Source organism: Endozoicomonas sp. PH6C (assembly GCF_059322965.1).
This window is the reverse complement of the sequence record NZ_CP185342.1, coordinates 5,601,029-5,658,699: the sequence shown is the minus strand read 5'-3', so window position 1 is coordinate 5,658,699 and position 57,671 is coordinate 5,601,029. Positions and strand designations below refer to the sequence as shown.

The following is a 57,671-nucleotide window of genomic DNA, read 5'->3' as shown; positions in this document are numbered from 1 at the left end:
CCGATTGCTGCTGTGTAGTGGTTAGTGGATCCATTATCGACTCCCTTTAAATAAATCATATTCATTCTGAGTTCCTCACCGGGAAAAAGTTCATTTTATAGTGTGTTTGCGCTCATCTTCCTCACTTACCGCGAAGGACAATCTCAAGTCCGACAGGCTGCCAGTTGCTTGGTAGCAGAAATCGGATCACCTTAAGCTCGTTTGGCGTCTTGTGCGTTCAACCCAACGAAAGAATAGAAAGCAGAATCGCCAGATGTAGTAATATGTGTTAATTATTAACACAAATGGTGCGGAGCTATGGCAAGAACAACATCGGTAACATTAGGCCAGCATTACGAAGACTTCATCAATGATCTTATAGAAAAGGGTCGTTTTCAGTCTGTTAGTGAGGCGGTTAGGGCAGCGCTCAGGGTCTTTGAAAAAGAAGAGCAAGAATATGAAGCCAGGTTACAGGTTCTGAAGGACAAAATAGAAGCCGGTCGTAACAGCCCGGTTGTAAAAGACTTTGATATGGATCGTTTGCTTGATGAATTAAACGTGAGACGTGATGTCGTGTAGTTACGATTACGTTGACGACCTGAAAATAAATGTTTATCTAAAAAAGTCTACTCAAAAGTTTGATATATAAATTTATATTGATGTATCCGCTTGCATTTATGCGGGAAGTACCTGTTTTCAAAATCTTTGAATATGAGGTATTGACATGGATCAATATATCTCCAATAGATGTTTTTGTGAGCAATTATTTATGTTAGCCTTATCGGAAAATACGTACATTAGTCAGCCTTGGGCTAACTAAAGCGTGTAGAGAAAATAAGAAGTATCGGTTTCAGGGAAAGTCAGTCATAAGAATAATAAAAAGACAGTGGTTGTTTAGTTCTTTTTGTCATTCTCCATGTCTGCCTTGATGTTCCGAAAGAAGCCTGAAAAGTGGCTTCGAGATCAGGTGTCGGAACACACCTGGAGCTTAGAAGAAAAATAGACAACGGACTAGTTCTAGATATTGGAGAAAGTGATGGAATTTAAAAAAGTAGCTGTGGCTTTAGCACTGTCTGCAGGGCTGGCCTCTTCCGGGCTTCAGGCGGCTGATAACCCAACGGGGCCGACTGCAAACTCATCTACTGGCAATTTTGATATTGTCCTTAGAAATGATGTTCAAGTAAAACTGTTCGGCCTGGACGACGTAACTTTCGATACCGACTCTGGCACTACCGGTGATCTCTCAGGTTTTACTCCTTCTTGTGTTGATTCAAACGTTGAACGATATGAAGTCAGCCTGGTAAGCAGCAATGATTTCAAATTGATAGCTGGATCGGGCCCTGCATCAGGTGATATCCCATATTTGCTGACCTATTCACAGAACTTGGCGACAGACCAGATCTGGGGTGATAGCAACCTGAGCTCGGGTGATGCAGCGGGTGATTTTGCAAGAGATGGCACAATAGGTGGTGACACTTGCAGTGTTGCTCTGGACTCTAAAATTACCGTGGACATACTGGAATCGGATTACACCGGTAAAGATGTAGGTGTTTATTCAGATACGGTTACAGTGGTGGTTTCAGCTATTTAATCCCACATGGCCAGCGAAGTTGACTCCGGTATCTTCGCTGGCTCTCCAAAAAAATAAAAAACAGCCGTGAGTAATAGCCCTGAGCCAACCCACGGTAGAAGAATCAGAGCAGTAACAAAAAGGACTTTCCCGGGTCATGACTAGGCGGAAATGCATTGACATTCTATGTATTGCATTGCCCATGGTTTTTATTTTCTCGAAAGCTGTGGCCAGTCAGCCGCTTTTCCTTGCTCAGAATAAAGTCCCCGAAGGTTTTGAGACGCTCAGCGAGCCCCAGCAGTCGCTGATGGATATCTATTATGGCAACCGCTATCTAACTTCCCAGCTGGCCACCTTTCAACCCGGTAAAATTACCCTTTCCAATGTTAATGAAGTGGTTCGCCTGATTGGTTCGGTGAATGATCCTGCTTTTTTGACGACAGCTTTATCGGGCGAGTTGAATACCCATGCCGAGGCGATCTGTCCGCCCAATGTCACGAAGGATTGTGGTGTTCTTAATCCTCCCATTGCCGGTGTGATTTTTGATGAGTCCCGCTTCCGGGTCGATGTGTTTGTTAATCCCCGCTTTCTGTTAACCCGGGCTGCAGATGTCAGAAAATATTTGCCGCCATCCGATGCAGGCTTTGCCATGATGCAGAACTTTTCGGCAGCGGCCACGGGTAACACTGAAGACGCTAATGGCAATGACTACACTCTGAATGGTCTGACACTGTTGTCTTATTATGAAAACAGTGTGCTGTGGAGCTGGGACTATTCAAAGTCACAGCAGTTCTCGGTCAATCAGCTATATGGTCAGAGGGAGTATGAAGGTTTTGAATACAATCTTGGCTTGCTCTCAAGTCAGGGGTTTGGCCTGAATTTCACGTCCGACCAGCCTCTTGTGGGAGCCCGCTTTCAGAGTTCTGATAATACCCGGAACGACACCGATTTCAGCGGTGGTATGCCGGTTGAAATCTTTATGCCACTCAGAGGCAGGGTTGAAATCAGAAAAGATGGACGACTGATTGCCTCTTATTTCCACGAAGCGGGTCTTCAGGCTCTGGATACCACTAATTTTCCCAGTGGTGCCTACGATATAGAAATCAGTATTCTGGATGAACAGGGTAACCTGCAGTCTCAGGAAACCCGTTTCTTTTCAAAACAGTACCAAATACCCCCTGAAGGTGAATGGCAGCTCTTTGCCGAAACAGGGCGTGTGATGACATCGGTTTTCGATGGCACCCTGCCTCAAAGTACCGAGCAGTGGCTGACCCGGGCCGGTGTGAGTCGGAGAATTTTTGATACTATGGCAGGTACTCTCTCTGCTGCCGCTACTCTGGACACTGCATTGCTTGAGCTGGGTCTGTTTAATCTGGGGTATCGTTATGAGTTATCACCGTCGGTGATGGTAGCAGATAACGGCAGCTATGGTATGACCCTGACTGGCAGAACCTGGTTGGGCGACGTCTCTCTCAACGGCAGTTATCGCCGACTCTGGAGAGATGACAGTGAAGAGGAAAACACGGATCGCCCGGCACTGATCGGTGATGCTTTTGAGCAAAGCAGTTTTTCTGTTTCTGCACCCCTCTGGAGAGGTAACGCCAATTACCGATTCAGCAGCAACAGAAATAATAGCGACGGTAGAACAGAAACCCACGGAGTGAGTTACACCGCTAACGTTTTCAGAACACTGGATTACGACACCAGTGCGACCTTCAGTTTGAGTGAATCAGAAGGTAACACTGTAGCGCTGTTCAGTTTTGAGTGGCGATTCCGTCAGGACCGTTGGAATTTCCGGGTTAACCCCCGGGCTGAGGTTCAAGACAATAACGGTGTTAGAGACAGAACAGAAAAAATGAGGCTGTCAGCCTCCTGGGACGACGGTGATCTTTTTGATGGCCAGTTGACTTCCAGTGTCTCCGCAGAAGCGGGCAGCGGCGAACGCAGACTCGATGGTACTTTGCAGTATGGTAACCGGTTTGGCAGAGCGGCATTGTCGGTAAACCACAGTTCAACAGAAGCTAACCGGATTACTAACTATAACGGCAGTTTCAGTACCAGCTTCCTGACCGATGGCAATGTTGTTGCCATGGGGGGAGAGCAAAGAGCTGAAAGTGCTCTGGTGGTCAATCTGGAAGGTCGTGAAGGCGACGTTTTTGATGTGAGAATTGATGGCCAGAGAAGAGGTTATGCCGTGGCGGGCAGACCGTCGGTGATCACACTGTCGCCTTTTGAACAATATACCGTTACCCTGTCGCCTTCAGGAGATACCCTTTACAGTTTTGATGAGCGGGAGCGCCGTTTTACCTTGTATCCGGGAAACGTGGTGACACTGGACTATGAAGCTATCCCACTGCAACTGCTCTTTGGTCGTCTGTTAATGAATGGTGAACCTCTGGACAGAGCCCGGATAACCGGAGGGCTTTATCCTTCCAGCTCAGACGACATTGGCATGTTCCAGATAGAAGCTCGCTCAGATATTAACGAATTGAGGATTGAGCTGGAGAATGGTTGGCAATGTTCCGTACCTGTTGAACCGGATGATGAACAATACATATTAAGAATGGGAACTCTGGATCTTTCCGAGTCTGATTGTGTTCCCGAGCTGGAAGGTCAGCTGGCCATCGGTAAACGCGATGATTCCTGAGCGGGATTTTCAGAAAAAAATAGATAACAGGATAATGGGATCCTGCAGTGTTCAGGTGCATTGATTACAAGAAGGTCTGTCGTATAAAGGCCCGGGATTGAAGACATTGAAGTATTTTATCAAGGTGTTTTTTGCAGTACTGATATTCTTTTCGTCAGGGTCACAGGCGTTCTTTGATTTCTCAGGTTTTGTCGCTGACCCGCTCAACGTCTCCTCGGGCAGTGCAAACCCCACCTATAACTTCACGGTTTCCTTCAGTGCATTTTGTAATTCGGGCTGTGTAGGTCAGGATTATCGGTTGGCTCTCTCTGATTCTGATCCCGGCAGCCAGAGCCCTTCGAGTAATGTTCCTGATAGTTATCAGGCGGATGAGTTGTCAGAGTTTTTGATCAGTGCTCAATATAGTCAGCTGGAAAATCAGGGGAGTTTAGTGCCCGGAGAATGGACACACTCTGAAAGCTCTTCCGCATTTTTCGAGACCACTACCAATGGCACAGTGACGGGCTCGTTTACTTTTACCTTTAATCAGAGTCGACTGCAACAGCTTGAGGCTGGCACATACGACTTTAGCTTTTATATCGCCGGCGAAGATATGTACCAAACACGCCATCTGGACAGTATTCTGGTGACTATTCCAATCGTTGTACCCGAGCTGGTGCAAATATCAGGTCTTGAAGATGTCGCTCTGGATACCAATGACCTGTCTGGTAATAATCTGGATGCTCAATTTGGTGTCTGTGTATTCAGTAATACCGGTGGCGTCTCTATAGACTTCGATAGCAGCAGTAACTCGGGCGGTAACTTTATGCTGAGCAAACAGGGACAATGTGTGAACCCATCGGATTGCGTTGATTATCGTATGAGGGTCAGGACCCCCAGCCAAGACTGGCGGAACTATCGCAGGCAGGGGCAACGACCTAACAAGGTCTGGACTGCCAGTACTCAGCAGGATTGCGGTGGTCAGGATAACATGACATTGCTGGTCAGGATCAATCAGGGGGCTCTTAATAACATCGATTCGGGTGTTTACAGCGATACCATGACGGTTACAGTCAGGGCACGATAAAAATAACTATGGATGTTGTTTTCTTATGATATATGCCAGATGGATACTTTCGCTAATTACACTGACATTGGCTAATACGGCTGCAGGCTTTTTCGTTTTTGGTCAGCAGCAATATACTGCGACACCTGTTATTTGGACCGGTGGCGATGTTGATATCGATCTGCCTATTCAGTTGCGGTCGTGCAATGGTATCGGTACTGGATCAAGCTTTCTCCGCTGTGGCTGGTTTCGACAAGCTGAAGATTACACTATTGAAGCGACTGATTTTGATTTCATTGCTTCAGGGAGTGTCCCTTCTATAGAAATGTCCCGGGTGATCTTTGAGCAGGGGAGCAATTCATTGTTGCTAAAAGATGGCAGCAATGTTCCTGATACGGGTTCGACATTTTTAGATCCGGGGACTTGGAGGCAGGTAGATGGGAACGTATCGGTTACGGTGAATGCTATCGAGTTACAGGGTCGTCAACCCGGAAATTATCAGGCTGTAATAAAGCTCACAGGCATGGAGAACGGAGGTTTTATACCTTATACCGATAACAGCGATCTCATCTTTGATCTGAACATTCCTGACCGCATCCAGATCAGCGGCCTGAGCGACCTGGCGCTCACTGACCAGAGTCTTCAGGGTGATATAGATTTTTGTGTTTACACTCAAAGTGGATCTGACTTCACTGTCCGGGCTACCGGGCTGAATAATGATTTTCTTTTATCGAGTCAGGTGGGTTATCAGTTAAGAGTAGGGCAAGGGGGCGCTATGGAAACCCTGGTGCCGGGAATAGATGGGCAGCCCTGGACTGGTTCTACTCAACAGTATTGTGGCGGCGGCGCCAATATGGATCTTGAAATTACAGTACCTTTATCGGAAGTGTCTGGACTTCAGCCCGGCATCTATAAAGATACGGTAACGGTGACGGTCTCGGTTCTATAAGTTAAAATGCCAATCTCTTTTCTGTGCTGCCATTGAAAACACTGCATTCGTCTTCGATGTTGCAGCCGGGGTTTTCAATGTTCAGTTTTGCTCGTCCTTTAATATTATAAATGTTACAACACCGGCGTTTGTCGCTCTGGCATGAGCTAAACTATCTACTGCGCGAGATCACATAAACCAATGATATGTCATATACGACAATATTTAATTTGTGGCCGCATCTGTTAAGCCTGATTGCTTCTGTGTGTCTGCTAAACTGCTCTGGATAGAGTCTGAACTGAGGCTTAGGGGTCGTCATAGAGCCCCTGAAATATAGAAGCAAAACAGATTGGCGATCAGGTTAGATATAGGAGAAAGAGATGGAATTAAAGAAGTAGTATTTGCTGTTGCGCTATCTTCAGGACTGGCCTTTTCCCGGCTTCAGGCAGCTGAAAACCCAACAGGACCCACTGCAAACTCATCTACCGGAAAATTTGACATCGTTCTTAGAAACAATGTTCAAATACAGCTCTTCGGTCTGGTGGACGTGACTTTCGACACCACTTCTGGCGGTGATCTCAAAGGTTCTACTCCTTCTTGTGTAAATTCAAACGTTTATCGATACCAAGTCAGCTTGGAAAGCAGCAATGATTTCGCATTGATGGCAGGGTCAGGTGCAGCAGCGGGCAATATCCCTTACTTGCTTACCTATTCTCAGAAGCTGGGTGCAAAAGATCAGGTCTGGGGGGCTGGCCACCTGGCGTCAGGTGCTACAGCGGGCGATTTTCAGACAGATGGCCTTATACATGCTGAACTCATTTGCAGTGTTTTAGAATCTAAGATTACTGTAGACATTAAAAAAGCGGATTACACTGGTAAAGCTGTCGGCGTCTACTCAGACACAGTTACAGTGGTGGTCTCGTCTATCTAATCTCTAATAGCCAGTGAACTTGACTTCGGTATCTTCGCTGGTTTTCCAAGAAATGAGAATGCCTACAAGTAATAGTCCTTAGCCAAACCACGATATAAGCAATCGCTGTTGTCTGTTGTCCCGGTCTCTAGAAATGCCCATTGTGGAATACAACACTGGTTAATTATTGAGGTAAACGACAAAGTTTATGATATGAGTATATCTGTTGAGCCCATGTGCATTTCTGTATGTCTGCTACACTACTCAAGCGGAGCTTGAAAAGAAGCTCCGATGTCAGGATGTCTTAAAGCGCTTTTGGCATAAGATGTATAGCAGGTTACGAACTGGTTAGGTGAAGGGTGAAGAGATGGAGTTAAAGAAGTAACTACAGCTGTTGCGCTATCGGCAGCCATGGCTTCTGTCTGGCTGCAGGCGGCTGATAACCCAACAGGACCCACAGCAAACTCGTCTACCGGCAAGTTTGACATCGTTCTTAGAAACGATGTTCAAATAAGGCTCTTTGGTTTGGAGGATGTATCTTTCAATACTGCCTCTGCCACTACTGGTGATCTCACCGGTTTTACTCCTTCTTGTGTTGATTCAAACGTTGAAAAATACGAAGTTAGCCTGACGAGCAGCAATGATTTCGCATTGGTGCCAGGATCAGGTACGGCAACTGTTAAGATCCCTTATTCGTTGACCTATTCTCAGAAAGGGGGTGCGGCGGATCAGATCTGGGGAAAAGGTCACTTGGGGTCAGGTGTTGCGGCAGGAAGTTTTACAAGAGATGGCGTCATTGGTGGTAACACTTGCGATGCGGCTCTGGAATCCAGAATTACCGCAGACATTATAGAAGCAGATTACAAAGGTAAAGATGTAGGTGTTTATTCAGACACAGTTACAGTGACAGTTTCATCTATCTAATTCCAGATACCCAGTGCAGTTGACTCTGGTATTTTCGCTGACTTTCCTGAGAGGCCGACCGAGAATAGCGCCCGTCTGGGCGATCCCGTAACGAGGACTGCAGGGAATTGAGGATGAAAATTCGGTTTTATGAGGAGAATAGCGAGCTATTTGACGAACAAAAGCGGATTTTCAGACCAGTTTACTGCCGCCACGCGACTGCATGGATGCAGAAACTAGAGCAACGCAGGAGCAATTGCCGCGTGGGGCGGTATATTCTCGGTCGGCCTTCTGTATATAAAGCTGCTGTGAGTAAATGTCCTGAGCGAACCTGTGGTATAAATTTCCTTTTCTTAAGCATCAGAGCAGTAACAAAAAGGATTGTTCCGGGCCATGATAAAGTGGAAATGCATTGACATTTTATCCGTTGCATTGCCCATGGTTTTTATCTGCTCGAAAGCTATGGCCAGTCAGACGCTTTTTCTTGCCCAGAATAAAGTACCTGCGGGTTTTGAGACGCTCAGTCAACCTCAGAAGTCGCTGGTGGATATCTATTATGGCAAGCGCTATTTAACTTCCCAGCTGGCCACCTTCCAACCCGGTAAAATTGCCCTATCTAATGTTAATGAAGTGGTTCGTCTGATCGGTTCGGTGAATGATCCTGCTTTTTTGGCTTCGGCTTTATCGGGCGAGCTCAATACCCATACTGAGGCAATCTGTCCGCCCAATGTCACCAGGGATTGCGGTGTTCTTAATCCTCCTGTTGCCGGTGTGATTTTTGATGAATCCCGCTTCCGGGTTGATGTGTTTGTTAATCCCCGTTTCCTGTTAACCCGAGCTGCCGATGTCAGGAAATACCTACCTCCCTCTGACTCGGGCTTTGCCATGATGCAGAACTTTGCGGCAGTCGCCACCGGTACATCTGATGACGCTAATAGCAGTGACTACACTTTGTATGGTCTGACGCTGTTGTCTTATCGTGAAAACAGTGTGCTCTGGAGTTGGGACTATTCAGAGTCTCAAGACTTCTCGGTCAATCAGCTCTACGGTCAGAGAGATTTTGAAGGCTTTGAATACGATCTTGGCTTACTTTCAAGTCAGGGGTTTGGCCTGAATTTTACGTCCGATCAGCCTCTTGTTGGAGCTCGATTTCGGAGTTCTGATAACACCAGAGACGACACCGATTTCAGTGGCGGTATGCCGATTGATATCTTTATGCCGCTCAGGGGCAGGGTTGAAGTCAGAAAAGATGGACGACTGATTGCCTCTTATTTCCTGGAAGCCGGTCTTCAGGCTCTGAATACCACCACTTTTCCCACGGGGGCCTATGATATAGACATCCGGATTCTGGATGAGCAGGGTAGCCTGCTGTCTGAGGAAACCCGTTTTTTTGCCAAGCAGTTTCAACTACCCCCTGAAGGTGAATGGCTGCTTTTTGCTGAGACGGGGCGTGTGATGACATCGGTTTTTGATGGGGTTCTGCCTGATAGCACCCAGCAGTGGTTGACACGGGCCGGTGTCAGTCGAAGAATTTTTGATACTCTGGCGGGGACTCTCTCTGCCGCCGCGACTTTAGACACTTCATTGCTTGAACTGGGTCTGTTTAAGTTGGGTTATCGTTATCAGTTATCGCCTTCGGTGATGCTGGCGGATAATGGTAGTTATGGTACGGCCCTGACAGGCCAGGTTTGGTTGGGCAACGTCTCTCTCTTCGGCAGTTATCGTCGACTCTGGAGAGACGATAGCGAAGTAGAAAATCCTGATCGCCCGGCACTGATCGGTGATGCTTTTGAGCAAAGCAATTTTTCTGTTTCTGCACCTCTCTGGAGAGGTAGTGCCAATTATCGGTTCAGCAGCAATAGAAATAATAACGCTGCCAGAACGGAAACCCACGGATTGAGTTACACCGCGACAGTTTTCAGAACGCTGGATTACGATACAAACGTTACTTTCAGTGTGAGTGAGTCAGAAGGTAACTCTGTGGCGTTGTTGAGTGTGGAGTGGAGATATCGTGAGGATCGGTGGACTTTCCGGGTTAACCCCAGGGCTGAGGTTCAGAAGACTGACGGCATAGAAGACAGAACAGAAAAATTGAGACTGTCAGTTTCCTGGGATGACGGTGATCTTTATGATGGTCAGCTGACTTCTACTGTCTCTGCAGAAGCGGGCAGTGGCGAACGCAGACTCGATGGTGTTTTGCAATACGGTAACCGGTTTGGCAAAGCCGCATTGACAGTTAACCATAGCTCAACAGAGGATAACCAGGTTACTAATTATAACGGCAGTTTCAGTACCAGCTTCCTGACCGATGGCAATGTTGTGGCTATGGGAGGAGAGCAGTTGGCAGAGAGTGCTCTGGTGGTCAATCTGGAAGGTCGTGAAGGCGACGTGTTTGATGTAACCATTGATGGTCATAAAAGGGGTTATGCCGTAGCGGACAGACCTTCGGTGATCCCGCTGGCGCCTTTTGAGCAATATACCGTTACCCTGTCGCCTTCAGGGGATACCCTTTACAGCTTTGATGAGCGTGAGCGCCGGGTCACCCTGTATCCCGGAAATGTCGTGACACTCGACTATAAGGCTATCCCCCTGAAACTGCTCTTTGGTCGCTTGTTAATGAAGGGTGAGCCTCTGGACAGAGCCCGGATTATCGGAGGACTTTATCCCTCCAGCACTGACGATATTGGCATGTTCCAGATAGAAGCCCGTTCAGATATTCATGAGTTGAGGGTTGAACTGGAGAATGGTTTGCAATGCACAGTGCCCGTTGAAACGGATGATAAGCAATACATACTAAGAATGGGAACCGTGGATCTTTCCAAGTATGATTGCGTTCCCAAGCTGTCAGGCAGTTGACCAATGGCGAACAGGACAGCGGCTGAGCATCAGTAATACTCGGTCATACGGAGATATTATGATGGTTAGAGTTAAGGTCCAGTCAAGATAAGAACAGATGTTGTTTTCTTATGATATGTCTCAGAGGAATACTTGTGCTAATTGCACTGACATTAGCTAACACAGCTTCAGGCTTTTTCGTTTTTGGTCAGCCGCAATATGTTGCGCTGCCTGTTACCTGGACCGGTGGAGATGTTGATATCGACCTGCCTCTGCAGCTGCAATCGTGCAATGGCACCGGTCTTGGGCCACGCTTTCCTCGTTGTGGCTGGTATCGGCGAGCTGAAGATTACACCATTGAAGCTACCGATTTTGATTTCGTCTCTTCAGGGAGCGCTCCTTCTATAGAAATGTCTCGTGTGGTCTTTGAGCAGGGCATAAATTCATTGTTGCTAAAAGATGGCAGTAATATTCCGGATACGAGTTCGACATTCCTGACTCCAAGGACTTGGAGACAGGTAGGAGGGAAAGTATCGGTTAAGGTGAATGCGATTGATTTAGAAGGGCGTCAACCCGGAAGTTATAAGGCGACATTAAAGCTCAAAGGTATGGAAAGTGGTGGTTTCATCCCTTACACAGATAATAGTGACCTTATCTTTGATGTGAAAATTCCTGATCGTATCCAGATCAGTGGCTTGAAAGACATGTCACTCAGTGACAAGAGTCTTAAGGGGGATATGGACTTTTGTGTTTACACTCAAAGTGGATCTGACTTCAAGGTCAGAGCGATGGGACTCAGTAGTACTTTTCTACTATCAGGTCGGGTGGGCTATCAGTTAAGAGTAGGGCAGGGGGGCTCTCTGGAAACCCTGACGCCGGGAGTGGATGGGCAGCCCTGGAAAGGTTCTACTCAGCAGTATTGTGGCGGTGGCTCCAATATGAATCTTGAGGTTACCGTACCTCCATCAGAAGTATCAGGACTTGAGCCCGGCATCTATAAAGATACGGTAACGGTAACAGTAACCGTTCTATAAGTTAGAACTTTTTCCTTTCCTCTGTGCTGCCATTGAACAAACCGTATTCCACTTGGGTTTTGCTGCTGGGAATTTTCAATGTCCAACTCTGACCAGCATACAGTCGTTTAATCTCATCAATATCAGAACACTGACGTTTGCCTTTCTGGTCTGAGCAAAATTGTCCATTGCGCAATACCACATTAACGTTGCCACTGTTGGTGAAAGTGATTGAGTCTTTCTCTCGTCTGGCTGTCACTTTGTATTCCGGATTTTCCGGGCGAACAAAGACCAGAGCCTGGTAGGCAATCAGCAGTTTAATGGCATTCTGGGTGGCTTCCAGATCACCGACGACGGGTTTGAAGGTTACTCTGTAGACTGACTCAGTTGTTTTTGGTGTCTCAAGGCTGACCAGTCGAACGGTTTTTCGACTGTTGGGGGCAACAATGGTTTTCTGTGGCGTGCTGAGTAATTTCAGCTCGGAAGGGTCGGTAATACGAACCCTTTCTTCCTGTTTGGTGCCGGGATTAACGACTTTGTAGACCTCAGTCTGCAGATACAGGTTTTCCTTATCCGGATTGGTAACGACTATGTCCTGACGAGGGGATTTGTTCGGCTCGAAATAAACAATCATTTTATCCAGTGACATGGCGCCGAAAGCATTGAGGGTTATAGCCAGAGGTGCCAAAGCCAATAATATCGATAGACGACAAAGTTTAAGCCACGACCGCATCTGTTGGGCTTTTGTGTTTCTGTAATCTGATCCAGTCACTGAAGTGATCTCTTTTTCATCACGACTGGTTCCCGGTTTTGACCCAGTGGGTCTAAAAGCACGGGAACCAGAGTTTGAATATCAGGCAATAGTCTTCGGCCTTCATTCTACGGGTACTATCGCCTGTGGTAAACAGCCTTTGATAAAGCGTCTTATTCGGCATTGATGATCAAGTTTAGCTCACCTTCAAGAGGCTGCTGAGCCACGTCTTGAGGTAGTTTCACCATAAAACCCGTTTCACTGTTATTACAGTCTGAGCTGCGTGGCAGTGCATTGATCGGGTTACTGTTCTGTCCACTGTTAAGGGCCTGGGCTTCGCGATTAGAAGACCAGAGGTCGACTTCATAGTTATAGGAACTTTGATCATTTCTGAGCGCATAGGAGCCACCTGTTCCTGAACCTTCTGTGACAACAGAGTACTGATTAATTCCCGTACCCTTGATGCAAATAGGCTCCACCTCATTGAATTTAGCAACAGTTGATGTTGCGTCATTGAGGTTGGCAGCGTTTGAATTCGTGTCATCCGTTTGTGATGTGGAGGGAGTTGCTATGGAGGCTTGCAAGTTAGGCTTTATAACCAGGCGAATACCGAAAGAACCTGTGGATGTTTTTCCAATATTGCCCTGTTGCGCAGAATAACTCGAAGACGTGATGAGAATAACTAATGAGGCGACTAAGCCTCTGCAGACCATTGCTGAGAGTTTCATATTACACCTACTTCCTGTCTGGTGTTACCTAAATGGAGTATAGAAATTCTCAGAGACTTGTTTGGCAGGACAGTTTATCGGGTAGTAGCGGAAGATATTCGGGCATGTTGATGTGTCCAATGGAGGGATACCGTCAGAGAAACGGCTCCCCCCGATTCCATGAGCGTTATTCTGTCAAAGCTTTGTCGGACATTTCCAGCTCTTTTATTTTACGGGTGAGGGTGTTTCTGCCCCAGCCTAATAGCTCGGAAGCATCTCTTTTTCGACCTCCTGTGTGTTGCAGAGCTGATTCAATCATGATCTTTTCAAAAGCCGGGATAGCTTTGTCCAGAATGCCGCTGTGTCCTGCTGCAAGCTCTCTGTCTGCCCAGAGACGAAGCTGCTGCTCCCAGTTGCCTGACTGGGGAGTGACCGGGCCACTGTCGGGCTGGCTCAACAGTTCAGGTGGAAGGTCAGAGATCAGTACTTCCCGGCCTGAAGCCATCACCGTCAGCCAGCGACAAGTGTTCTCCAGCTGTCTGACATTACCGGGCCATTCCAGACTGGCAATAAATTTCGCTGTTTCCTGGGTGAGTACTTTGGGCTCAACGTTCAGTTCTTTGGCGGCCCTGTCCAGGAAATGTCTGGCCAAAACAGGGATATCTTCTGAGCGTTCTCTGAGTCTTGGCAGGTGAACACGAATCACATTGAGTCGATGGAATAAGTCTTCTCGAAATGAGCCTTCCTCAACCAGTTTTTCGAGATTCTGGTGAGTGGCTGCAATAATGCGGACATCGACTTTTACCGGAGTATGACCACCCACCCGATAGAACTCACCGTCTGCAAGTACCCGAAGTAGACGGGTTTGTGTTTCTGCGGGCATATCTCCTATTTCGTCAAGAAACAGTGTGCCGTTCTGAGACTGTTCAAAGCGCCCCTTGCGCATGGCACCGGCACCGGTGAATGCCCCTTTTTCATGGCCAAAGAGTTCTGATTCAATCAGGTCCCTGGGTATGGCTGCCATATTCAGGGCAATAAAAGGATTATTGGCTCTGGGGCTGTGCTTGTGCAGTGCCTGGGCAACCAGTTCTTTACCTGTGCCAGATTCACCATTGATGAGTACAGTAATATTGGACTGCGATAGCCTGCCAATGGCACGGAAGACTTCCTGCATGGCAGGTGCCTCACCGATAATCTCTGTACCGTTATCAACCGCCTCAATCACCTGTTCTGTCTTTTTCTGGCAGCTGTGCTCAATGGCACGTTTGGCCAATGAAACGGCATCGTCTATATCAAAGGGTTTGGGAAGATATTCAAAAGCGCCACCCTGATAGGAGGAGACAGCGCTTTCAAGATCTGAGTGGGCGGTCATAATGATGACAGGCAGATCCGGGTAGGTTTCGTGAACTTCCTTGAGGAATTCCAGCCCATTGGTACCGGGCATTCTGACATCGCTGATTATGGCTTCAGGCTGAGAGTATTGCAGTTCCCGCAGAGCCTTGTCGGCAGAGTCAAACACATCGACTGCGATCTGCTCTCCGGCCAGTGCCTTTTCTAGCACCCAGCGGATAGAGCGATCATCATCAATAATCCAGACTTTAGAGTCCATACTCATTAATTACTCCTGTTGTTTATCCGCTGAAGACTGTCTGATGTAAGACGGTTGGGATGAAGGCTGATTAATCGTTAGCGGGAGATAGACGTGAAAGCATGTCTGCCCCGGTTTACTGTCACATTCAATTAACCCCTGATGCTGGCTGATAATGTACTGGGCCATGGGTAGCCCGAGGCCGGTTCCTTCTGCTCTGCCACTAATCATGGGGTAAAAAATATTTTCCTTAAGGTGCTCAGGAATACCGGGACCATTGTCAATAATGGACAGACGACAAACGAGCTTCCGTCGTTGATGGCCAATCGTGAACTGTCTGGATATACGGCTTTGAATGGCTATTTGACCATCACTTAAAGGCATGTGCTGTTCTATGGCCTGCATGGCGTTACGCACCAGGTTGAGAATGGCTTGAATCAGCCGCTCCCTGTCAGCAGGAAGATCAGGAATACTGGGATCATAATCTTTCACAATAGACAGCTGACCACCGGTCTCTGCATGTATCAGCTGGATAACCCTTTCCAGCACCTCGTGAATATTCAGACTGTTCATGCTCGGGGGTTTGATGGGGCCGAGCATCTGGTCAACCAGGTCTCTGAGTCTATCCGCTTCCTCAATGATGATCTGTGTGAACTCACTGAGTTCTTTGTCATCCAGTTGTTTATCCAATAGTTGGGCTGCGCCTCTTATACCTCCCAGTGGATTCTTGATTTCATGAGCGAGTCCACGGGCGAGAATACGTGAGGTTTCCTGCTTGGCAATCAGAGATTCTTCACGAGTGATGCGTTGCAACCTGTCTCTTGGGTGAATCTCTACCAGCAGGCAGGCGTGCTGGTTTTCCACGGGAGTAATCGTGTAATCAACCAGTACTGGGGCTCCATGAATCACTATTTCTGACTCTCTGCGGGTAAATTGCTGGTTCTGCTCCAGGGCTCGCTGCAGGTCTTTCATCATGGAGCCATGGTCAAGCGACTGCGGCGGGGGCAATTGCAGACCGCTCTTTTCGCTGATATCCAGGAGTGCTTCAGCAGCATGGTTGATGAAGGAGACACGAAGCTCCTGATCCAGAGCAATAATGGCCGTGTTTAGATTTTCCAGTACAAATTCATTGATCACCGACTGACACCCGGATAAGTGGTGGTTGTTATTTCATGGTCTGGTAAAACATTACGCAAGAATTGAACCAACTGTTGCCAATCTCTTTCAGTGTGTGACCTTTTTGCATCAGGTCACACTACTGAAAAGAGTCGAGAGGCTCCGAATTATAAGTCAGTTTATCAAAGCGCACCAACATAGTGCGATCAGTAGTTTCAGAGGGCTGGTGTTGGAACCGGTGTGGGAGGTCTGAAAACCGTTCTCTGCACATGCACAGTGCTTTTGGCGGTTTTTAAGGTTTTGCCTTTAGGGTCAAGAATGGTCACTGACAGCTGGTGAGTACCTCGATCGACATTTTTCAGCTTGAATTGAGGGTTTCTCTGGGGGGGGCCCTGCTGAACGCCATCAACTGACAAGGACAAAGTGTGACCTTTTACCAGTCTTGGTTTCAGGCTGACTTTAACGGTGAAGTTGCCATTATCTCTGACGGTTGAATCATTGGCAGGTTCGGTAATCGTGAAGACTGGATAAATGCCCTCTTTATGGTTATTCAACGGCTTGATGGACGAGCGACCTGTTGTCTGGGTAGAGGGTATGCTGGTAATGGGAGTGAGTTCTACCGGCTCAGCCTTTTCACGGGCGCCAGGGCTGTCAGTGAATGTGACATTGCCATTCTTGTCGACCGTTTTATAAATTTCAGAGGCTTGTCCAGGCAGGGGTAGGGCCAGCAATAACATAAATATTATTCTTTTCATGGTGATCTAAGGCTGATTCCGGGTTCTCCTAGAGTACTGTAGAGCGCACCTGTTTGCATCCGTGCGGTCAAGAAAGGACAAAGAAAGGACAAAAAAAGGCGATGAAAGGACTTTAAAGCGAGTATTGGGGATATGAAATAGAGGGGACTTGAATAACAGCCGGAGTGCTATCTGTAGCGATAGACACTCCGGCATTTGGGCTTTTGATAACAGGAGTAGTTACTGCCCTATTCGTTTACACACTGTAGTAGAGATCGAACTCAGCAGGATGAGTGGTCTGGCTTACCTGTACACACTCTTCTTTCTTCAGTTCGATGTAAGCGTCGATCATGTCGTCAGTGAATACACCGCCGGTAGTCAGGAATTCACGGTCGGCATCCAGAGCGGCCAGAGCTTCTTCGAAGCTTTCTGCAACGGTCGGGATTTCAGCCGCTTCTTCTGCAGGCAGGTCGTAAAGATCCTTGTCGGCAGCGTCGCCAGGGTGGATCTTGTTCTTGATGCCGTCCAGGCCAGCCATCAACAGAGCAGCAAACGCCAGGTATGGGTTAGCTGTTGGGTCAGGGAAGCGAACTTCTACACGACGGGCCTTGGGGCTGTTTACGTAAGGAATACGGATGGAAGCAGAACGGTTACGGGCAGAGTAAGCCAGCATAACAGGTGCTTCAAAGCCCGGGATCAGACGCTTGTAGGAGTTGGTGGAAGCATTGGCAAAAGCGTTAATCGCTTTAGCGTGTTTAATGACACCACCAATGTAGTACAAAGCGTTTTCGCTCAGACCGGCATAGCCATCGCCAGCAAACAGGTTTTCACCATCTTTGCTCAGGGACATGTGAACGTGCATACCGCTGCCGTTATCACCCACCAGAGGCTTGGGCATGAAGGTGGCAGTTTTACCGTAAGCGTGAGCAACATTGTGTACGGCGTATTTCAGGATCTGAACTTCGTCAGCCTTGGCTACCATGGTGTTGAATTTAACACCGATTTCACACTGGCCCGCAGTACCTACTTCGTGGTGATGTACTTCAACGCCCAGGCCCTGAGCTTCCATCGCTGTGCACATGGCAGCACGAATATCGTGCAGTGAATCGACGGGAGGAACCGGGAAGTAACCGCCTTTAACTTTTGGTCGGTGGCCGATATTGCCACCTTCGAAAGACTTGCTGGAAGACCAGGCCGCTTCTTCAGAGTTGATTTGGTATGAAGCACCGGAAATGTCAACGTTCCACTTAACATCGTCAAATACGAAGAATTCCGGCTCCGGACCAAAGAAAGCCGTGTCAGCAATACCAGTAGACTTCAGGTACTCTTCAGCACGCTTGGCAACAGAACGTGGGTCACGCTCGTAGCCCTGCATGGTTGAAGGCTCGATGATGTCGCAACGAATGTTCAGAGTAGTTTCGTCAGTAAAAGGATCGATGACTGAGCTGTTGTCATCAGGCATCAGGATCATGTCGGATTCATTGATGCCTTTCCAGCCAGCAATGGAGGAACCGTCGAACATTTTACCCAGCTCGAAGAATTCGGCATCGACTTCGCCGACCGGCAGGGAAACATGCTGTTCTTTACCACGGGTATCGGTAAAACGAAGGTCAACCCATTTTACATCGTGATCCTTGATCAAATTCAGGGTCTTGGACATTTATTATTCCTCCAAAGGACTATAGCTCTCGTTGAGCACCGCAGGTCGATTGTAGGAGCCTGACCGAGAATAGACTGCCCTACTGCGGCGGCAGCAAATTGGTCTGAAAATCCGCTTTTGTTCGTCAAATAGCTCGCTATTCTCCTCACAAAACCGAATTTTCATCCTCAATTTTCTGCCGTCCTCGCTACGGGCGCTATTCTCGGTCAGGCTCCTAGAGACTTGTCAATCGTTATGGCGGTTTACCAACATTTAGTCGTATTGTGCCGCATTGGCGGCTGTGCCGACACCGTCTCAGCAATTGCTGTGCCAGTATCGAAAACCGGTTGATTTTGCTGAGTTCTAAAACGTGAACATGCCTGAGTATAAGCCGAATGCAGGTGGTTGCACCGAAAAGAATCTCATTAAATCGAATAAGTGCACAAAAAAAGTGCGCCAGACTTTGAGAGTGTTTCGGTTTGGTGCATTTGCCCGTTAAATATCCGCAAAACCATTCCCAGGCGGAGCCCAGTGTAGCGTGAATCTGCAGGGACTACTAACAACCATGTGGCCTTTACGAGGTGTCTAAGCGAATTGTCTGCTACCAGCCGGGGTTAACGGTGTCTGGGAGTCTTCTGTATAATCGTGTGGATTCGTTTCTTAATTTTCCTAACTGGCATCTGGACCGGGTTCTCTTCCTGACTTGCAGTGGCACTTTTCTGTGGTGACATTTTTCCGATGGGAGAGCACCGGACATACAATTCTATGAAGTTCATCATCAAGCTGTTTCCTGAAATTACCATTAAGACGCCTCCGGTGAGAAAGCGTTTTATTAAGCAGCTGCGCAAGAATATTCGTACCATTCTCAAACGGGTTGATGAAGACGTTGAGGTGGCTGGCACCTGGGATTTTATCGAGCTGGCCACTGGTCATGATGATTCTCAGCTGGTGGCTCAGGTCTCCGATCTGTTGAGCCATATTCCCGGTATAGCGTACTGGCAACAGGTGGTTGAGTATCCGCTGACTGACCTGGATGACATTATGCATAATGCTCTGGCAGTGAATCGTGAATTGCTGGCCGGGAAAACCTTCCGGGTTACCTGTCAACGCTCAGGTAAACATGACTTTCAGTCTATTGATGTGGAGCGATACGTGGGTGGTGGCCTGAATGCCCGAACTGAAGCGGCGGGTGTCAAGCTCAAAAATCCGGACGTTGTCGTAAAAATTGAGATCAGGGGCGACCGTTATTTCCTGGTCACGAACCGTGGTAATGGGTTGGGTGGCTACCCACTGGGCTCTATGGAGCCTGTATTATCGCTAATCTCTGGTGGCTTTGACTCGACAGTTTCAAGTTTCCTGACCATGAAACGGGGTATCAGAACCCACTTCTGTTTCTTCAATCTGGGTGGCCATGCCCATGAGCTGGCGGTGAAAGAGGTGGCTTATTATCTCTGGAGCCGCTTTGGCTCGTCCCATAACGTCAACTTTGTTACGGTTCCTTTTGAAGGGGTTGTCGAAGAGATTCTGACCAAGGTAGATAACTCCCAGATGGGCGTTGTTCTCAAGCGGATGATGTTGAGAGCTGCAACCCGGGTGGCAAAAGAGATGTATGTTGAAGCCGTAGTCACCGGAGAAGCCGTTGCCCAGGTTTCCAGCCAGACACTCACCAACCTGGCGGTTATTGATTCGGCTACCGATCATCTGGTCTTGCGTCCGCTTATTGCCATGGATAAGCAGGACATCATTGATATCTCAGTCAGGATCGGTTCAGAGGAATTGGTAAAAAATATTCCCGAGTATTGTGCGGTGATCTCGAAAAATCCGACCACCAGGGCCAAGCCGGAAAAAATTGCAGCGCAAGAAGCCCGTTTTGATTTCTCCATTCTGGATGCGGCGGTAGTCGATCGTCGTAAGGTTTCCGTTTCTGATATCATTGCCGATGACCTGACTCGTGAAGAAGTTGAGGTGTTCGAGACTGCGGAACAAGACGACATTGTTGTTGATATCCGCCATCCGGATGAAGAAGAGATCAAGCCCTTTGATCTCAATGACCGAGAAGTACTGACGATTCCTTTCTATCAGCTCAGGACAAAATTTGCTGAACTGGATAAAGATAAGCACTACCTGCTCTACTGCGAAAAAGGGGTGATGAGTCAGTTGCACGCCATGCACCTTCGTGACGAAGGGCATGAGAATGTCGGCGTCTACAACCCAGGGAAAAAGTAACCGATAAGATGATGAAAATTGCCATGATTGCCGCCGTTGCCAAAAACCATGCCATCGGCATCAATAATAAAATGCCCTGGTACTTGCCCGGAGATCTCCGCTATTTCAAGGCTGTCACCATGGGTAAGCCTGTAATTATGGGACGCAAGACGTTTGATTCACTGCGCAAGCCTCTGCCGGGTCGAACCAATATTGTCATCACCCGTGACAAAGACTGGCATCATGAGGGGGTCAGGGTGGTGCACAGTCTTGAGGATGCCATTTCTTTGGCGGAAGATGTATCCATGATCAATGGCAATGAAGAAATCATGGTGATTGGTGGTGAGCAGATTTATCGTCAGGCCCTGGACAGAGCTGATCGGCTTTATCTGACCAAAGTCTTCAAATCGTTTGATGGTGACGCATTTTTTCCGGAAATCGATGACAGTGAATGGGATATTACCGCCAGGGAAGATAAGGTCTCTGAAGATGAGCAGGCTCTGGAGTTCAGTTATCAGGTGCTCGATCGCAAGTCCGTCTGAGGTCCTGGTCTCCCTGCCGTATAAGCCAGCTAAATCAAGTTGGCTTTTCTTATTTACAGCTGTTTTTAGTGATTACAAGCGTAAAACAAAACCACAGCAGCCCTGAGGCGGCTATAGTTTAAATATTATTGCTTTTGTATTTTTTAATCATCTTATCTAATAAAAAACGTTTCGATTCATCATCTATTTCTCAGGGATTGAGAGGCATGCCATCAGAGATCAGGAACCAAAGAGGTTCTCCTCTCTCTGCTACAGAGCGAACAGAGACCGTTAGAACTTCAGAAGATTCCAGCCTGGGTCAGATTGATTACGGTCGATGGCGGGGGCGCTTTGTTTTCTCGCGCATAGGCGGTTTTATCAAGCGTCTATTTGGCGGAGGTCCCTCAGCAGCAAAGGCACTCAGGGTTTACGACTCATTCCGCTATGCTGCCCACGAAGAACTCTCTTCCCCTGTCCAGCGCAGTCTGCGTGACTACCATATTGCTTGCGCCATGGCCTATCACCGTGTTTGTGTGCTGGGTGAAGAGAAAAAAGGCGAAGCATTGAAACTGGTGCTGTCAGGAGGCAGTGAAAAAATCAGTGAACAGGTTCTCACCGAAGTCAGAAAAACCGTTTCCTGTTCTACCGTTGAGTTGACTTATAAATATCTTGCAGAAGATCGAACCCTGCCCGTTGGCTTTTTGAAAAGGGCTCTGATACCGGACTTAATTCAGAGCACCGTGAGAGACTTCAATGTGGATGCTGACACAGCGGAAGCTACGATTGTCAAACTGGCACAGGATACAGGGCTGCTCAACGATACGGATATCACCTTTGAACGTATTCTTGAAATCAAGAATGCGGTGCGCTGGCGGTTTGCACCAGAGACTCACGCACCGGTCAAACAGGCACCGGGCAGAAGAGGAAAAGATCCCGTCAGCAGGTTTGACCCTTCTAATCCTGCAGCAACCCCTCCCGGACTTGAAAGACCCAAAGCGACTCGTTACCACCTGGATAAAGTCGACAGGACCCATATTCAGAATGTTGTGGATAAAGGGGGGGGTATCAAGCTAAAGAATACGGATACCCGTGACAGGATCAAACGCCATTTTCTCAGGAATAAAAGGTTCTTTAGTCTTAATTCTGCTGCCATAGTGGTCAGTACCGTGCTGATAGGTCTGGTGTCAGGGGGGATTGCCGCTGCAGCGGCTCTATTCAGTTATATTGCCTGGTACGGTGTATGGAGTGGTGGTACTGAGCTGATTCGGATGACCAAAGCGATCAGGGCTTTACAGAGGGCAGAAGCATCCGCTGATTACAAACTGGAGGTGAATGATCTGGGTGTCTTGTCAGAGATGGATGACAAGAAATTTCGGGTCTTCCTGAAAAGCCTGAGATACATCTGCAGTCATGAAACCTTAACCCGCATCTTCACTGCCTATTCTGCGCTGGAAAAAGACGCTCAGATGAGATTGGAGATGGAAAGAGAGAAAGATGAGAGCAATCTTGAAGCCGTGATACGTCTGGAGGAAGGCAAAGCTCGATACCTGTATCGCAGACGCAACCTGCAAGATGCTTTCAAACTCTACAGGCGCTTCTACACAGCAGCCGTCAGCGACGTTGAGAGAATGGATCAAGAATGGGAGCCGGTTCTGGATCAGCTGTGGAACGGTAAATTCAAAAACATGGACCCGGAGAAAAGAGAACGCTTGTTCAGTGATGCGGCCAATGATCCTCGAGTGATCGGCAAGTCATACCACTTCAAGACCAGACAGACGGGATGGCTGCAAAAAGTCTTCCCGAAAATGACCGATGATTTAACCGGTGACGGCTCTATTACTTCCAAAGAGGCTGTGGAGGAGCTGGAGCGGATACTGGCAGAAGAAATGCCCGATATAGAGCTGAGCGAAGAAGAAAAGAGTCGCTTTAACACTCATGCCGACAGGGTGGCCAATGCACTGATACTGGCTGAGAATGGTGTCAGAACTTATTTAAATGTCTGGTTGAAGGGAGCCATTAAATCAACCATGCTTCATGGCTTTAAAGTGGTCTGGCATGCTTCCGAAAGGAGGCCAGCATTGGAAATTTCACCTCACGTGCCCAAGCCCACCGTTGACGGATTAATTATCTTTGGTTTTTTCTTTCTGGCAGATCTTTTTGTTGATCGTTACAACGAGGCAGTAAACAAAGAGCGATTTGAACGTATTATTGGAAAGAAGACAGGCAAAAGTATGGTCTGGGATTGGCAGGGTCAGAGAAAAAGAACCGGACGGGAAGAAATGAATACCATGAGAAGGTTGGCTAAAGATCAGCTGGAAGACTTTGTTGATCGTATGCTGAAACTGCATGACTCTCATAAAGACATCATGAAAGAAGTCAGGCTCCAACAGCAGTTGAGTCAGATTACCCCAGGCTCCCCCATGTTTGATCATATGGATGATCGGGAGGCAGCTGTGTTAATTCTACGACGCCAATATCACCATCAAATCATTTCTGAAATGATGATGGGAGCTATTGGTAAATACTATGAGAGCGTTATGACCAAAACCGCTTCCTGGGATCAGAAAATGAGCCATATTATTCCCCCACAGACCTCTATTTGAGGGCAATAAACTTTCTTGTGTCTCAGAGTTTCTTGACCAGAACTTTGGATTGTCTCTCCTCATTGTATTGATTGCGCTTCTCCATAGGCAAAGACTTCTGGGTGGATTCAGAAAAACCTCGTTCCAGAAACCAATGGCTGGTCTGGGTCGTTAATACAAACAGCGTATCCATTCCCTGTTGGGCAGCCTGTTCTTCTATAGCACTGAGAAGAAGATCGCCACGGTTTTTCTTCCGGTAATCAGGGTGTACGACGAGACAGGCCAGCTCCGCGACCTTTTCTCCCGCAAACAAATGGATAGCCGCACAGCCAATAATCATGCCGTCCAGAGAAATGACCCGGAACAGCCGAATCTCACGCTCCAGCTCTTTTCTTGAACGCCTTCTGAGGATGCCTTTTTGTTCCAGAGGCCTGATAAGCGCCAGGATTCCCCCCACATCCTCAATGCTGGCCATACGAATTTCTTCATAACGATCACGAGAAACCATCGTGCCAGATCCATCACGGGTAAAAAGCTCCATTAGCAGAGAACCGTCCTGCTCGAAGCTGATCAGCTGTGAGCGTTCCACACCGCCGTGGCAGGCGGTAATGGCTGAGGAAAGCAGTCTTCTGTCCTCACCATGAAGGTCCTTGAGGACTTTTTCAGCTTCCTGGGGGGAAAGACGGCTGATCTGTTGCCCCTGTCGATCCTGCACACCTTCAAACCTTGAGTACAAAAGTAGTTTTTCGGCTTCAAGGTGGATGGCTGTGTGGGTAGCGACTTCTTCCACCTCCATGTTGAAAAGCTCGCCAGTCGGTGAATGACCGAGGCAGGAGAGAAGAACTATGTAGCCACTGTCGAGCTGCTGCTGGATTGCTTCTTTATCTATTTTGCGAATAGCACCGGTGTGGAGAAAATTCTGCCCATCGATCACACCCAGAGGTTTTGCGGTGACGAAATTGCCACTGATGACTCGAATGCTGGCCCCGTGCATGGGAGAGTTAACCAGACCGAGTGAAAGCTTGGATTCAATTCGTGCGCGAAGATTACCCACAGCGTCCATCACGCATTCAAGGCACTGACGATCCGTAATCCGTATTTCGTTGTGAAATCTGGACTCAAGGCCTCTGGCTCTGAGACGCTCCTCGATCTGAGGTCGGGCACCGTGGACAAGAACCAGTCGAACGCCCAGGCTGTTGAGCAGGGCAATATCGTTGATGATATTGTTCAGATTAGGGCTTGCCAGAGCTTCACCGCCCAGAGTAATGACAAACGTTTTGCCATGATGGGCATGAATGTAAGGCGAACTCTGTCGGAAAAATTTTACGTAGTTCTTGTTCAAGTTCATGGCTGTTTGTTTATCTTCATCCCGCTGTTAATCAGAGGCAGAATTGCCGTATCAAAGATCTCAATAGCTCAATGGTTGGGTGAATTCTGTCCATGGAAAGGTATTCATCAGGTTGATGAGCCTGATCGATATCACCCGGACCCAGCACGACTGTATCCATCCCCATTCGGCTGAAGAAAGGCGCTTCCGTAGTAAAAGCAACGGATTTTGCTGAATAGCCGGTTAGATTTTCACAGGTTTTCACCAGAGGAGAGTCGGCAGAGCCTGTAAATGGATCAATACTGTCGTGAATCGCGTTCAGAGAAAGTTTTACATTATCGGCTCTGGCGATGGGGAGAAGACGCTGTTTCAGGCTTTCTCTCAGCTCCCGGCTGTCCATACCAGGCAGAAGGCGCACGTCGAAGTCCAGATCACAGTGGCCACAGATTCTGTTAGGGTTGTCGCCACCATGAATGCAACCGAGGTTGATGGTAGGGGTAGGCACAGCAAATCCGGGATTATTGTATTTACCGGCCAGCTCTTCCCGGAACGCCATGATTTCAGTGATTACTTTATGAGCTGTTTCCATGGCATTCCTGCCAAGGGCCGGGTTGCTCGAATGACCGGACTGTCCGAGAATCCGAATGCGTTCCATCATGATACCTTTATGCATATAGACTGGTTGCATACCGGTAGGCTCACCCACCACCGCATAACGCCCCCTGGGTTTACCTGCAGCAGCCAGGGCCCGGGCACCACTCATGGAGGATTCTTCGTCTGCTGTTGCCAGAATAATCAAGGGGGCCTTCAGAGGTGCTTTCAGATAATCTTTTACTGCTTCCATGACGAGACCAAAGAATCCCTTCATATCGCAGATGCCCAGACCGTAAAACCGGTTATCGGATTCATTGAGTGAGAAAGGGTCGAATTGCCAGAGATTTTCATTGTATGGCACGGTATCGGTATGGCCTGCCAGAACTAATCCACCAGGACCTGAGCCCAGAGTGGCAATCAGGTTGGCTTTCAGCGGTGCTTCCGGAATGGGTATGATCTCACAGCAAAAGCCCATGGTTTCAAGCCAGCCTGCCAGTTCATGAATCACCGGCATATTGCCCATATCCAGCTCAGGCTGTGTGGAACTGACAGAGGGAATCTCTATCAACCGCGACAGGACTGCTTTCAGATCAGGTTGCTGGATTCCAGACATTATCAGGCCCCTGGTTCTAATTGTTGGAAAATTGGATAGGCATAAATCAAATCTGCCAGATCATCTGGCTGTCAACCTTCCAGTGCCGAAATTAACAGCCTTTTTCAGCATGATAACAGCCCTACCTCGGGATAGGTACGAGAGACTGAAACGAAAATGCTGGAAGAGGATGCGTAGAAGAGCCCTCTAGTTAACCAAAAATAAGCCTCAAAATATGGAAGAAGACGATAGCAAGGAAGGCACCGGCGGGCAGTGTGATTAACCAGGACATAAAAATAGTGCCGATGACTCTCAAGTTAAGTGCACCAATTCCTCTGGCAAGGCCAACCCCTAACACGGCACCCACCAGAGTGTGTGTGGTGGAAATAGGAAGCCCGGTCCCTGAGGCCAGAACGACGGTGGTCGCTGCTGCCAGTTCTGCTGCAAAACCTCTGCTGGGGGTTAGCTCAGTAATCGCTGTGCCTATGGTCGCCATGACTCTATATCCATAGGTAGCCAGACCCACCACTATACCTCCAGCCCCCAGAAGCAAAACCCAGCTTGGCATGGCTGCCTTGCCTGCGATTTCTCCGCCACTGAGAACAATACTGGCCACTGCTGCCAGAGGGCCTACTGCATTGGCAACATCGTTGGAACCGTGGGCAAAAGCCATCGAGCAGGCGGTGAAGATCATCATTACGCCAAAGACTCGCTCGACACTGGAGAAATGGAAAGCTTTGTCGGCCTGTGCATCTTCCTTGATTTTGGAAAGCGCTATTTTTCCGGCCAGCATGACCAGCAGGCCAATCAGTAGCGAGATCAGGCTGCTTTCCTGATAATCCAGCGGCAGGCCAATATGCTTGAGCCCCTTAGTCAGGGTCACCATAGCCATCATGAAGCCAACCAGAAACATATAAATGGGCACGTAAACTTTGGCATTTCTAAAAGGGTTGTCGGTATCCAGTATTAGTTTCTGGACGCTCATGAAAATCATGAAAGAAATAAAGCCGGACATGATGGGAGAGACGATCCAGCTGGCTACGATTGAGCTGACTTTCCCCCAGTTCACGGCATCTGCCGAGACGTTGACAACGGCAAAACCGACAATTGCCCCGACAATAGAGTGTGTTGTCGACACAGGCCAGCCATAATGGGTGGCAACTAACAGCCAGGTGCCCGCAGCCAGCAGGGCTGCCATCATTCCGTAAACCAGCAGCTGTGGATGCTCCAGCAGTAATGGCATGTCGGGATCGATGATCCCTTTTCTGATCGTATCGGTAACCGATCCACCGGCCAGGTAGGCACCCATAAACTCCAGGCAGACAGCAATGACAATGGCCTGTCTGATGGTCAGAGCTTTGGAACCGACCGAGGTTCCCATGGCGTTGGCGACATCATTTGCTCCCACGCCCCAGGCCATGAAAAAGCCAAAGAGGCAGGCGAGAATCAGCAGTATCGTTCCATACTCAGCGATAATGCTCATGGATGTTATTTCCAATCATTAGAGTTAACGGGCAAGCAGCAATTGAAGATAACTGCCAACTCTTGAGGCGCGATCTGCCAGGTCACCGACCCAGTCGATAATCTTGTAGAGAAAAATGACTTCCACAGGGGGGAGGTCCTTTTCCAGTTTGAACAGAATTTTTCTGACTTCAATCTGGTGCTTGTCGGTATCGCTTTCTATCTGGTCGAGCTCTTCAATGAGCTCTTCCACCAGATTGACTTCTCTTCCCCTGAAGCCTGTTTCCAGCAGTTCATCCAGTTCATCCATGGCCCTGACTGCTTGCGCTGAAGTGGCAATGGAGCGTTTCAGGTAGTCCATAAAAGCCTCCCTCATCTCCTGGGGGATCATCATTTGTCTGCCCAGCACAATGCCGGCAATATCCTTGGTCCTGTTTGCTACTTTATCTTGCACCGTCACTATCTCCAGAAGATCATTTCTGGGCACTGGCAAAAACAGGCTTTTGGGAAGGGAGAGTCGAACGTTCTTTTTGATGAGATCAGCCTCGTGCTCCAGCTCTACGATGGTTTGCTGAATACTTTCAACTTCCAGCCAGTCGCCATCAAATGCTGCTTTGAAAAATGGTTCCAGCTGTATGGCACATTCGTGTGCCTTGGCTATGTGTTTTTGTATCGGACCAATAGGAGATCGGCCAAATACACTCGATAGTAGATTGCTGGTTGGCATAGTCGCAGACCTGTCGGATTAAATTTCTAGGGGTCAGACTCCTCGTCGTTTGCGGCGAACGACTTACAGAACTAACATCGCATCCCGTTCCCTGGAAGAGGGCGGCTGACCAAAAATTATAGGAGCTGGCTGAAAATTATGCATTGAAACGCCACCTGCACTGGAAGTGCTGTGGCCATTCTGACGCTCATTTTTCATAACAAGCCCTTGTTGTTACAGGTAAAATGACCCTTTTAAGCCGTCGGTCAGATAACCCATGAATACTGAAACAGAGTTAAAGTTGTCGCTGCCAAAAGAGCAGATACCTCTTCTTAAGACACTGACTTTCTGGAAAAAGTTCGCCAGCTCGTCACCTGAAACCTTTCATTTGGGCAATACCTACTTTGACACGGCCTCTCTGACACTAAATCAGGCTCGGGTTGCCTTGCGTATCAGAGAGAAAAATGGTCAGCTTTTTCAAACGCTTAAAACCAAAGGTGAGAGTCTTGACGGACTGACTCGCCGGGGGGAGTGGGAGTGGTCAATAGAGCGACCGGAACTGGATATGGAAGGGTTAAAAAAAGTCTGGCCAGAATCATTGGGAGCTTTTCCCCCAGAGTCCCTGATACCGCTTTTCTCGACCGATTTTGATCGTACCTGCTGGCTGGTGGAGTGGTCTGAGCCAGATGCCAGGGTTGAAGTTGCTCTGGATTACGGGTTTGTCCGCTCAGGAGATGAGAGCAGTGTCATCTGTGAGTTGGAGCTCGAGCTGGTGAAGGGTGATGAAAATGCACTGCAAATGATTGCCGATGAACTGGCAAAAACCATTGATTTGAAGCCTGCAGACAAGAGCAAGGCCGAGAGAGGATTTGAACTGCTTCAGATCTTCAGGAATCCAGCCAGCACCAGCACGGTTGCCAGCCCAGTAAAAGCCTGAAGCAGGGTGGCCAGGGTGAATGACTTAAAGCCTGTGGCCGGGCTGATTCCGGAAAACTGGGTGACTACCCAGAAATAGCTGTCATTGGCATGGGTAACCATCATGGAGCCACATCCCGCCGACAAAAAGGTCAACAGTCGACCATTTTGGGAGTCCAGACCCAAGCCAGGCAGCAAGGGGTCCATCATCGAAGCCGCACTGATTAAGGCCACGGTGCTAGAACCCTGGGCGGTTTTGAAGAGAGCGGCTACGAGAAAAGGCAAAATCAGTCCAAGGCTCTCTGGCAGTCCTTGAGCAATTCTGGCTATATGTCCGGTCTGAGCCAGCATTCCCGCAAGCGCCCCACCGGCTGTAATGATCAAGATAATCATCGCGCATGAGTGAATACTCTCACTGAACATCTCAGTCAGTCCGGTCTTACAGTGTCGAATCAAAGGCAGGCTGGCCAGCAAACCCAGGAACAGAGCATTGGCAGGTTGTGAAAGGAAAGCAGTCCAGCTTTGCTCTTTATTGCCTGTTTGAAAGTTAGCCATGGACATCAGTAGCAAAGGCAGAAGGATAGGGATAATCGCTGTCCAGACATTCTTTTGATGAGCAGGGGGGGATTGAGGAGGGTCACTGACTACTTGGCTCTCATCATTCAGCCAGCGGGTGACCCATTTACCCCAGAGAATAGCTACAAAAGTGACCAGGAGAGCCACTCCCAGCGCCCAGGGAATTGTCAGGCTCGGAGATATTTCCAAAATCAGGGTTGCCGCTGCGGGCCCGGGTGTGGGAGGGACCAGAGAATGGGTTGCAAACAGGCCTCCACCCAGAGCAACGCTGAGAGAGATCGGGTTGCACTGCACTCTCCGGGCAATAGACTGCCTGATACTGTTGAGCAGGATAAATCCAGAGTCACAGTAAACGGGAATAGAAATAATATATCCGGCTATACCCATGGCTAACGCAGGAAAGCGCCTGGCGATAGAGAGAATCAGCTTCTCTGCGAGAAGGACGGCTCCGCCCGACTTCTCCAGAATATTTCCCAGTAATCCCCCAAAAATGATGAGCAGAGCGACGTCGCCGAACGTCTTGCCCATATCACGGGATATGAGGGGAGTCAGTTCAGAGATCGGCAGGCCTGAAAAAAAACCTGTGGCGTAAGCACTGAGCAGCAAGACGATGAATGGCGAAAACCTGAGACGACCAATCAATATCAGAATGAGGGCTGTCAGTGAAAGGATGAACAGAAAACTATGCAGTATTGATGGGGCCACAGCGGAGTGTCTTGAGAGAATGGTATTGAGTAAAAGTCAGTATAGAGGGGAATGGGTCACCTCGTATCCAGAAAGCCATTTATAACAGACATCAGTCGCGGTTTATTCTGGCGATATACTTAGTTGAACCATTGCTGAATTGAACTTCTGCTTAAAAGCCTGAATTTTCTTATAGGCATAAGCTGACGGTTTAGTGGAGAATAGCGAGATGGAAAGCTTTTCAAGGTAAAAGGAAACGACAGTGTCCAGTGTCCGTGAGCCGAAGTCAAACGCCAATAAATTCAGGGCCTCACTCAACAACAGAGAACTCCTTCTGGATCTGCAGACAGTGGTCTCTGATCTGATTCAGACGGGTCGGATCAGGCAATCGGAAGCCAATGAAATATTGGCTCGTCATCGAAATGCTGATCAACTTAAGCTTCACCCTCTGGAGTACATTGCCTCACAGGATCTGAAGGACGCCCGCAGTGGCGGCTCTCTCGATCTCGATACCCTGATGCATTGGTTGGCAGATCTGTCAGGCCAGGAGTATTTTCACATTGACCCTCTGAAAATTGATGCTACTGCCATTACTCCGGTCATGTCTCACGCTTATGCCATACGTCATCAGATTCTGGCAGTAGAAGTCTCGGCTGACGAGCTTGTGATCGCTTCAGCACAGCCGTGGCACATTGGCTGGGAGGATAATCTCAGACATATTAACCGCAAGGAAATCCGGCGGGTGGTCGCCAATCCAACCGATATTCGAAGATACACTTCGGAATTTTATCGACTGGCAAAGTCTGTCCTGGGTGCTAATGAACACAACGGCGTCCAGTCCACTCAGTTGAACAGCTTTGAGCAGATGCTTGAGCTGGGCAATATGAAGGCTCCGGACGCCAATGACCAGCACATAGTTAATATTGTCGACTGGTTGCTCCAGTATGCCTTTGAACAAAGGGCTAGTGATATTCATGTTGAGCCCAGACGAGAGCAGACTCACCTGCGTTTTCGAATTGATGGGGTGCTACACCTGATCTACCAGATGCCTGCCAAGGTGGCGGCTGCCGTAACCAGTCGCCTTAAGATTCTGGGTCGTATGAATGTGGCAGAGAAAAGAAAGCCACAGGATGGCCGACTTAAAACCCGCAACCCGGATGGCAATGAAGTTGAACTGCGACTTTCAACCCTGCCGACCGCCTTCGGGGAAAAGCTGGTGATGCGGATTTTTGATCCGGATGTTCTGGTCAAGGGATTTGGCGAGCTGGGTTTTTCCAGAGAAGACGAACGTCGCTGGACTCATATGACCGCGCAGCCCAACGGGATTGTTCTGGTCACGGGCCCTACTGGTTCAGGTAAAACTACTACGCTCTATTCGACGCTGAAAAGTCTGGCTTCTGATCAGGTGAATGTTTGTACTATTGAAGATCCTATTGAAATGGTGGAGTCCAGCTTCAATCAGATGCAGGTTCAGCATAATATTGATCTGACATTTGCCAGCGGCCTGCGTGCGCTGCTTCGTCAGGATCCGGATATCATTATGGTGGGTGAGATTCGGGATTTGGAAACCGCTGAAATGGCGATTCAGGCGGCGCTGACCGGGCATCTGGTGCTTTCCACTTTACACACCAACGACGCGCCGTCTGCAATAACCCGTCTGCTGGAACTCGGTGTTCCCCACTATCTGATCAAAGCAACGGTTCTGGGAGTTATGGCACAGAGGCTGGTCAGAACACTGTGTCCTTCTTGCAAACAGCCTGTAAAACTCGATAAGTCTGGTTGGAAATCCCTGACTCGTCCCTGGACAGCCCCCGCGCCTTCGCAGATCTTTCAACCTGTGGGTTGTCTGGAATGCAGGGATACCGGATACAGGGGGCGAGCGGGTGTTTATGAGTTAATGCCTATGTCTCAATCTCTTAAGGACATGCTGGCAGAGACTTCTGATATAGAAAGCCTTCGTCGTCAATCCATCAAAGAAGGTATGTACAGTCTTCGCCTTTCCGGAGCTCAGAAAGTAGCAACAGGATTAACAACCATCGAAGAAGTGATGAGAGTGACACCAGACCAGCAGCATTGATTGACTCAGCTTTAAGAAGAAATGGTTGCAGTCTCCCACTGACTATTCGATATTAATATGTGAAGTGACAGTGGAACAGTCAGATAATAATGAAAACACTTATCCTTACAGGCTTGCTGCTATTACCCTTTGCAATACAAGCGCAGAAGGTAATGGAACTGAAGCCTGCCGAAAAACCCCAATCATTTGTTGAGCAGATGCAGCAGAATTTTGATCCGGCTGTGGCTGATCTCGTGCTGGAGTCTTATTTGAACAGCCTGCTCAAGGCTAACGCAATTAAAGGTGGAGCCAGAAACTCATCCATAGAGTATTCTGTAAGAGCCAACCGGGAAGGGGAGTTGGTGGTGACTCGGCATCAGCAACTGGAGCGGGGGCTGGTCCGAAACAATAACACCCTGACAGTGTTCGGCGTTGGCCATACTTTGGAGTCAGACTGTTCCAGTATTGAGCAGCGTTGCTGGATTTTATATCCCGATAAGGATGAACGTTGGGTTGAAATAGAATATGCACCCAAAGCCGTGAAGGAACTGGCTAAAGGAATGGGGTTACTGATTAAGGAGCTGCAAAGGTAATTTCAGGCGGCAGACCTTGAAACACAGAGACTAAGCATCTCTTTTGCGTGGTTGAGTGTGGACTCGGTCATTTCTACACCGCCCAACATTCGGGCCACCTCTTTAACACGACAATCGCCTTTCAGGCCGACGATCTCAGTGGAAGTTTTAGCATTGCGAACCTTCTTGCTGACATGCAAATGCTGATGCCCCTGGGATGCTACCTGAGGCTGGTGGGTGACACAAATTACCTGACTTCTTTCTCCCAGCTCCCTGAGCATGGCTCCGACAATTTCTGCGGTGCCACCGCCAATGCCGACATCCACTTCGTCAAAGATCATGCTGGGAATGTGAGAGGTTTGAGCGGTTATCACCTGAATGGCCAGACTGATTCTCGATAGTTCACCACCAGAGGCCACTTTAGCCAGTGCTCTGGGTGGTTGACCCGGGTTAGTCGTCACCAGGAATTCGACCTCTTCAGCACCATTGGCTGAGAGCATGCTGCCCTCTATCGGTGTCAGGGCAATGATGAACTCTCCGTGTGGCAGGCCGAGCAAAGCCATGCGTCTAGTGATTTTTTTTTCAAGTTGTCTGGCAGCAGACTGACGTTTTCTGGAGAGTTTTTCGCATTGGTTCTGAAACTCGGATTTTAGTTCGATCAGCTTTTGTTGTAATGCTTCAACCCGTTCATCGCTGAACTGGATGCTCTCCAGCTCAGAGCCAAGCGTGCTTTGTTTTTCCAATAACGCTTCGGGTTGAACCCTGTGCTTTCTCGCAAGGTCGTAAATAGCACTGAGGCGTTCATCCACATCCCGCATTCTGGCGGGATCGGCATCAAAATGATCGATAAAGTGATTGATTTCTCCTACCGCTTCCTCGACCTGAATTTGGGCAGAGGACATCATTTCAATTGTGTTGTTGATGGCTGGGTGATCTATTTGCAGATCGCTCAGGCGCTGCAGGCAGGTGGAGAGTTTCTGGAGAATGTTACCTGCCTCGTTGTCTGAGCAGATAGCATTGATTTCGTGACACACGGAAAGAGTGCCTTCAGCATGGGATAACTGTTTGAGTTCCTGCTCAAGTTGTTCCAGCTCTCCTTCCTGAAGTGATAGCTGTTCCAGCTCCTGAAGCTGATAGCTGAGCAGTTGCACTCGTTCATCCTGCTCCCTGCGATTATGGCTGAGAGTGGTCAGTTCATCATGTGTCTGGTTGAACTGATGGGCAGTGCGAGCCACTTCGGAGGCCAGTTTTTGTATATCGGCATAATCATCCAGAAGCAGTCGATGGTTGCTTTTTTTCAGTAACGACTGGCTTTCATGCTGGCCATGGATATCAATTAACCGTTCACCAATGGCCCGAAGATCCGCAAGGGGAGAAAGAGTCCCATTGATATAGGCACGGGACCGTCCCTCTTTGGTAATGACTCTTCGGAGAATGCACTCATCATCACTGGCCAGATCTTTTTCTTGCAGCCATGCTTTTGCCGCAGTGCACTGGCTGATATCAAAAGAAGCGTGAATCTCAGCTTTGTCAGTACCCTGACGAACACAGTGACTATCGGTTCTGTCACCCGTTGCCAGACCGAGAGCATCCAGCATGATGGACTTACCGGCACCGGTCTCGCCGGTAATGACAGTCATTCCACAATGGATGTCCAGATCCAGCTGGTCAACGATGGCGAAGTTGCTGATGGACAGTTGGGTCAGCATGATAAATACCCGCTACTGTAGCTTTACTGTTTATATATACAGTAACCTGAAGTGTGCGATTCGTAAAGTCAGAGCTGAAAAAATCCACTGATCCTGAACTGAATGAGATGGGGGCCGTTGTGATTTTGTTTTGCGGCCCGGTGTTTTGCGAAATGATCGCTTGCGTTAAAAAAACTGTTTTTCAGGTCTTGAATCCGGAATTCGTGACCCAATATACGTTTCATCTAAATGATTGCCTCCCGGTCGGAGATTCTGGAATGACAGTAGAAAGCAGCAAACCTGAAGAGCAGGTAACGGAAGAAGCCACAGAGCAGCAGGCAGAAGAAAGCCTGCTGAACGAAGAGGGTGGTGTTGGACTCGACAGTGAAGGTAATCTGACCGACGGCCTTGAGAGTCAGCTGGAAGCACTCAACGAAGAACTTGCCAGGGCGAAAGATCAGACTCTGCGTACTGCTGCTGAAATGCAGAACATTAAGCGTCGTGCCGAGCAGGATGTTGAAAAGGCTCACAAATTTGCTCTGGAAAAATTTGTTGACGCACTGATTCCAGTGGTTGATAGCCTGGAAAAAGGCATTGAAAGTGCCGAACAGGCAGAAGGGTCTCACGAAGCCCTGGTAGAAGGTATGAAGCTGACTCTGAAGCAGTTCCTGGATGCATTGGGACGCTTCGCGGTAGTTCAGGAAGACCCCAGTGGTCAGCCTTTTGACCCGAACTTCCATCAGGCCATGTCGATGGTTCCGAATCCCGATGTTGAAGCCAACACCGTGATTGATGTTTTCCAGAAAGGATACAAGCTGAATGGTCGTTTGATTCGTCCGGCTATGGTTGTTGTTTCCAAATAAGTGATTTTGCTGAGGAATATTCAAAAAAGAATATTTCAACAGCCTTGAAATCAAATCGATTGATCCCATATTGATTTCAAAGGCCAAAAACAGCTGCTCACCAGACACTGGCAAGCAGCCCTCAGCTGAAGAATTAAAGAATTGAACTAAAGAATTTCGTCCTGGAATCAGGGCAATGGAGAGATTGAACAATGGGTAAAATAATCGGTATTGATCTGGGTACCACTAACTCTTGTGTATCTATTCTGGATGGTGAAAAAGCCAAGGTTCTGGAAAATGCTGAAGGCGGTCGTACAACGCCTTCTATCATCGCCTTCACTGACGATGGTGAGACTCTGGTAGGTCAGCCAGCCAAGCGTCAGGCCGTTACCAATCCTGACAATACCCTGTTTGCCATCAAGCGTCTGATTGGCCGTCGTTTCAAAGACGATGTGGTTCAGAAAGACATCCAGATGGTTCCTTACAAGATTGTTGAAGCTGACAATGGCGACGCCTGGGTTGAAGTTAAAGGTGACAAAAAAGCGCCGCCTCAGATTTCTGCTGAAATCCTGAAGAAAATGAAGAAGACCGCTGAAGACTACCTGGGCGAGTCTGTTACTGAAGCGGTGGTTACCGTACCTGCATACTTCAACGATGCTCAGCGTCAGGCAACCAAAGATGCTGGCCGTATTGCCGGTCTGGATGTCAAGCGTATCATTAACGAGCCAACTGCTGCTGCTCTGGCCTACGGCATGGACAAGAGGCAGGGTGACCAGACCATCGCTGTATACGACCTGGGTGGTGGTACTTTTGATATCTCAATCATCGAGATTGCCGATGTTGACGGCGAGCACCAGTTCGAAGTACTGGCCACCAACGGTGACACTTTCCTGGGTGGCGAAGACTTTGACATGCGTTTGATCGATTACCTGGCAGAAGAGTTCAAAAAAGACCAGGGTATCGACCTTAAAGGTGACCCTCTGGCCATGCAGCGTCTGAAAGAAGCTGCTGAAAAAGCCAAGATTGAGCTGTCTTCTGCTCAGCAGACTGATGTTAACCTGCCTTACATCACTGCCGATGCAACCGGTCCTAAACATCTGAACGTTAAAGTCACCCGCTCTAAACTGGAGTCTCTGGTTGAAGACCTGGTTCAGCGTTCTCTGGAGCCATGTCGTCTGGCGGTTAAGGACTCCGACCTGGATCTGTCTGACATCGACGAAGTCATTCTGGTGGGTGGTCAAACCCGTATGCCAATGGTTCAGGAAAAAGTTGCTGCTTTCTTCGGCAAGGAACCTCGTAAAGATGTGAACCCTGACGAAGCGGTAGCCATGGGTGCATCCATCCAGGGTGCGGTTCTGGCGGGTGACGTTAAAGACGTGCTGCTGCTGGACGTCACTCCACTGACTCTGGGTATCGAAACCATGGGTGGAGTTATGACTGCCCTGATTGAAAAGAACACCACGATTCCGACCAAGAAGTCTCAGGTGTTCTCTACTGCTGATGACAACCAGAGTGCTGTAACCATTCACGTTTGTCAGGGTGAGCGCAAGCAGGCTTCTGCCAACAAGTCTCTGGGACGTTTTGACCTGTCTGACATTCCACCGGCTCCACGTGGCATGCCTCAGATTGAAGTCAGCTTCGACCTGGATGCCAACGGTATCCTGAATGTTTCTGCCAAGGACAAGGCTACTGGCAAAGAGCAGTCCATTGTGATCAAGGCTTCTTCCGGCCTGTCTGACGATGAAATTGATCAAATGGTTCAGGACGCTGAAGCTAACGCGGCTGAAGACAAGAAGTTTGAAGAGCTGGCGGCTGTCCGTAATACGGGCGATGGTCTGGTACATGCTACCCGCAAGACTCTGGAAGAAGCCGGTGATAAGGCCACTGAAGAAGAGAAGAGTGCGATCAACGAAGCTCTGACTGCTCTGGAAGAAGCGCTGAAGGGTGACGACAAGGATCTGATTGAAGAGAAGTCCAAGGCACTCTCTGAAGCTTCTTCCGGTCTGGTTAAGAAGATGTACGCTGAAGCCCAGCAGCCGGGTGCTGAGAGTGCTCAGGAAGCTGAATCTTCTTCCGCTGCGGATGACGCCGTAGATGCCGAGTTCGAAGAAGTGAAAGATGACAAGAAGTAAACCCATTCCGCGCTGCGGTATGAGTTGATTTGGCGGCGCGGGAGCTTTCTCCCGCGCTCTTGTGTTTAAGAGGCTGTCTGAAAAGTTTCGCTGATTTTCCAAACAGTCTCTGATTCAATAAATCGGGATCGATCCCGATGTATGAAAGCGATTTGGATTATTTCGGTCAGGTGATCTGACGGAACCTGACCACAGGGTGTTACTGATGGCAAAACGTGATTTTTACGAAGTACTGGGCGTAGAAAAGGGGGCCTCTGACAAGGAGATCAAGAAGGCCTACCGCCGCATGGCTATGAAGTTCCACCCTGACCGTAACCCTGATGACAAAGAGGCAGAAGAGAATTTCAAGGAAGTAAACGAGGCTTTCGAAATCCTCTCTGATGATCAGAAGCGTGCCGCCTACGACCAATACGGTCACGCCGGTGTCGATCCCAATATGGGCGGCAGTGGAGCTGGCGGCTTCGGTGGAGCTGGCGGTTTCGGTGACGTCTTCGGTGATGTTTTTGGAGACATCTTTGGTGGCGGCGGCCACTCCCGCAGCTCTGTTCAGCGAGGTGCTGATCTGCGCTACCAGCTGGAGCTGGGTCTGGAAGAAGCGGTTAAGGGGACTACCAAGAAAATCAAGATTCCTTCCCTGGTAGCCTGTCAGTCCTGCGACGGTTCTGGTGCCAGGAAAGGCACTTCTCCGGTTACCTGTACCACCTGTGGAGGCATGGGTCAGGTGCGTATGCAGCAGGGTTTCTTCTCTGTTCAGCAAACCTGTCCTGATTGTCACGGCACCGGCAAGATGATAAAAGACCCTTGTCGTGAGTGTCATGGTGAAGGTCGGGTTCAGGAATATAAGACTCTGTCTGTAAAAATTCCTGCCGGCGTCGATACCGGTGATCGTATTCGTCTGGCTGGTGAAGGTGAAGCGGGCTTCAATGGTGGTCCAGCCGGTGATCTGTACGTTCAGGTGAGCGTAGCAGACCATCGGATCTTCCAGCGTGATGGCAAGCACCTCTACTGTGAAGTACCTATTACCTTTGTTGATGCAGCCCTTGGTGGCGAACTGGAAGTTCCGACCCTCGACGGTCGGGTAAAACTCAAGATTCCAAAAGAAACCCAGACTGGCAAGTTGTTCCGTCTGCGCGATAAAGGCGTCACACCGGTGCGTGGCGGTAGTCGTGGAGACCTGATGTGTCGTGTTGTGGTAGAAACACCGGTGCATCTGACTGAACGCCAGAAAGAGCTGATGGAAGAGTTGAAGGAAACCTTTGCTGCCGAAGGGGAGCATCGTCAGTCTCCTAAGAAAACCTCTTTCTTTGAAGGGGTTAAGAAGTTCTTCGACGATATGGGCAAGTGATCGGTCAGTCAGAATGGAAAATAAAAAAAGTGGCTTCAATGCCACTTTTTTTATGTCCAGCGTTGTTCAATTAATGCGTAGGCTTACAGAAATATTTCTCGTACTCGCTAAGAAAGTACTGATGATCGAAGTACTTTGTGGTCATGGCTCCCAGCGCTTCGTTTCTGTCTCTGAACGGGTTTTTGTAAGCTAGTTCTTTCTGTTCCAGAAAATCCCGGTAATCAGAGTTTGGATTATCGGCATCATTGTCGAAGTTTGTTATATCAATGTAGGAGAAAATCAGGCGATCTTCTTCTGCAATAACGACAGTATTCCAGGCATGTGTTTTGTAGGGTGAAAACAATGCCCTGGTCAGGTAAACATTTGCCAGTACGTCAGGAAACAGCTGTTTCAGTTGGGCAAAAACAACCATTCCCAGTACCGTGTATTTATCACAGTCGCCAATCTCCCTTCGCCAATATTCAGCGATTGAACACTCTTTCGGGAAAGTCAATGCCAGCTCACCTTCATCCACGGTATCGTAGTCAAGCTTTTGCGAAACGATATGAGCTGTCAGGTAGAGCAAATTATAGATCGTTGGTCTTTTTACATATTTGGCTATGTTTTCAACGTACTTGAAAATTTCCGTTTGGTCGTCTGTTGAAAAAACGTTCATGCTGTTATAGACGTATATTGAGTTAAGCTGGGAGAATAAATCTTTTGGTAGAGGGATGGGCTCTTTTTTACTCTGGTAGCCCGCCAGATTACCGATGTACTCAAATTCAAGATGATTAGCGGGGTATACACTGCAGGTTGGCTGGTCTGTGATTAGAGAAGGGTAAGTGTCCAGGTCAATGCCATGGAAGTAGAGGGAAGTTGCATCACTCAGCGTTATGTTTTTGCTCATGGCTTCATGAATAAAAGATGTAGGCACTTTTGAAGAGTAGAGTTTTTTTAATTCAAAGGGTGTGCGGGCGAGCCCTATGTATCTGGGCAGGTCTTTTGTTGTTAAGCCTTTTTCGAATGTTTCATGAAAATCTCTCTGTTCAGTATCCGTGGCGATGTACAAGCCGTTTCTGTTTAGGGTGTCTGCAAGATTGGGAGGTATTCCATGTTTAACGTAAGCGATAATAGAGCTGGCACGATTAACCCCTGCCTCGATGTAGCTATTAGCCGTTTGAGGAGTTAGTCCTGCCTCGAGAATATCTGCAATAAAAAATGGCTTGGAAATGACTCTGGGATGAAACATTGCGGCAACGCCCGGAGTAATGTTGAAGTGAGTATAATAGTAAATAATGTCTGGACTGATTGTTGGGGTATCCTGAGCAAAAAGAAGGACTTCTTCTGGCGTGGTTCCTACTTCTGTGAGGCTCTCAATATCATAATCAACTAGCCCGGCGTTCAAGAAAGCCTGTTTTTTTTGTTCTGTAATATCAGCTTCGGCGCAGAAGCTCGTCGTTATGAGCAGCGCAGTTGTCAGTATTATGGCACGTTTTGCAATGTTCATAGGCGTACTCCTTTACTGGCAGATTTAATGGTCCTCTATGTATTAGAGTTTCTGGAGAGCGAGAAGTTCCCCCAGGGGTATAGATGATTTACAGGTAAAGCCGACCTTGCAGGCTCCTGGTTTGACGCCCAGCCTACTTCGATTGCGTCGTACAGAAGTATTCTTCATATTTGCTAAGAAAGTTTCGCATCTCGAAGTACTCTGGGTACATTGCTCCCAGTTCTTCATTTTTGTTTCTGAGTGGGCTCGGGATGCAGCCAGCTGCCTCATACAGATTGTGCAAGGCGTCATGCAGTTGTATAAGAAACTGAAGAATAAGGCGCAGAACATTGGAATCAGTGTCGTATCTTATGATGTCAATGTACGTAACAATCAGGTGATTCTCTTCTGCAATGACGACGGTATTCCAGGAATGTCTTTTGTATGTCGAAAACCATTTCTTGCTTAGGTAAACATTGGTCAGTACGTCAGGAAACAGTTGTTTTAGTTGGGCAAAACAACCGCACCCAATGCCATATATTTATCACAGTCACCCATGCCCCTTCGCCAATATTCAGCTATTGAACAGCCTTCCGGGAAGGTAAGACTCAGCTCGCCATCCACTAATGCGTAGTGAAGCTTGTCTGAAACAATTTTTGCGGTCAGGTAGAGCAAACTATAGATTGTGGGGTTTTTTACATCTTTTGCAGCCTTTTCAACGTACTTGAAAATTTCCGCTTGATCGTCTGTTGAAAAGTGGTACATATCGTATTGGATATATATGGAATTTAGCTCGGAAAATAGAGCTTTTGGTAGAGGAATGGGCTCTTTTTTACTCTGGTAGTTTACAAGATTACCCAAGTGTTCAAATTTAAGATGAGAAATGGGATACACAGTGCAGGTATTTTGGTCAGAGATTAAAGACGGGTAGGTGTCCAAGTCAATGCTGAGAAAGTAAAGAGACATTGCATCATACAGTTTTATACCCTTACTTTTAGCTTCATGAAGAAAATCTGGGGGCACTTTGGAAAAGTAGAGATCTTGTAACTGATTGATTGACATGGTGAGCCCTCTGTATTTAGACAGGTTTTCTGCCGTTATCCACTGTTTAAATTCATCTTGAATAGGGATACGATCACTGCTCATGATTACGAAAAAGAGGTTTTTGTATAGAGAATTTGCAAGATCAGGGGATATTCGTTTTTTGGCGTACCCGATGATAAAGAAGGCCGCATTAATGCCGACGTCGAGGTAGCTATTTGCCGTTTGGGGGCTTAACCCTGCCCGTAGAACCTTATCTATAAAAAACGAATCATTGGCCACTTCAGGACGAAATGATGCAACGACTTCCGGAGTAATATTGCGCCGTGTAAAACTGTGAATGTCATACGGGCTGACCATTGGGGCTTTTTGAGAAAAAAGAAAGACTTCTTCTGCCGTAGTACCCACCTCTGTAAGGTACTCAATATCATAACCGGCCAGCGCGTCTTTCAGGCAATGTCCTTCTTGTTCTGTAATATCAGCGTCGGCACTAAAACTCATCAATATGAGTAATGCAGAGATCAGTTTGATGGCATTTGTAATGTACATTGGCATACTCCTTTATTGCCGGGTTTCAGTTATCCGGAAGATTACTTTCTAATACTTCCAACATCATGTTGTTATCAGGATGCAATGCCTTTTTTTGTAATTCTCTGGCCAGTTCATAAAAACTATCTCCTGGCTTAGTTGTTTGAGACATATAATCAAGCATTATTTCATTTGATTTATCACAGACGTACTGGCAAAACTCGGGTAATCTACCTTCGTCTAATAACCGGGTAAAGTAACTTTGCCGATCGTCAGCTGAGAGATCAGTATATTCATGGATTTTTGAGGTATCCGTGCCATTAAAAAAATGCGGAATTAACGTTGGGATTAGCCCAGTATATCTCAGGATATCGTCGGTGATTGCATTACATATCTTATTGAGTTCTAAATGGGCATTCTCAGGGTCATACCAGAAATCATGTTTAGTTTTTCTGTCACATAACTCTATTTGCTCTTTGCTCATTGTTAGCAGAGTCGATTTAACCTCTTGCAGAAGGCATGTATTCAAATGAAATGCACCATTAGCTACTTTCCAGCGGCCTAAGAGTTTCGGGTTGCCTGTTGCTGGTATTTCATGACCACATCTGCCCAGTCCAAGGTAGGGTTTATTTAAGCATTGTGCAATATTAGCGGTGCTGGCTCCCGGTGCATAAATGGGGATGTTGGAAAAATAACAAACCAACTCAAACAGTCGCTTCGGTAAAAAAGTAAATTCAAATACGGTGACCTTATCTATAAGTGATTTCTCAGTGGTAAAGTCCAGGGAGTAATTAGTTGAAAACTGTATATTGCCAGTGTCACTGAGCTCTTTTTTGCCTTTTTCAGACAGGCTGATATTCTCGCTGTGTGGTGCAATAATAATGATAGGCTTATCGCCAAAACACGCTTTAGCGGCATTTGTGTAATTGTAATACTCATGCTTTAACATTCCCCAGGCATGATAAGAAAGGGCTAAATATATTTTATTTTCTTTGGCCGATTGCAATAATTCGGTAAAAAACTGAGCTAATTTTTCAGTATCATGACCTTGTGTTAATGGGTTTTGTAAGCTGTTAGCTATATCCTTTTTCATTAGCTCTGGTGTTGACGTATCTTTATTGACCTCGTACGGATAAATGGGCAGATGATTTTCTTGGTTTTTCAGGGTCATTTCCCTTGGAGATCCAGGGAACCATCTATAGTTAGTTATTTGAAATAATGGAGCTTTTGTTGATGTTCTAAACGAGTCCCAAACGGTGTAAATTTGTAGTGTGTTTTTTGATAAAAGATGGGTAGGTATTGTCTGTTCTATGATGTATGGAATACCAAATATTTTATCTGGTCTTATTTTTGGTGACGATAATTTGTGATCCCCGTGAATGATAGACTCATCAATGTCACGCGCAGGTAAACCAGAAAGAAGATTTGGTAATTTGTTGCTAAGAGTAGGTTCATAGCCAGAAAAGCGAACCAGATTTAAAGTGCCAGGAGAAAGTCTGACAAAATTCCTTAAGAATTCTATATACAGGTTTAAATTTCCATAGCCCTGAGTGGGGGAGCTAGCTTCTACCAGAAAAACTATTTCTTTAACTTTCCCAGCTTTACTTTGCAAAGAGGTGATTCTATTCATAGATGATGTATGAATCGGTATCTGCCTGAAAAAATCCTGAAGAAAAGATATCCATTGCTTGTCTTTTGGTATCAAACAACCAACTTGTTGGAGATCACTACTTTCGATAATAGAAGACTCTTTACTGTTTTTTATCTTTTTTGGAAGTACCTCTGCGGACGAACTTTCACAAGCTGTTCTTTTTTCATCATGCCAGGTAATTCCTTCATTAGTTGAAACATAATAATGCTCCAGTTTAGTCGGGGGCTCAGGAAAAGATTTTTCCAAGGTATTTTCCGGTTTGTGTACTTGGTTTATGGCAGAAGTTGCACAAACATCATTCTTAAAGATTTTGTTTATATTATGGTGTTCCTGACTGGCAAAGGTATCAGTAGTAGTCTGGTCACCTTTTTCTACATTAATTGTTTTTTCTTGTGTTGACAGTTCACTGGTAAGTATGGGCTGAACTGGAAAATGACTATTAATCATAATGTACCTCCGAACCAATTTCCCGTTACTGGCTGAGAAAGCGTGAATAGGTGTATTTCGATCTGTCGTGTTGATAACTGTCCAATTAGCCAGAAATATACGATTCCATACGGCCAACTACTTAGCATTGAATGGGTGAGTCCTTTGTATTTGGGTAGGTCTCCTGCTCTAAGCTCCAGTTTAAATGCGTCATGAAGGTCGGTCCATTCAAAGTCAGTGATTGTACTAAAGCCGTTTCTTTTTAAGGTGCCTGCAATATCTGCCGTGGTCTCCACCTCTATGTGGCGGCCAATATCATAATTGGCCAACGAGGCGTTCAGGAAGCGTTCTTTTTCTTGTTCTGTAATATCAGCGTTGACACAGAAACTCATCGTTATGAGTAATACAGCCATCAGCTTGATGTTAATGTACATTGGCGTAATCCTTTACTCTCAGCTTCAATTGTCAATGTGACTTTAGAGCCTCGGGAGAGTGATTAGTTCCCCCGGGAGGGAAATATAGTAGCGTTACAGGTAAAGAAGCCGGAAAAGATTGGGGGGATTTTCTCAGCTCATCTATCATTCATGTGTCTGAGCAGTTGTTATGTCCGGATTGCTCTGATCGTGTGGACAGAAATATTTCTTGTATTCGCTAAGAAAGTATTCCTTGTTGAAGTTCTCGGGGTACATCGCTCCCAAGGCTTCGTTTTTGTTTCTGTATGGATTCGGGGTGTAGCCAGCTGCCTCACGCAGATTCTCAAGAACTTCATACAGTTGTAGATAAAACCGATAAATAAGCTTTAGATAATAGTAATCACCGGGGTCGTAGTTTGTTATGTCAATGTAGCTGAATATCAGGCGATCTTCTTCTGCAATGACGACGGTATTCCAGGAATGTCTGTTGTATTTTGCAAACAGTTCATTGATTAGGTAAACATTTGCCAGTACGTCAGGAAACAATTGTTTCAGTTGAGCAAAAACAACCGTTCCCAATGCCGAGTATTTATCACAGTCGCCAATTCCCCTTCGCCAATATTCAGCTATTGAACAATCTATCGGGAAAGTCTGCTCCAGTTCTCCTTCATCCACTAATTCGTAGTGAAGCTTTTCAGAAACAATCTCCGCTGTCAGGTAGAGTAAATTATAGATCGTTGGGTTTTTTACACGTTTGGCTTTGTTTTCAACGTACTTGAAAATCTCTTCCTGATCGTCGGTTGAAAAATGTCCCATAAATTCTTGCGTAAAATCTCTGCCAGAAAATACTGTGTTAAGCCGGAAAAATAAAGCTTTTGGTAGAGGAATAGGCTCTTTTTTGCTCTGGTAGCCCGCAAGATTACCAAGGTGTTCAAACTCAAGATGGGTTGTGGGATATGCTGTGCAGGTCCGTTCGTCAGAGATTAGAGATGGATAGGTGTCCAGGTCAATGCCACGAAAGTAAAGAGATTTTGCATCTTCCGTGTCCAGTCTTATATCCATACTCAGGACTCTATGAAGAAAATCAGTAGGTACTTTTGAAACGTAGAGTCTTTTTAATTCATTGGTTGTTGAGGCGAGTCCCTTGTATCTGGGCAGATCTTCCATGGTTAGCCCCTTTTCCATTGTTTCTTGAAGCCAAACCTTCGAATAGTCAGAGTCAGTGTAGAAATAGTAGCCACTTTTGTATAAGGCGCCTGCAAGATCAGGAGCTATTCCATTTTTGAAGTAACTGGTCAAAATGTTGGCCTGATCAACGCCGGCTTCGAGGTAGCTATTCGCCTTTTGGGGGCTTAACCCTGCCTGTAGAAATTTATCTATAAAAGCCGGTTCACCAGCCACTTCAGGATGAAACGATGCAACGACTTCCGGAGTAATGTTGCGCCGGGTAAAACGGTGAATGTCATACGGGCTGACCATTGGGGCTTTTTGAGAAAAAAGAAAGACTTCTTCTGCCGTGGTACCTGTCTCTGTGAGGCGCTCAATATCATAACCGGCCAGTGCGTCGTTCAGGCAATGTTCTTCTTGTTCTGTAATATCAGCGTTGACACAAAAACTCATCGTTATGAGTAATGCAAATATCAGCTTGATGGCATGGCTTGTAATGTTCATTGGCGTAATCCTTTACTCTCGGGCTCAATAGTCCACAGAACTTAGAGTCTCGGGAGAGTGATTAGTTCCACTGGGAGAGAAATATAGAAGAATTACGGGTAAAGAAGCCGGGAGAGATTACAAGCAGCAGGCTCTGCCCGGAATGCTAGGTGGGGGTGCCGCTTTATTCGCAGTGGGGGGCCTGACCATTCGCCTACTCTCTTCAGTCTCCGTTCAATTCAGCCCTTTTTGGCTATTCCATAGGCTTCTGTCAGTATTTCATCAGTCTTGCAGTCGAGGCTCGGATTCCTTTTTATGTGCTGCTCGTTATCATACTTTGATCTTCCTTTGGGGCACCATTTCCGCAGCAGGTGTGCTATACCGTTTTTAGCAACGCTGGCGAAAAATCAAACGGGTTCGAGGGCAGGAAGAAGTTAACCGGAGAAAATTATGTCTCAACAACGAGTCTTAATGGCAATTCTGGTATTGAATGGATCTATTGCCACAACACTCAGGAAGACGCTTGAAAAGGATTGTACCAAGCTTTACCAGAATCACTTCGGCAAACATTACAAGCTCTTTCCGATCTGGGTGGAAGTGCCGCGTTCACAGGCTTTTTTAGCAGCTCGCCCGAGCAATGCGACCACCATTTCCATTGGCGTGGAAAACGATCTTCCCAACGACATTCGTCATGCATTTATGAGTGAATTCAGTGAACTTTGGATCAACTATACCGGGTGCAATAAAAACGAGATCATGCTGACGGCGATGGATTTTCAGGCACAACAAGATTTATTGAAGCTGACTCAGACCCGAATCCGTCCCTCCAGAAGACCTCTGGTTACACTTCAGATGTTGGGCCGATTGGCAAAGTCGAAAATCATTACACGACACTTTTCCACGTCCATTAACTTTTAAACCTTAGCCCGCAGGAGAACAGCCATGCCCCTGTACAATGTTTCAACCCCGGGTGCGGTAGAGATGTCAAAAAGACAACCCTTGTCAAAACTCATTATGGATACCCACTGTGGTTTAACGAGTGCTCCTGAGAGTCTTGTAAATGTGCTCTTTAATCAAAATATTCCATTGCAAAAAGGTATTGCCATTCACGTACAAGCTAACGTCCGCAAAGGCAGGACATCAGACGTCAACGACCGACTTAGTCTGGAAATGCAGAATAATATTGCTGATTTTTTTGGGATCGATGTTTCCGGGGTATCAGTAACCCTGTTTGAAGTGCCAGCATCCTGGGTGATGGAAGGCGGTGAGTTGTTACCAGAACCCGGAGAAGAAGCTTCTTGTGAATGGCTTCAAAAAGATCTCAAAGAATGCGAAGAGAAGAAAAAGCATGCTACTTTGGAAACGATGACATAGGTACTTTGTATCTGGACAGTTGCTCTGTCGATAGCCCTTGTTCGAATGCAGCTTGAAACGTTCAAGGGCATGCTCCTTTCCTGTCAGGTTTAATAGCTCGCTGGAGAATGGAGTTTCGGGAGAGCCTGTAGTTCCCCCAAGAGAAATATAAAACAGTTACAGCAAAATAAGCCGGGAAAGAGTGGGGAGATTTTTACCGCTCATCTATTCTTCATGTACGGCTAAGTGACTGCTTTTGTCGTGTTAATAACATTCAAAAAACATTTTTTGCGGGTAGCTTGAGCAGTGATGAAACTACCTTTGGTGTTAAAATCCGAGCCTGGCCTTTATTCAGGTTTTGCTGCATCAATATTATTCTATTCGTTGTGCAACTGCTTTTTGACGACAGGATCTCCCAACTGGGTCAGTGCGGCTCTGTTTCTGATTTTGTTCGTTGTTATGCTCTGGTCTTCCTTCGGCGTGGTTCGCCATGCTGATGGTCTGGCTGAACAGTTGGGTGAGCCATACGGCACTCTGATATTGACCCTGTCAGTGATCAGTATCGAAGTCATTGTGATTTCAGCCGTGATGCTCACCGGAAGTCATAATCCAACGCTGGGTCGGGATGTGATGTTTTCTGTCCTGATGATTGTACTGAATGGATTGGTCGGGCTGTCGCTGCTTCTGGGAGGGGTCAGACATGTTGAGCAGACGTTTAATTTGCAGGGAGCCAACTCCTTTCTGGGAATTCTTGTTCCTCTCTCTGTGCTGGGTTTGATTCTGCCGAATTTTACAGAATCAACGTCCATAGGTACTTTCTCCCTTGAGCAAATAGTCTTTCTTGTTGTTATGAATGTTGTCCTCTACCTGGCTTTTCTGGGAATGCAGGCCATGAGACACCGGCACTATTTTGTGGGTGACAATGAGGGTTCTGATCACAGTGATGAAAAGAGGTTGTCTGTCCCGTCACATACCCTGCTTTTGCTCTGCTACATGGTTCCCATTGTTTTGCTGTCGAAGAAGCTGGCAGTGATTGTGGATTATGGGATTTCTGAACTGGGAGCACCCACAGACCTGGGCGGAATGATTGTGGCAATTCTGGTGCTGTCGCCGGAAGGGATGGCGGCGATCAAAGCAGCAAGAGCTAATAATCTTCAGCGCTCTATCAATATTTGTCTGGGGTCGGCTCTGGCCACTATAGGTATGACCATACCTGCCGTGCTACTGATCGGGGTTCTGACCTCCAAAATCATTGTTCTGGGTTTGAACAATGTCGATGCACTATTGCTGGTTCTGACGCTACTGGTTTCCATTGTGAACTTTTCCTCAGGTAAAAGTAACCTTTTCCAGGGAGTGACTCATCTGACACTGTTTTTCTGCTACATCATTCTGATTTTTGACTGATCCTGGTTCATAAGTACTCAACCATACGAAATCATATTTTCTGACTTATTGTTCAGGCACTCGCGGCAACTGCTCCTGCGTTGCTCTAGCTCCTGCATCCATGCAGTCGTGATGCGTTGCAATTCTGGTCACATAGCTTGCTATGTTTCCGTCGTTGCGCCTTGCAGAGCACCTGCCCAATAAGCCAGAAATATTTGATTCCCTACGGCTGAGTACTTAACTGCTTTTCTTTTCGATTCATTGGCTCTTGATCTCTCATAAGAAAACCGGTTCAGAAATGCCCTGAATTCAGGTGTTTTTTGGAAGAAAAATATTGTCTTTTTATAAATATTGTGTTTGAATGCGAAAAATTTGCATTAGATTTGTTGAGGCAGTTGGCGTGCCCCCGAGACTCCTTATAAAAGTCGGATAAAAAAAGCGAGACGGTGATTCAATTTACCTCTCGCTTTTTTTGAGCGTGCTCTCTAAGGAAACAGGGTTATAACATTGCTGTCTTGCGTACTTCACCCATCAGGTTTTACCCTTGCTGACCTGATTGGGAACAGGTCGAACAGCCTTAAGCGTAGAAAATCATTTTGCCCATGAATAAGATGATTTTCATGAGGTGAATGTGGGAGGAATCATTGACTAAGTCAGCCGTACTGGCTCTGGAAGACGGAAGTCTTTTTCGGGGCATTGCCATTGGATCCGACGGAGAGACCAGTGGTGAGGTCGTTTTCAATACAGCCATGACTGGCTATCAGGAAATACTCACCGATCCTTCTTATTCTCGTCAAATTGTGACTCTCACCTACCCCCATATTGGTAATACCGGCATTACTCCCATAGACGAAGAGTCTACTGAAATTCATGCCGCTGGCCTTGTTATCCGTGATCTTCCTCTTCTCGCCAGCAACTGGCGGAACAGGATGCCTCTTGATGAGTACCTTCGTACTAATCAAATCGTAGCCATTGCTGATATTGATACCCGTCGCCTGACTCGTATCCTGCGAGAGAAGGGTGCCCAGAATGGTTGTATCCTGGTGGCCGATGAAAACGGTCATATTGATGAAGCGGCAGCTTTGGAAAAGGCTCGGGCATTCCCCGGCCTGAAAGGTATGGACCTTGCCAGAGAGGTGACAGTTTCGGAGTCTTACGAATGGAAAGAAGGTGTCTGGTCTCTGGAGTCCGATGATCACCAGACTGTTGATGAGCAGCCCTTCCACGTTGTGGCTTATGATTTTGGTGTCAAGCGCAACATACTCAGAATGCTGGCCCAGCGTGGTTGTCGTTTGACGGTTGTGCCCGCTGAAACTCCTGCACAAGAGGTTCTGGCCATGAACCCGGACGGTGTTTTCCTGTCCAACGGTCCTGGTGATCCGGAGCCCTGTGATTATGCCATCAAGGCCATTCAGGATATTCTGGCAACCCGTATCCCGGTCTTTGGTATCTGTCTGGGTCATCAGCTGCTGGGTTTGGCCAGTGGTGCTGCCACCATAAAGATGAAGTTTGGACACCACGGGGCCAACCATCCGGTGCAGGATCTGGATTCCGGTGTCGTAATGATTACCAGTCAGAATCACGGTTTTGCCGTGGCTGAAGAGAATCTGCCTGAAAATATCCGGGTCACTCACAAATCCCTGTTTGATCGCAGTCTTCAGGGTATTGAGCTGACAGACCGGCCCGCCTTCAGTTTCCAGGGACACCCTGAAGCCAGCCCGGGGCCGCATGATGTCGCAGTGCTGTTTGACCGGTTTATCACTATGCTGGAAAAGCACACAGCCGCTTCCAAATCCTGATCAGGTCGCTTGAAAGAGAGACATACAGTACAGACTCAACAGGCTTTCGTGAGCGAAGAACTCCGCAAGCCTGAGACAAGTTACGAGAGCAACGATGCCGAAACGTACAGATATTGAAAGCATCCTGATCCTGGGTGCGGGTCCTATCATCATCGGTCAGGCCTGTGAATTTGACTATTCCGGAGCCCAGGCCTGTAAAGCCCTCAAAGAAGAGGGTTATCGTGTCATTCTGGTGAACTCTAACCCGGCCACCATCATGACCGACCCCAGTATGGCAGACGCGACTTACATTGAACCCATTCGCTGGGAAACCGTCGCCAAGATCATTGAGAAAGAACGTCCGGATGCGGTACTGCCTACCATGGGCGGTCAGACCGCTCTGAACTGTGCCCTGGATCTGTTCCATAAGGGCGTTCTGGAAAAATATAATGTCCAGATGATCGGCGCCAGCCGTGATGCCATCGATAAGGCTGAAGATCGCGAAATGTTTGACAGGGCAATGAAGAACATTGGTCTGGAAACACCTCGTTCCGGCATTGCTCACACCATGGAAGAAGCTCAGGCTGTGCTGGATCAGGTGGGCTTCCCCTGTATTATCCGTCCTTCTTTCACTATGGGTGGATCCGGTGGTGGCATTGCTTATAACAAGGATGAATTTGAAGAGATCTGCAAGCGTGGTCTGGATTTGTCACCCACCAGTGAGCTATTGATCGATGAATCCCTGATTGGCTGGAAAGAGTATGAGATGGAAGTGGTCCGTGACCGTAATGACAACTGCATCATTGTCTGCTCTATCGAGAACTTTGACCCAATGGGCGTTCACACCGGCGACTCGATCACAGTCGCTCCTTCCCAGACGCTGACCGATAAAGAATATCAGATCATGCGTAATGCCTCTGTTGCTGTGCTGCGAGAGATTGGCGTTGAAACCGGTGGTTCCAATGTTCAGTTCGGTATTTGCCCGGACACCGGCCGTATGGTCGTAATCGAGATGAACCCCCGGGTATCCCGTTCTTCCGCTCTGGCTTCCAAAGCGACTGGCTTCCCCATTGCCAAAGTGGCCGCCAAGTTGGCCGTAGGGTATACCCTGGATGAACTGCGAAACGAAATTACCGGTGGCGTGGTCCCGGCTTCTTTCGAGCCTACCATCGATTACGTCGTTACCAAGATTCCCCGTTTTGCTTTTGAAAAATTCCCTCAGGCTGACGACCGCCTCACTACCCAGATGAAATCGGTGGGTGAGGTCATGGCTATTGGTCGTACTTTCCAGGAGTCCATGCAAAAAGCCCTTCGTGGTCTGGAAACCGGAGCTACTGGTTTCAATCCAATGCTGGATGTTTCTGATGAAGGTGCTATCGACAAGATCAAGGCAGAGCTGGTTGTTCCAAAAGCGGATCGACCTTACTACGTGGCAGATGCTTTTCGTGCCGGTATGACACGTGAGGAAGTCTTTAACAGCTGCATGATCGATCATTGGTTCCTTGTCCAGATTGAAGACATTGTTAAAGAAGAGCAAAACCTGGTTGGTAAAGATCTGTCTGCACTGGATGCCGACACTCTGTTCAGACTCAAGCGCAAGGGTTTCAGTGATGCACGTCTGGCTGAAGTGATGGCCGTCGCTGAAACAGAAGTGCGTAACCATCGTCGTCAGCTGAACATAAAGCCGGTATTCAAACGTGTGGACACCTGTGCGGCCGAGTTTGCCTCCACGACAGCTTACATGTACTCCACCTACGAGGAAGAGTGTGAAGCTGTGCCAACCGATAATGAAAAGATCATGGTTATCGGTGGTGGTCCAAACCGTATCGGTCAGGGTATCGAATTCGATTATTGCTGTGTGCATGCCGCCATGGCTGCCCGTGAAGACGGTTACGAAACCATCATGGTTAACTGTAACCCCGAAACGGTTTCTACAGACTATGACACTTCTGACCGACTGTACTTTGAGCCAGTTACTCTGGAAGACGTTCTCGCCATTATTGATGTTGAAAAGCCCAAGGGTGTGATTGTTCACTACGGTGGTCAGACTCCTCTGAAGCTGGCTCGTGCTCTGGAAGCTGAGGGTGTGCCAATTATCGGTACCAGTCCGGACGCAATTGACCGTGCCGAAGACCGTGAACGTTTCCAGGGCATGATCCAGAAGCTGGGTCTGCTGCAGCCTGCAAACGCTACCGTGCGCAGTGCTGAAGAAGCTGTAACTAAAGCCAAGGAAATTGGTTATCCGCTGGTTGTGCGTCCGTCTTACGTCCTGGGTGGTCGTGCCATGGAAATCGTGGCAGGCGAAGATGAACTTCAAAAGTACATGAAGGAAGCCGTTCAGGTTTCCAATGACAGTCCGGTACTGCTGGACCTGTTCCTGAGCCGTGCCGTAGAGGTGGATGTCGATGCAGTATGCGACGGCGAGCGTGTGGTCATTGGTGCCATCATGCAACACATTGAGCAGGCAGGTATTCACTCGGGTGATTCCGGTTGCTCTCTGCCTCCCTACAGTCTGAGTCCCCGTATCCAGAACAAGATCCGTGGGCAGGTGAAAGCCATGGCTATGGAACTGGGTGTTGTTGGTCTGATGAATGTTCAGATGGCGTTGCAGGACGGTGAACTCTATGTGATCGAGGTTAACCCTCGTGCATCCCGTACAGTGCCTTTTGTGTCCAAGTGCATTGGTCACTCCCTGGCCAAGATTGCCGCTCGTGTCATGATGGGCAAGACTCTGGAAGAGCTGGAGTTTACCAAAGAGATCGTGCCTCCATACTTCTGCGTGAAAGAAGCCATCTTCCCATTCAACAAGTTCCCGGGTGTGGACCCGATTCTTGGCCCTGAAATGAAGTCTACTGGAGAAGTGATGGGTGTTGGTGCTTCTTTCCCGGAAGCCTATTACAAGGCTCAGCTGGCTGAAAATATGGCACTGCCGGAAGGTGGCCGTGTCATCATCAGTGTCCGTGATCAGGACAAGCCCATGGTGCCTGGTATCGCCCGTCTGTTAATGGATACCGGTTTTGAACTGGTGGCTACCAGTGGTACTGCCCAGGTGATCGAAGATGCCGGTCTGCCCGTGACCCGGGTCAAAAAGGTGATGGAAGGTCGACCAAATATGGTGGACAGCATCGTCAATGGTGATATAGCCTTTGTGGTCAATACTACCGAAGGTCGTCAGGCCATTGCAGACTCCTATAAAATCCGCCGATCTTCCCTGACCAATAAGGTTCTCTACACCACTACCATGGCAGGTGCGGAAGCCATTGCCCGGGCCATTGCCTTTGGTTCGGAGAAAACAGTCAGAAGACTTCAGGATTTACACGAAGGTAAGACTGGATGAATCGATATCCAATGACAGTGGAGGGCGAAAAAGCTCTCCGAGAAGAGTTGGCTCAACTGAAAACCGTGGAAAGACCACGCATTTCCCAGGCAATTGCCGAGGCCCGGGAATTGGGGGACTTGAAAGAGAACGCTGAATATCACGCAGCCCGTGAACAGCAGAGTTTTACTGAGGGTCGTATTAACGATATTGAGGGCAAGTTATCCAACGCTCAGGTTATCGATATTACTACGATCAAGAAAACCGGTAAGGTTGTCTTTGGTACTACGGTTGTACTGGTTAATCTGGATACGGACGATGAAGTCGAGTACAAGATCGTGGGTGATGATGAAGCAGAGATCAAGGATAACAAGATTTCTGTAAACTCACCGATTGCCCGTGCCCTGGTTGGTAAAGAAGAAGGTGACGTGGTGGTTGTGAATACACCATCTGGCAATGTTGAATATGAGATCGATGAGGTTAAGCACATCTGAAGATCTCGATTCTCTGCATGGGTCAATGACCTGTGCAGAGAAGCTGGTTTCCCCCTCTGAGCTCCCTGAAGCTCTCATCCTCTGTGTATAAGTACCTGGCCAGTGGGTTTTCATAGCTATGTCAGCATAACTGACATGCCTGTTAGTGACCTTTCCTGCCATTGATTGCATTCTTGTGTCCAGAAAAACAATACAACAAGGATTCATGGAGGGAGTGTTATGATGAATTTTCTGGAAACAGGCTCAGTGCCATTCAGTAAGAAAACGATTGCCGTAAAATTGGAGCAATTTGGAAGCGCTGTCTCCAAGCTTGGACGCCATACGGTCGGTAAGCTCAAAAACGCTTATGGCCATATGAAGAGCGGCGACTTTTCGCACACCCACTACTCTGAGCAAAGCTCAAGCAGCTCAGATGGCACCATACAGGTTTCAGAGCGTGCTATTGCCAGACCGCCTTCAGAAAGAGGTGTTATCAGGCCGGTTTCAAAACCTGCCCAGTCGGGCAGTGACAATGGCAACGATCTGGCAGTCAGACTTGAGAGTCTCAAAAGTGACTGCTCTCGGGCACATTCCGGGCAGGATCTGGTGGCTATGAAGCAGAAAACCACAGATCTGCTAAACGATGCCAGAAAAAAGCTTCAGGATCATCCAGAGGCGGGCAAAATTCTTGAGAAACTGAACACAGCGGCCAATCTGCTTGATGCGTCATCTGCGGCTGATAACCATGTCCACGAGGCTGCCAACAGTCTTCAGAAGGTGTTGCTGGACATTAAATTTGATGAATTGAGCCAGCTACGCAATCGACATCAGGAAATGCTTCAAATAGAAAAAGATGTTGCTGAAGTGTGCGGGATGGTGCATACACTGCAAGGTCTGGTTCGTGAACAGGGTGAGGGGGTGAGCCGGATTGAAGATAATATCACTCGAAGCAGTGAGAATGTCAAAGATGCCGGGGATTCTCTGGATTCAGCGCAAAAGTCCGCTAAAAAAGCTCGTAAACTGAAGATTGTTTTAGGTATTGTGCTTGCCGTTGTCGGCATCACCCTTCTGGCCTGCTTGCTCTGATTGACACTCAGAACTTGAAGGTGTGAGATGATCTGCTACTCACACCTTCAAATTCTCCAGTTTCATAACGGTAAGAGTATCGAATATTTGACTGATAAGTCTTCTCTCATTTCTCTGAATAGCTCTTGTGGAACCTTATCCTTGAGCGGGCTCAAAAGCTTTTATTGCTTCAATAGTTCAAAGCACCTTCAGGACACTGCTGCTGCCACGAATAACATCAACGAAATCAGGCTTTTCCTTTAACTGATATTGCAACATTCTTTCTTCGACTTCCGATAAATAATCAGAAGTTAGAGTTATGTCTATACTGTTGGCTTTGAATTCGGTGTATTTGTAAAGTGAAGACAGTCAGAAGCGTACTTTTTTATTTTTAAAATAATCCGATACCTCATGTCAGCTTTGCTATCTTGTAGCTGAAAATTCAAAATTTTTGGAAACTTGGATTATGAGAAAAATAGCTGCCTTGATATTTTCATTACTTTGTGTTGAATCTGCCCTTTCTGATGAAATTTCAGTTCACTGGTTATACAGTTGGATGCCTTTTACATATACGGTACCAGAAGGAAGTGTTGGTATTTTTTTCAGAGGTGGATTTTATAAGGAGGTTTATGAGCCGGGAATACACAGATTATTCACATGGCCTGTTACCAAAGGAATGCGAATAAATGTAAGACCACAGATAGATATTATTGAGGATATAGCATGTGGTACTATGGACGGTCTCACAATACATTTTCCTAGAATTGCCGTTTATAATCAGCTCCATAAAGACGAAGTATTAAATATTGTCTCAAATTTTGGAGAAGATTATGATCATTACTTAATAACAGAGCCTACAATTCAGGCTGTAACAGAGCTGTGTACGACCATGACAGCACAGGAAATATATATTGATAAGTTTCCTACTATAAACGATTTTTTGTTACAACACCTGGTTGAAGAGCAAGCAAAAAGTAATTCTAGATTAAAAATAAATAAAGTGGTTGTTTCTAAGCCCGTTCTTCCAGGAAACATAAGAAAAAACTACGAAGTTATTGTGGAAGAGAAAAGCAAGCTTGTAGCTGTTTCACAAATTCAAGCCAGGAAATTAAAGGAAGCTGAAACCGAACAATTGGGACGATCCAAAAAGGCTCAAACAGATAAAATGGTAGCTGAAATAGAGAATGAAAAAAAACTTGCTGAAGAAAAAAATAAAATGGAATTAGAGAAGATTCGAGTGGCTGTTAGAATCCATCAATTACGTGAAGACGCTGAAGCAGAAGCCTTTATACTCAGGCAAAAGGGTGAAGCTGAAGCCTATGTAATACAAGTTAGTGGTGAAGCTCGTGCCAATGCTACGCTGCAAGAAGCAATAGCCAATGAAAGGCTCATTACACATTTATATGTTGAGCTAAAACAGGCAGAGGCGTTTTGGAGAAATAACAACTCTAAACTGATATATTTTGGCGAAAATATTCCTAAAACTGTATATCCAGGCCTTATCGACTCAGAAGAAGTAAGAAAGTTTGCAAATTAACGCAAGTATCTTTTAGAGTCAGCTAACGCTGGCAGACGGGGTGGAGAGCGAAATGAGCTACCCATTTACTAACTTCGAAGCCCTGTCGGCTTGGACAAGGTTGATTGATACACAGAACTTGCAGATATCGTTTTCTTTGCTCTTTTCTGGTTATGGATTTTGCCAATTTAAGCCTTACTGGCAACAACAATGCTTATGCAACTTTTAAATGCTGTAGAGCTGCAGGGAATATGCTCATGAAAATCGGTAAAGCTGCAGAACTGATGATTTTCCAAGTAGTAGAGTATTGAATATGAAAAAACATTACTTCTTTTTTTTTGCTCTATGTTTTTGTCATGTCGCACTTTCAAATGAACGGTTTATAAACCCCAAGCTTGTATATAAATCTGGTTGGCTTGAATTCAATATTCCTGAATGGATCAATTTTCT

Annotated in this window: 45 protein-coding genes (2 of these 45 running past the window's edge); 27 read left to right on the top strand and 18 right to left on the bottom strand. The window is 47.3% G+C overall.

Annotated features, from left to right (window positions below):
- Positions 1-34 carry the start of a hypothetical protein gene (locus ACOMG9_RS20605; RefSeq protein WP_494529321.1) on the bottom strand. 989 nt of this gene lie to the left of the window's left edge, so only the first 34 of its 1,023 coding nucleotides appear in the window; it begins with the start codon at positions 32-34; the stop codon falls past the left edge of the window.
- Between the two features lie 263 nt (positions 35-297).
- Between ACOMG9_RS20605 and ACOMG9_RS20600 the strand changes: the two genes are divergently transcribed.
- The 9 genes from ACOMG9_RS20600 (at position 298) to ACOMG9_RS20560 (ending at position 11,851) form a co-directional block, all read left to right on the top strand.
- Positions 298-558, top strand: coding sequence for a type II toxin-antitoxin system ParD family antitoxin (locus tag ACOMG9_RS20600; protein WP_448218256.1), 261 nt, complete (start codon positions 298-300; stop codon positions 556-558).
- Between the two features lie 457 nt (positions 559-1,015).
- Entirely contained in the window at positions 1,016-1,570 is a 555-nt protein-coding gene (locus ACOMG9_RS20595) for a hypothetical protein (RefSeq protein WP_448218255.1), read from the top strand.
- A gap of 136 nt (positions 1,571-1,706) precedes the next feature.
- A complete protein-coding gene (locus ACOMG9_RS20590; protein ID WP_448218254.1) occupies positions 1,707-4,196 on the top strand; it encodes a TcfC E-set like domain-containing protein in 2,490 nt (829 codons plus the stop codon).
- Between the two features lie 106 nt (positions 4,197-4,302).
- The gene (locus tag ACOMG9_RS20585) at positions 4,303-5,262 is read left to right on the top strand and encodes a hypothetical protein (protein WP_494529320.1); all 960 of its coding nucleotides are present in this window, start codon (positions 4,303-4,305) and stop codon (positions 5,260-5,262) included.
- Between the two features lie 25 nt (positions 5,263-5,287).
- A complete protein-coding gene (locus tag ACOMG9_RS20580; protein WP_494529319.1) occupies positions 5,288-6,190 on the top strand; it encodes a hypothetical protein in 903 nt (300 codons plus the stop codon).
- A gap of 328 nt (positions 6,191-6,518) precedes the next feature.
- Positions 6,519-7,100 carry a hypothetical protein gene (locus ACOMG9_RS20575; protein WP_448218251.1) on the top strand — a complete coding sequence of 194 codons (582 nt, stop codon included), beginning with the start codon at positions 6,519-6,521 and terminating at the stop codon, positions 7,098-7,100.
- A gap of 390 nt (positions 7,101-7,490) precedes the next feature.
- The gene (locus ACOMG9_RS20570; protein WP_448218250.1) at positions 7,491-8,003 is read left to right on the top strand and encodes a hypothetical protein; all 513 of its coding nucleotides are present in this window, start codon (positions 7,491-7,493) and stop codon (positions 8,001-8,003) included.
- Between the two features lie 372 nt (positions 8,004-8,375).
- Complete coding sequence (locus ACOMG9_RS20565) at positions 8,376-10,838, top strand: TcfC E-set like domain-containing protein (protein ID WP_494529318.1); 2,463 nt, start codon at positions 8,376-8,378, stop codon at positions 10,836-10,838.
- 134 nt (positions 10,839-10,972) lie between these two features.
- Complete coding sequence (locus ACOMG9_RS20560) at positions 10,973-11,851, top strand: hypothetical protein (RefSeq protein WP_448218248.1); 879 nt, start codon at positions 10,973-10,975, stop codon at positions 11,849-11,851.
- Between the two features lies 1 nt (position 11,852).
- Here the strand turns inward: ACOMG9_RS20560 and ACOMG9_RS20555 are convergent, their stop codons facing one another.
- From ACOMG9_RS20555 to glnA, 6 genes are all read right to left on the bottom strand, one after another.
- Entirely contained in the window at positions 11,853-12,602 is a 750-nt protein-coding gene (locus ACOMG9_RS20555; protein WP_448218247.1) for a fimbrial biogenesis chaperone, read from the bottom strand.
- A gap of 152 nt (positions 12,603-12,754) precedes the next feature.
- The gene (locus ACOMG9_RS20550) at positions 12,755-13,309 is read right to left on the bottom strand and encodes a hypothetical protein (RefSeq protein ID WP_422410953.1); all 555 of its coding nucleotides are present in this window, start codon (positions 13,307-13,309) and stop codon (positions 12,755-12,757) included.
- A gap of 166 nt (positions 13,310-13,475) precedes the next feature.
- Complete coding sequence (gene ntrC, locus ACOMG9_RS20545; RefSeq protein ID WP_422138876.1) at positions 13,476-14,903, bottom strand: nitrogen regulation protein NR(I); 1,428 nt, start codon at positions 14,901-14,903, stop codon at positions 13,476-13,478.
- A gap of 3 nt (positions 14,904-14,906) precedes the next feature.
- Positions 14,907-16,013: a nitrogen regulation protein NR(II) gene (gene glnL / locus ACOMG9_RS20540; protein ID WP_494529317.1), complete on the bottom strand. Its 1,107-nt coding sequence runs from the start codon at positions 16,011-16,013 to the stop codon at positions 14,907-14,909.
- A 194-nt stretch (positions 16,014-16,207) separates the two neighbouring features.
- A complete protein-coding gene (locus tag ACOMG9_RS20535; protein ID WP_422135296.1) occupies positions 16,208-16,729 on the bottom strand; it encodes a DUF4124 domain-containing protein in 522 nt (173 codons plus the stop codon).
- Positions 16,730-16,982: 253 nt separating this feature from the next.
- Positions 16,983-18,386 (bottom strand): glutamate--ammonia ligase, encoded by a 1,404-nt coding sequence (gene glnA / locus ACOMG9_RS20530; protein WP_422135295.1) that lies wholly within the window; start codon positions 18,384-18,386, stop codon positions 16,983-16,985.
- Positions 18,387-19,130: 744 nt separating this feature from the next.
- Between glnA and thiI the strand changes: the two genes are divergently transcribed.
- The 3 genes from thiI to ACOMG9_RS20515 all read left to right on the top strand — a co-directional run bounded on the left by thiI (position 19,131) and on the right by ACOMG9_RS20515 (position 23,694).
- The gene (gene thiI, locus ACOMG9_RS20525) at positions 19,131-20,591 is read left to right on the top strand and encodes a tRNA uracil 4-sulfurtransferase ThiI (protein ID WP_422472339.1); all 1,461 of its coding nucleotides are present in this window, start codon (positions 19,131-19,133) and stop codon (positions 20,589-20,591) included.
- 8 nt (positions 20,592-20,599) lie between these two features.
- Positions 20,600-21,112, top strand: coding sequence for a dihydrofolate reductase (locus tag ACOMG9_RS20520; RefSeq protein ID WP_494529316.1), 513 nt, complete (start codon positions 20,600-20,602; stop codon positions 21,110-21,112).
- A gap of 206 nt (positions 21,113-21,318) precedes the next feature.
- Positions 21,319-23,694, top strand: a complete 2,376-nt coding sequence (locus ACOMG9_RS20515) for a hypothetical protein (protein WP_448218245.1) — start codon at positions 21,319-21,321, stop codon at positions 23,692-23,694.
- A gap of 22 nt (positions 23,695-23,716) precedes the next feature.
- Here the strand turns inward: ACOMG9_RS20515 and argA are convergent, their stop codons facing one another.
- The 4 genes from argA to ACOMG9_RS20495 all read right to left on the bottom strand — a co-directional run bounded on the left by argA (position 23,717) and on the right by ACOMG9_RS20495 (position 28,374).
- The gene (argA, locus tag ACOMG9_RS20510) at positions 23,717-25,021 is read right to left on the bottom strand and encodes an amino-acid N-acetyltransferase (RefSeq protein ID WP_448218244.1); all 1,305 of its coding nucleotides are present in this window, start codon (positions 25,019-25,021) and stop codon (positions 23,717-23,719) included.
- Between the two features lie 31 nt (positions 25,022-25,052).
- On the bottom strand, positions 25,053-26,207 hold the full coding sequence (gene argE, locus ACOMG9_RS20505; RefSeq protein ID WP_494529315.1) for an acetylornithine deacetylase: 1,155 nt from the start codon (positions 26,205-26,207) through the stop codon (positions 25,053-25,055).
- A 190-nt stretch (positions 26,208-26,397) separates the two neighbouring features.
- Positions 26,398-27,669, bottom strand: coding sequence for an inorganic phosphate transporter (locus ACOMG9_RS20500; RefSeq protein WP_422135287.1), 1,272 nt, complete (start codon positions 27,667-27,669; stop codon positions 26,398-26,400).
- 24 nt (positions 27,670-27,693) lie between these two features.
- Positions 27,694-28,374: a TIGR00153 family protein gene (locus tag ACOMG9_RS20495; RefSeq protein WP_317145111.1), complete on the bottom strand. Its 681-nt coding sequence runs from the start codon at positions 28,372-28,374 to the stop codon at positions 27,694-27,696.
- A 256-nt stretch (positions 28,375-28,630) separates the two neighbouring features.
- Between ACOMG9_RS20495 and ACOMG9_RS20490 the strand changes: the two genes are divergently transcribed.
- Positions 28,631-29,290 (top strand): CYTH domain-containing protein, encoded by a 660-nt coding sequence (locus ACOMG9_RS20490; RefSeq protein ID WP_422135286.1) that lies wholly within the window; start codon positions 28,631-28,633, stop codon positions 29,288-29,290.
- On the opposite strand, the gene ACOMG9_RS20485 is transcribed toward ACOMG9_RS20490, so the two are convergent.
- A complete protein-coding gene (locus tag ACOMG9_RS20485) occupies positions 29,233-30,549 on the bottom strand; it encodes a GntP family permease (RefSeq protein WP_422411063.1) in 1,317 nt (438 codons plus the stop codon). The two genes, ACOMG9_RS20490 and ACOMG9_RS20485, sit on opposite strands and share 58 nt — an antisense overlap.
- A gap of 313 nt (positions 30,550-30,862) precedes the next feature.
- Here ACOMG9_RS20485 and tfpB point away from each other — a divergent pair, with 313 nt between their 5' ends.
- Together tfpB and ACOMG9_RS20475 are read left to right on the top strand one after the other, a co-directional pair.
- Complete coding sequence (gene tfpB / locus ACOMG9_RS20480; RefSeq protein ID WP_487247192.1) at positions 30,863-32,605, top strand: type IV pilus assembly ATPase TfpB; 1,743 nt, start codon at positions 30,863-30,865, stop codon at positions 32,603-32,605.
- Between the two features lie 89 nt (positions 32,606-32,694).
- Positions 32,695-33,177 (top strand): hypothetical protein, encoded by a 483-nt coding sequence (locus ACOMG9_RS20475; RefSeq protein WP_422135284.1) that lies wholly within the window; start codon positions 32,695-32,697, stop codon positions 33,175-33,177.
- Positions 33,178-33,179: 2 nt separating this feature from the next.
- Here ACOMG9_RS20475 and recN read toward each other — a convergent pair whose 3' ends face one another.
- The gene (gene recN / locus ACOMG9_RS20470) at positions 33,180-34,865 is read right to left on the bottom strand and encodes a DNA repair protein RecN (RefSeq protein ID WP_422135283.1); all 1,686 of its coding nucleotides are present in this window, start codon (positions 34,863-34,865) and stop codon (positions 33,180-33,182) included.
- Positions 34,866-35,122: 257 nt separating this feature from the next.
- On the opposite strand from recN, the gene grpE reads away from it, so the two are divergent.
- The 3 genes from grpE to dnaJ all read left to right on the top strand — a co-directional run bounded on the left by grpE (position 35,123) and on the right by dnaJ (position 39,163).
- Positions 35,123-35,707, top strand: coding sequence for a nucleotide exchange factor GrpE (gene grpE, locus ACOMG9_RS20465; RefSeq protein ID WP_448218241.1), 585 nt, complete (start codon positions 35,123-35,125; stop codon positions 35,705-35,707).
- A 191-nt stretch (positions 35,708-35,898) separates the two neighbouring features.
- Complete coding sequence (gene dnaK, locus ACOMG9_RS20460) at positions 35,899-37,818, top strand: molecular chaperone DnaK (protein WP_494529314.1); 1,920 nt, start codon at positions 35,899-35,901, stop codon at positions 37,816-37,818.
- A gap of 205 nt (positions 37,819-38,023) precedes the next feature.
- Positions 38,024-39,163, top strand: a complete 1,140-nt coding sequence (dnaJ, locus tag ACOMG9_RS20455; RefSeq protein WP_494529313.1) for a molecular chaperone DnaJ — start codon at positions 38,024-38,026, stop codon at positions 39,161-39,163.
- 70 nt (positions 39,164-39,233) lie between these two features.
- On the opposite strand, the gene ACOMG9_RS20450 is transcribed toward dnaJ, so the two are convergent.
- The 5 genes from ACOMG9_RS20450 to ACOMG9_RS20430 form a co-directional block, all read right to left on the bottom strand.
- The gene (locus tag ACOMG9_RS20450) at positions 39,234-40,649 is read right to left on the bottom strand and encodes a hypothetical protein (RefSeq protein WP_448218239.1); all 1,416 of its coding nucleotides are present in this window, start codon (positions 40,647-40,649) and stop codon (positions 39,234-39,236) included.
- Positions 40,650-41,132: 483 nt separating this feature from the next.
- Positions 41,133-42,218, bottom strand: coding sequence for a hypothetical protein (locus tag ACOMG9_RS20445; protein ID WP_448218238.1), 1,086 nt, complete (start codon positions 42,216-42,218; stop codon positions 41,133-41,135).
- A gap of 25 nt (positions 42,219-42,243) precedes the next feature.
- Positions 42,244-44,295 (bottom strand): hypothetical protein, encoded by a 2,052-nt coding sequence (locus ACOMG9_RS20440; protein ID WP_494529312.1) that lies wholly within the window; start codon positions 44,293-44,295, stop codon positions 42,244-42,246.
- Entirely contained in the window at positions 44,292-44,708 is a 417-nt protein-coding gene (locus ACOMG9_RS20435) for a hypothetical protein (RefSeq protein ID WP_448218236.1), read from the bottom strand. The genes ACOMG9_RS20440 and ACOMG9_RS20435 overlap by 4 nt, the downstream gene beginning before the upstream one ends.
- 144 nt (positions 44,709-44,852) lie before the next feature.
- Positions 44,853-46,358, bottom strand: coding sequence for a hypothetical protein (locus tag ACOMG9_RS20430; protein ID WP_494529311.1), 1,506 nt, complete (start codon positions 46,356-46,358; stop codon positions 44,853-44,855).
- 429 nt (positions 46,359-46,787) lie between these two features.
- Here ACOMG9_RS20430 and ACOMG9_RS20425 point away from each other — a divergent pair, with 429 nt between their 5' ends.
- From ACOMG9_RS20425 to ACOMG9_RS20385, 9 genes are all read left to right on the top strand, one after another.
- Positions 46,788-47,255, top strand: a complete 468-nt coding sequence (locus tag ACOMG9_RS20425; RefSeq protein WP_494529310.1) for a hypothetical protein — start codon at positions 46,788-46,790, stop codon at positions 47,253-47,255.
- A gap of 24 nt (positions 47,256-47,279) precedes the next feature.
- Positions 47,280-47,711 carry a hypothetical protein gene (locus ACOMG9_RS20420; protein WP_422135273.1) on the top strand — a complete coding sequence of 144 codons (432 nt, stop codon included), beginning with the start codon at positions 47,280-47,282 and terminating at the stop codon, positions 47,709-47,711.
- A gap of 378 nt (positions 47,712-48,089) precedes the next feature.
- Positions 48,090-49,094, top strand: a complete 1,005-nt coding sequence (locus ACOMG9_RS20415; RefSeq protein WP_422135272.1) for a calcium:cation antiporter — start codon at positions 48,090-48,092, stop codon at positions 49,092-49,094.
- Positions 49,095-49,717: 623 nt separating this feature from the next.
- Positions 49,718-50,872, top strand: a complete 1,155-nt coding sequence (gene carA / locus ACOMG9_RS20410) for a glutamine-hydrolyzing carbamoyl-phosphate synthase small subunit (RefSeq protein ID WP_448218234.1) — start codon at positions 49,718-49,720, stop codon at positions 50,870-50,872.
- Positions 50,873-50,966: 94 nt separating this feature from the next.
- Positions 50,967-54,188, top strand: a complete 3,222-nt coding sequence (gene carB, locus ACOMG9_RS20405; protein ID WP_448218233.1) for a carbamoyl-phosphate synthase large subunit — start codon at positions 50,967-50,969, stop codon at positions 54,186-54,188.
- Positions 54,185-54,661, top strand: coding sequence for a transcription elongation factor GreA (gene greA / locus ACOMG9_RS20400; RefSeq protein ID WP_422135269.1), 477 nt, complete (start codon positions 54,185-54,187; stop codon positions 54,659-54,661). The genes carB and greA overlap by 4 nt, the downstream gene beginning before the upstream one ends.
- 219 nt (positions 54,662-54,880) lie before the next feature.
- Positions 54,881-55,726, top strand: coding sequence for a syntaxin family protein (locus tag ACOMG9_RS20395; protein WP_448218232.1), 846 nt, complete (start codon positions 54,881-54,883; stop codon positions 55,724-55,726).
- A 445-nt stretch (positions 55,727-56,171) separates the two neighbouring features.
- Positions 56,172-57,242: an SPFH domain-containing protein gene (locus tag ACOMG9_RS20390; RefSeq protein WP_448218231.1), complete on the top strand. Its 1,071-nt coding sequence runs from the start codon at positions 56,172-56,174 to the stop codon at positions 57,240-57,242.
- A gap of 292 nt (positions 57,243-57,534) precedes the next feature.
- On the top strand, positions 57,535-57,671 hold the start of the coding sequence (locus ACOMG9_RS20385) for a hypothetical protein (RefSeq protein ID WP_448218230.1). 430 nt of this gene lie beyond the right edge of the window; the window shows 137 of its 567 coding nt (coding positions 1-137); it begins with the start codon at positions 57,535-57,537; its stop codon lies off the right edge, out of view.

Excerpts from the sequence above, each read along its gene's own strand:
- ACOMG9_RS20600 (WP_448218256.1), top strand. The coding sequence starts at position 298 with ATGGCAAGAACAACATCGGTAACATTAGGCCAGCATTACGAAGACTTC.
- ACOMG9_RS20595 (WP_448218255.1), top strand. The coding sequence starts at position 1,016 with ATGGAATTTAAAAAAGTAGCTGTGGCTTTAGCACTGTCTGCAGGGCTG.
- ACOMG9_RS20590 (WP_448218254.1), top strand. The coding sequence starts at position 1,707 with ATGACTAGGCGGAAATGCATTGACATTCTATGTATTGCATTGCCCATG.
- ACOMG9_RS20580 (WP_494529319.1), top strand. The coding sequence starts at position 5,288 with ATGATATATGCCAGATGGATACTTTCGCTAATTACACTGACATTGGCT.
- ACOMG9_RS20570 (WP_448218250.1), top strand. The coding sequence starts at position 7,491 with ATGGCTTCTGTCTGGCTGCAGGCGGCTGATAACCCAACAGGACCCACA.
- ACOMG9_RS20565 (WP_494529318.1), top strand. The coding sequence starts at position 8,376 with ATGATAAAGTGGAAATGCATTGACATTTTATCCGTTGCATTGCCCATG.
- ACOMG9_RS20550 (WP_422410953.1), bottom strand. The coding sequence starts at position 13,309 with ATGAAACTCTCAGCAATGGTCTGCAGAGGCTTAGTCGCCTCATTAGTT.
- ntrC (WP_422138876.1), bottom strand. The coding sequence starts at position 14,903 with ATGAGTATGGACTCTAAAGTCTGGATTATTGATGATGATCGCTCTATC.
- ACOMG9_RS20535 (WP_422135296.1), bottom strand. The coding sequence starts at position 16,729 with ATGTTATTGCTGGCCCTACCCCTGCCTGGACAAGCCTCTGAAATTTAT.
- glnA (WP_422135295.1), bottom strand. The coding sequence starts at position 18,386 with ATGTCCAAGACCCTGAATTTGATCAAGGATCACGATGTAAAATGGGTT.
- thiI (WP_422472339.1), top strand. The coding sequence starts at position 19,131 with ATGAAGTTCATCATCAAGCTGTTTCCTGAAATTACCATTAAGACGCCT.
- ACOMG9_RS20520 (WP_494529316.1), top strand. The coding sequence starts at position 20,600 with ATGATGAAAATTGCCATGATTGCCGCCGTTGCCAAAAACCATGCCATC.
- ACOMG9_RS20515 (WP_448218245.1), top strand. The coding sequence starts at position 21,319 with ATGCCATCAGAGATCAGGAACCAAAGAGGTTCTCCTCTCTCTGCTACA.
- argA (WP_448218244.1), bottom strand. The coding sequence starts at position 25,021 with ATGAACTTGAACAAGAACTACGTAAAATTTTTCCGACAGAGTTCGCCT.
- argE (WP_494529315.1), bottom strand. The coding sequence starts at position 26,207 with ATGTCTGGAATCCAGCAACCTGATCTGAAAGCAGTCCTGTCGCGGTTG.
- ACOMG9_RS20500 (WP_422135287.1), bottom strand. The coding sequence starts at position 27,669 with ATGAGCATTATCGCTGAGTATGGAACGATACTGCTGATTCTCGCCTGC.
- ACOMG9_RS20495 (WP_317145111.1), bottom strand. The coding sequence starts at position 28,374 with ATGCCAACCAGCAATCTACTATCGAGTGTATTTGGCCGATCTCCTATT.
- ACOMG9_RS20490 (WP_422135286.1), top strand. The coding sequence starts at position 28,631 with ATGAATACTGAAACAGAGTTAAAGTTGTCGCTGCCAAAAGAGCAGATA.
- ACOMG9_RS20475 (WP_422135284.1), top strand. The coding sequence starts at position 32,695 with ATGAAAACACTTATCCTTACAGGCTTGCTGCTATTACCCTTTGCAATA.
- recN (WP_422135283.1), bottom strand. The coding sequence starts at position 34,865 with ATGCTGACCCAACTGTCCATCAGCAACTTCGCCATCGTTGACCAGCTG.
- grpE (WP_448218241.1), top strand. The coding sequence starts at position 35,123 with ATGACAGTAGAAAGCAGCAAACCTGAAGAGCAGGTAACGGAAGAAGCC.
- dnaK (WP_494529314.1), top strand. The coding sequence starts at position 35,899 with ATGGGTAAAATAATCGGTATTGATCTGGGTACCACTAACTCTTGTGTA.
- dnaJ (WP_494529313.1), top strand. The coding sequence starts at position 38,024 with ATGGCAAAACGTGATTTTTACGAAGTACTGGGCGTAGAAAAGGGGGCC.
- ACOMG9_RS20450 (WP_448218239.1), bottom strand. The coding sequence starts at position 40,649 with ATGAACATTGCAAAACGTGCCATAATACTGACAACTGCGCTGCTCATA.
- ACOMG9_RS20445 (WP_448218238.1), bottom strand. The coding sequence starts at position 42,218 with ATGTACATTACAAATGCCATCAAACTGATCTCTGCATTACTCATATTG.
- ACOMG9_RS20440 (WP_494529312.1), bottom strand. The coding sequence starts at position 44,295 with ATGATTAATAGTCATTTTCCAGTTCAGCCCATACTTACCAGTGAACTG.
- ACOMG9_RS20435 (WP_448218236.1), bottom strand. The coding sequence starts at position 44,708 with ATGTACATTAACATCAAGCTGATGGCTGTATTACTCATAACGATGAGT.
- ACOMG9_RS20430 (WP_494529311.1), bottom strand. The coding sequence starts at position 46,358 with ATGAACATTACAAGCCATGCCATCAAGCTGATATTTGCATTACTCATA.
- ACOMG9_RS20425 (WP_494529310.1), top strand. The coding sequence starts at position 46,788 with ATGTCTCAACAACGAGTCTTAATGGCAATTCTGGTATTGAATGGATCT.
- ACOMG9_RS20420 (WP_422135273.1), top strand. The coding sequence starts at position 47,280 with ATGCCCCTGTACAATGTTTCAACCCCGGGTGCGGTAGAGATGTCAAAA.
- carB (WP_448218233.1), top strand. The coding sequence starts at position 50,967 with ATGCCGAAACGTACAGATATTGAAAGCATCCTGATCCTGGGTGCGGGT.
- greA (WP_422135269.1), top strand. The coding sequence starts at position 54,185 with ATGAATCGATATCCAATGACAGTGGAGGGCGAAAAAGCTCTCCGAGAA.
- ACOMG9_RS20395 (WP_448218232.1), top strand. The coding sequence starts at position 54,881 with ATGATGAATTTTCTGGAAACAGGCTCAGTGCCATTCAGTAAGAAAACG.
- ACOMG9_RS20390 (WP_448218231.1), top strand. The coding sequence starts at position 56,172 with ATGAGAAAAATAGCTGCCTTGATATTTTCATTACTTTGTGTTGAATCT.